Origin of the sequence: Micromonospora sp. U56 (genome assembly GCF_018070095.1) — a bacterium.
Lineage (GTDB): Bacteria > Actinomycetota > Actinomycetes > Mycobacteriales > Micromonosporaceae > Micromonospora > Micromonospora purpureochromogenes.
On sequence record NZ_JAGPYL010000043.1, the window covers coordinates 1 to 46,264 of the forward strand.

General features: G+C 68.2%; 50 protein-coding genes, 1 tRNA gene and 1 other RNA gene. 38 read left to right on the forward strand and 14 right to left on the reverse strand.

Annotated features, from left to right (window positions below):
• Window positions 1-265: 265 nt before the first annotated feature.
• Both KBX37_RS16230 and KBX37_RS16235 read right to left on the reverse strand, forming a co-directional pair.
• Window positions 266-997 carry a hypothetical protein gene (locus tag KBX37_RS16230; protein ID WP_210776790.1) on the reverse strand — a complete coding sequence of 244 codons (732 nt, stop codon included), beginning with the start codon at window positions 995-997 and terminating at the stop codon, window positions 266-268.
• Window positions 994-1,497 (reverse strand): SigE family RNA polymerase sigma factor, encoded by a 504-nt coding sequence (locus KBX37_RS16235; RefSeq protein WP_210776791.1) that lies wholly within the window; start codon window positions 1,495-1,497, stop codon window positions 994-996. Before KBX37_RS16235 ends, KBX37_RS16230 begins: the two co-directional genes overlap by 4 nt.
• A 161-nt stretch (window positions 1,498-1,658) precedes the next feature.
• On the opposite strand from KBX37_RS16235, the gene KBX37_RS16240 reads away from it, so the two are divergent.
• From KBX37_RS16240 to KBX37_RS16250, 3 genes are all read left to right on the forward strand, one after another.
• Window positions 1,659-2,456 carry a DUF3152 domain-containing protein gene (locus KBX37_RS16240; RefSeq protein WP_210776792.1) on the forward strand — a complete coding sequence of 266 codons (798 nt, stop codon included), beginning with the start codon at window positions 1,659-1,661 and terminating at the stop codon, window positions 2,454-2,456.
• A 265-nt stretch (window positions 2,457-2,721) separates the two neighbouring features.
• Window positions 2,722-4,266, forward strand: coding sequence for an FG-GAP and VCBS repeat-containing protein (locus KBX37_RS16245; RefSeq protein ID WP_307849088.1), 1,545 nt, complete (start codon window positions 2,722-2,724; stop codon window positions 4,264-4,266).
• A gap of 243 nt (window positions 4,267-4,509) precedes the next feature.
• Window positions 4,510-5,946 carry a hypothetical protein gene (locus KBX37_RS16250; protein ID WP_210776794.1) on the forward strand — a complete coding sequence of 479 codons (1,437 nt, stop codon included), beginning with the start codon at window positions 4,510-4,512 and terminating at the stop codon, window positions 5,944-5,946.
• A gap of 146 nt (window positions 5,947-6,092) precedes the next feature.
• On the opposite strand, the gene KBX37_RS16255 is transcribed toward KBX37_RS16250, so the two are convergent.
• The 5 genes from KBX37_RS16255 to KBX37_RS16275 form a co-directional block, all read right to left on the reverse strand.
• On the reverse strand, window positions 6,093-8,690 hold the full coding sequence (locus KBX37_RS16255) for a hypothetical protein (protein ID WP_210776795.1): 2,598 nt from the start codon (window positions 8,688-8,690) through the stop codon (window positions 6,093-6,095).
• A gap of 105 nt (window positions 8,691-8,795) precedes the next feature.
• A complete protein-coding gene (locus KBX37_RS16260; RefSeq protein WP_374103763.1) occupies window positions 8,796-9,290 on the reverse strand; it encodes a hypothetical protein in 495 nt (164 codons plus the stop codon).
• Window positions 9,291-9,322: 32 nt separating this feature from the next.
• A complete protein-coding gene (locus KBX37_RS16265) occupies window positions 9,323-9,937 on the reverse strand; it encodes a hypothetical protein (protein ID WP_210776797.1) in 615 nt (204 codons plus the stop codon).
• A gap of 161 nt (window positions 9,938-10,098) precedes the next feature.
• Window positions 10,099-10,290, reverse strand: a complete 192-nt coding sequence (locus KBX37_RS16270; RefSeq protein ID WP_210776798.1) for a DUF397 domain-containing protein — start codon at window positions 10,288-10,290, stop codon at window positions 10,099-10,101.
• Window positions 10,281-11,048: a helix-turn-helix transcriptional regulator gene (locus tag KBX37_RS16275; RefSeq protein WP_210776799.1), complete on the reverse strand. Its 768-nt coding sequence runs from the start codon at window positions 11,046-11,048 to the stop codon at window positions 10,281-10,283. Before KBX37_RS16275 ends, KBX37_RS16270 begins: the two co-directional genes overlap by 10 nt.
• A gap of 195 nt (window positions 11,049-11,243) precedes the next feature.
• Here KBX37_RS16275 and KBX37_RS16280 point away from each other — a divergent pair, with 195 nt between their 5' ends.
• The 12 genes from KBX37_RS16280 to KBX37_RS16335 all read left to right on the forward strand — a co-directional run bounded on the left by KBX37_RS16280 (window position 11,244) and on the right by KBX37_RS16335 (window position 19,376).
• Window positions 11,244-11,489, forward strand: a complete 246-nt coding sequence (locus KBX37_RS16280; RefSeq protein ID WP_210776800.1) for a hypothetical protein — start codon at window positions 11,244-11,246, stop codon at window positions 11,487-11,489.
• Window positions 11,486-11,734 carry a flavin reductase gene (locus tag KBX37_RS16285; RefSeq protein ID WP_210776801.1) on the forward strand — a complete coding sequence of 83 codons (249 nt, stop codon included), beginning with the start codon at window positions 11,486-11,488 and terminating at the stop codon, window positions 11,732-11,734. Before KBX37_RS16280 ends, KBX37_RS16285 begins: the two co-directional genes overlap by 4 nt.
• 307 nt (window positions 11,735-12,041) lie before the next feature.
• Window positions 12,042-12,638 carry a hypothetical protein gene (locus KBX37_RS16290; RefSeq protein ID WP_210776802.1) on the forward strand — a complete coding sequence of 199 codons (597 nt, stop codon included), beginning with the start codon at window positions 12,042-12,044 and terminating at the stop codon, window positions 12,636-12,638.
• Between the two features lie 885 nt (window positions 12,639-13,523).
• Window positions 13,524-13,781 (forward strand): hypothetical protein, encoded by a 258-nt coding sequence (locus tag KBX37_RS16295; protein ID WP_210776803.1) that lies wholly within the window; start codon window positions 13,524-13,526, stop codon window positions 13,779-13,781.
• A gap of 285 nt (window positions 13,782-14,066) precedes the next feature.
• Window positions 14,067-14,432, forward strand: a complete 366-nt coding sequence (locus KBX37_RS16300; RefSeq protein ID WP_307849089.1) for a hypothetical protein — start codon at window positions 14,067-14,069, stop codon at window positions 14,430-14,432.
• Window positions 14,429-14,791 (forward strand): WXG100 family type VII secretion target, encoded by a 363-nt coding sequence (locus tag KBX37_RS16305; RefSeq protein ID WP_210776804.1) that lies wholly within the window; start codon window positions 14,429-14,431, stop codon window positions 14,789-14,791. Before KBX37_RS16300 ends, KBX37_RS16305 begins: the two co-directional genes overlap by 4 nt.
• A complete protein-coding gene (locus KBX37_RS16310) occupies window positions 14,788-15,519 on the forward strand; it encodes a WXG100 family type VII secretion target (RefSeq protein ID WP_210776805.1) in 732 nt (243 codons plus the stop codon). Before KBX37_RS16305 ends, KBX37_RS16310 begins: the two co-directional genes overlap by 4 nt.
• Window positions 15,506-15,832, forward strand: a complete 327-nt coding sequence (locus tag KBX37_RS16315; protein ID WP_210776806.1) for a hypothetical protein — start codon at window positions 15,506-15,508, stop codon at window positions 15,830-15,832. Before KBX37_RS16310 ends, KBX37_RS16315 begins: the two co-directional genes overlap by 14 nt.
• A 270-nt stretch (window positions 15,833-16,102) precedes the next feature.
• Complete coding sequence (locus KBX37_RS16320; RefSeq protein WP_210776807.1) at window positions 16,103-16,564, forward strand: hypothetical protein; 462 nt, start codon at window positions 16,103-16,105, stop codon at window positions 16,562-16,564.
• 759 nt (window positions 16,565-17,323) lie between these two features.
• A complete protein-coding gene (locus KBX37_RS16325) occupies window positions 17,324-17,578 on the forward strand; it encodes a hypothetical protein (protein ID WP_210776808.1) in 255 nt (84 codons plus the stop codon).
• Window positions 17,579-17,712: 134 nt separating this feature from the next.
• Complete coding sequence (locus KBX37_RS16330; RefSeq protein ID WP_210776809.1) at window positions 17,713-18,321, forward strand: RNA polymerase sigma factor; 609 nt, start codon at window positions 17,713-17,715, stop codon at window positions 18,319-18,321.
• Entirely contained in the window at window positions 18,318-19,376 is a 1,059-nt protein-coding gene (locus tag KBX37_RS16335) for an ATP synthase F0 subunit B (protein WP_210776810.1), read from the forward strand. Before KBX37_RS16330 ends, KBX37_RS16335 begins: the two co-directional genes overlap by 4 nt.
• A gap of 164 nt (window positions 19,377-19,540) precedes the next feature.
• Here KBX37_RS16335 and KBX37_RS16340 read toward each other — a convergent pair whose 3' ends face one another.
• Entirely contained in the window at window positions 19,541-20,332 is a 792-nt protein-coding gene (locus KBX37_RS16340; protein ID WP_210776811.1) for a hypothetical protein, read from the reverse strand.
• A 753-nt stretch (window positions 20,333-21,085) separates the two neighbouring features.
• On the opposite strand from KBX37_RS16340, the gene KBX37_RS16345 reads away from it, so the two are divergent.
• Entirely contained in the window at window positions 21,086-21,673 is a 588-nt protein-coding gene (locus tag KBX37_RS16345) for a hypothetical protein (protein WP_210776812.1), read from the forward strand.
• Window positions 21,670-22,002, forward strand: a complete 333-nt coding sequence (locus KBX37_RS35990) for a toll/interleukin-1 receptor domain-containing protein (RefSeq protein WP_210776813.1) — start codon at window positions 21,670-21,672, stop codon at window positions 22,000-22,002. Before KBX37_RS16345 ends, KBX37_RS35990 begins: the two co-directional genes overlap by 4 nt.
• A gap of 135 nt (window positions 22,003-22,137) precedes the next feature.
• Here KBX37_RS35990 and KBX37_RS16355 read toward each other — a convergent pair whose 3' ends face one another.
• Window positions 22,138-22,608, reverse strand: coding sequence for a hypothetical protein (locus KBX37_RS16355; protein WP_210776814.1), 471 nt, complete (start codon window positions 22,606-22,608; stop codon window positions 22,138-22,140).
• A 1,171-nt stretch (window positions 22,609-23,779) separates the two neighbouring features.
• Here KBX37_RS16355 and KBX37_RS16360 point away from each other — a divergent pair.
• Window positions 23,780-27,097, forward strand: coding sequence for a COR domain-containing protein (locus tag KBX37_RS16360; protein ID WP_210776815.1), 3,318 nt, complete (start codon window positions 23,780-23,782; stop codon window positions 27,095-27,097).
• 722 nt (window positions 27,098-27,819) lie between these two features.
• On the opposite strand, the gene KBX37_RS16365 is transcribed toward KBX37_RS16360, so the two are convergent.
• Window positions 27,820-28,266 (reverse strand): hypothetical protein, encoded by a 447-nt coding sequence (locus tag KBX37_RS16365; RefSeq protein WP_210776816.1) that lies wholly within the window; start codon window positions 28,264-28,266, stop codon window positions 27,820-27,822.
• A 634-nt stretch (window positions 28,267-28,900) separates the two neighbouring features.
• Window positions 28,901-29,344: a hypothetical protein gene (locus KBX37_RS16370; protein WP_210776817.1), complete on the reverse strand. Its 444-nt coding sequence runs from the start codon at window positions 29,342-29,344 to the stop codon at window positions 28,901-28,903.
• A gap of 298 nt (window positions 29,345-29,642) precedes the next feature.
• Between KBX37_RS16370 and KBX37_RS16375 the strand changes: the two genes are divergently transcribed.
• On the forward strand, window positions 29,643-29,858 hold the full coding sequence (locus KBX37_RS16375) for a hypothetical protein (protein WP_210776818.1): 216 nt from the start codon (window positions 29,643-29,645) through the stop codon (window positions 29,856-29,858).
• 26 nt (window positions 29,859-29,884) lie between these two features.
• Here KBX37_RS16375 and KBX37_RS16380 read toward each other — a convergent pair whose 3' ends face one another.
• Together KBX37_RS16380 and KBX37_RS34510 are read right to left on the reverse strand one after the other, a co-directional pair.
• Window positions 29,885-30,316, reverse strand: coding sequence for a hypothetical protein (locus tag KBX37_RS16380; protein WP_210776819.1), 432 nt, complete (start codon window positions 30,314-30,316; stop codon window positions 29,885-29,887).
• Between the two features lie 466 nt (window positions 30,317-30,782).
• Entirely contained in the window at window positions 30,783-32,027 is a 1,245-nt protein-coding gene (locus tag KBX37_RS34510) for an XRE family transcriptional regulator (RefSeq protein WP_247658200.1), read from the reverse strand.
• Window positions 32,028-32,247: 220 nt separating this feature from the next.
• On the opposite strand from KBX37_RS34510, the gene KBX37_RS16395 reads away from it, so the two are divergent.
• The 15 genes from KBX37_RS16395 (at window position 32,248) to KBX37_RS16465 (ending at window position 41,489) form a co-directional block, all read left to right on the forward strand.
• Window positions 32,248-32,568, forward strand: a complete 321-nt coding sequence (locus KBX37_RS16395; protein WP_089021118.1) for a hypothetical protein — start codon at window positions 32,248-32,250, stop codon at window positions 32,566-32,568.
• 240 nt (window positions 32,569-32,808) lie between these two features.
• A complete protein-coding gene (locus KBX37_RS16400; protein ID WP_307849090.1) occupies window positions 32,809-33,732 on the forward strand; it encodes a hypothetical protein in 924 nt (307 codons plus the stop codon).
• 85 nt (window positions 33,733-33,817) lie between these two features.
• Window positions 33,818-34,693 carry an FtsK/SpoIIIE domain-containing protein gene (locus KBX37_RS16405; RefSeq protein WP_210776821.1) on the forward strand — a complete coding sequence of 292 codons (876 nt, stop codon included), beginning with the start codon at window positions 33,818-33,820 and terminating at the stop codon, window positions 34,691-34,693.
• Complete coding sequence (locus KBX37_RS16410) at window positions 34,690-35,133, forward strand: hypothetical protein (protein ID WP_210776822.1); 444 nt, start codon at window positions 34,690-34,692, stop codon at window positions 35,131-35,133. The genes KBX37_RS16405 and KBX37_RS16410 overlap by 4 nt, the downstream gene beginning before the upstream one ends.
• Entirely contained in the window at window positions 35,130-35,339 is a 210-nt protein-coding gene (locus tag KBX37_RS16415; protein ID WP_210776823.1) for a hypothetical protein, read from the forward strand. The genes KBX37_RS16410 and KBX37_RS16415 overlap by 4 nt, the downstream gene beginning before the upstream one ends.
• A gap of 89 nt (window positions 35,340-35,428) precedes the next feature.
• Complete coding sequence (locus KBX37_RS16420; protein WP_210776824.1) at window positions 35,429-35,869, forward strand: hypothetical protein; 441 nt, start codon at window positions 35,429-35,431, stop codon at window positions 35,867-35,869.
• Window positions 35,866-36,165, forward strand: coding sequence for a hypothetical protein (locus KBX37_RS16425; RefSeq protein WP_210776825.1), 300 nt, complete (start codon window positions 35,866-35,868; stop codon window positions 36,163-36,165). Before KBX37_RS16420 ends, KBX37_RS16425 begins: the two co-directional genes overlap by 4 nt.
• Window positions 36,162-36,509, forward strand: coding sequence for an RRQRL motif-containing zinc-binding protein (locus KBX37_RS16430; protein ID WP_210776826.1), 348 nt, complete (start codon window positions 36,162-36,164; stop codon window positions 36,507-36,509). Before KBX37_RS16425 ends, KBX37_RS16430 begins: the two co-directional genes overlap by 4 nt.
• The gene (locus KBX37_RS16435) at window positions 36,509-36,802 is read left to right on the forward strand and encodes a hypothetical protein (RefSeq protein WP_210776827.1); all 294 of its coding nucleotides are present in this window, start codon (window positions 36,509-36,511) and stop codon (window positions 36,800-36,802) included. The genes KBX37_RS16430 and KBX37_RS16435 overlap by 1 nt, the downstream gene beginning before the upstream one ends.
• On the forward strand, window positions 36,792-37,076 hold the full coding sequence (locus tag KBX37_RS16440; RefSeq protein ID WP_210776828.1) for a hypothetical protein: 285 nt from the start codon (window positions 36,792-36,794) through the stop codon (window positions 37,074-37,076). The genes KBX37_RS16435 and KBX37_RS16440 overlap by 11 nt, the downstream gene beginning before the upstream one ends.
• Window positions 37,063-37,788 carry a hypothetical protein gene (locus tag KBX37_RS16445; protein ID WP_210776829.1) on the forward strand — a complete coding sequence of 242 codons (726 nt, stop codon included), beginning with the start codon at window positions 37,063-37,065 and terminating at the stop codon, window positions 37,786-37,788. Before KBX37_RS16440 ends, KBX37_RS16445 begins: the two co-directional genes overlap by 14 nt.
• Window positions 37,785-38,051 (forward strand): hypothetical protein, encoded by a 267-nt coding sequence (locus KBX37_RS16450; RefSeq protein WP_210776830.1) that lies wholly within the window; start codon window positions 37,785-37,787, stop codon window positions 38,049-38,051. The genes KBX37_RS16445 and KBX37_RS16450 overlap by 4 nt, the downstream gene beginning before the upstream one ends.
• Window positions 38,051-39,832 (forward strand): replication initiator, encoded by a 1,782-nt coding sequence (locus KBX37_RS16455; protein WP_210776831.1) that lies wholly within the window; start codon window positions 38,051-38,053, stop codon window positions 39,830-39,832. The genes KBX37_RS16450 and KBX37_RS16455 overlap by 1 nt, the downstream gene beginning before the upstream one ends.
• A 167-nt stretch (window positions 39,833-39,999) precedes the next feature.
• The gene (locus tag KBX37_RS16460) at window positions 40,000-40,206 is read left to right on the forward strand and encodes a helix-turn-helix domain-containing protein (RefSeq protein WP_210776832.1); all 207 of its coding nucleotides are present in this window, start codon (window positions 40,000-40,002) and stop codon (window positions 40,204-40,206) included.
• A gap of 17 nt (window positions 40,207-40,223) precedes the next feature.
• The gene (locus KBX37_RS16465; protein ID WP_210776833.1) at window positions 40,224-41,489 is read left to right on the forward strand and encodes a site-specific integrase; all 1,266 of its coding nucleotides are present in this window, start codon (window positions 40,224-40,226) and stop codon (window positions 41,487-41,489) included.
• An 88-nt stretch (window positions 41,490-41,577) separates the two neighbouring features.
• Here KBX37_RS16465 and KBX37_RS16470 read toward each other — a convergent pair.
• Window positions 41,578-41,662, reverse strand: a tRNA-Ser gene (locus tag KBX37_RS16470).
• 82 nt (window positions 41,663-41,744) lie between these two features.
• Here KBX37_RS16470 and ffs point away from each other — a divergent pair.
• The 4 genes from ffs (at window position 41,745) to recR (ending at window position 45,945) form a co-directional block, all read left to right on the forward strand.
• Window positions 41,745-41,834, forward strand: an RNA gene (gene ffs / locus KBX37_RS16475) — signal recognition particle sRNA small type.
• A gap of 107 nt (window positions 41,835-41,941) precedes the next feature.
• Window positions 41,942-44,926 (forward strand): DNA polymerase III subunit gamma and tau, encoded by a 2,985-nt coding sequence (locus tag KBX37_RS16480; protein ID WP_210776834.1) that lies wholly within the window; start codon window positions 41,942-41,944, stop codon window positions 44,924-44,926.
• Between the two features lie 108 nt (window positions 44,927-45,034).
• Entirely contained in the window at window positions 45,035-45,343 is a 309-nt protein-coding gene (locus KBX37_RS16485) for a YbaB/EbfC family nucleoid-associated protein (protein ID WP_218896632.1), read from the forward strand.
• An 8-nt stretch (window positions 45,344-45,351) separates the two neighbouring features.
• Window positions 45,352-45,945: a recombination mediator RecR gene (gene recR, locus KBX37_RS16490; RefSeq protein ID WP_179802253.1), complete on the forward strand. Its 594-nt coding sequence runs from the start codon at window positions 45,352-45,354 to the stop codon at window positions 45,943-45,945.
• Window positions 45,946-46,264 lie beyond the last annotated feature (319 nt).

The window sequence follows — 46,264 nt, forward strand, 5'->3', positions numbered from 1 at the left end:
TAGAAAATCGAGTCCAGGATCAACCGATCGCCGTAGACCCGCGGCCGACCGCCTTTACGCAGTTCACGCACCGGCATCAGCGGGGCGAGGACCGCCCACATCGCGTCAGTCACACTCGACGGATAACATGAGCGGGCATCATCCCCGCCACGATCTCTGTTGCACACACATCGCGATCATGGCGGGGATGATCTATTTGTCGAGCACCGCCAATCGGCGCGTCTCGCTATAACCCTCAGTCCTCAACCGGTTACCCGACGGTCTCTCAGAGCCTCCGGCCCTGCGCGTCGTCGGCGACGATGCCGTCCAGGCGTACCCCGGGAGCCAGTTGCTGCGGGTCGAACCAGAAGATCACCACCGCCGGGTCCGCGCTCCACTTCGCCAGCCGGGCGTCGATCTGACGGCCGTCGACGGTGCCGACGATGCGCTTCGCAGGACCGACGAAGTATCCGAAGGTGGGCACCGGGTTGCGGTCCGGGCCGGGTCCCGACTGGTCGTAGCCGATCTGGTGGAATCCGGGGCGGCGATCGTTGCCCTCGACGTCGTTGACCAGGAAGTCCGAGGTCAGCCTGCCGTCGGCGGAGCGGCGGCCGGCGACCAGTCCGATCGTCACCCCGGGTACGTCGGGTAGGTCGACGGCGACGAAGTAGAAGACCCGCTCGTCGGCGCCGTACCGGATCCCGCTGTCCACCACGCGACCGACCGGGACCGGTGGCGGCTCTTCCGGGCTCGGTGTGGGGTCCGCCGAGGGGTGGACGGCAGGTGCGGTGACGGCTGGCGCATCCGGCCGCTGGGGCTCCGGCGGGCCGGCCTGCTGCACAGCGGCCGTGACGCCGGCGACCACCGCCAGCACAACCGCCGCCGCGCCGGGGCCGGCGAGCCGCCGGCGGCGACGCAGGCGGCGACCCTCGCGCATGATCGTGGTCAGGTCGAGGGCGTCCCGCCCGGTCCGTTCGGTCGCCCGCATGGCCTGTCGGAGCTGGTCCGTCTCGTTCATCGGCGCGCCCCGTGGGTCGCCGACGCCCCGGCGCCGGCCTTGCGCAGCTTCTCCAGGGCGCGGGAACTGGTGCTCTTGACCGTCCCGACCGAGACGTCGAGTTCGTGGGCCACCTGCAGCTCCGGCAGATCGAAGTAGTAACGCAGGACGACGATGGCGCGCTCGCGCGGGCTGAGCGTGCCGAGGATGCCGAGCAACCAGCGTCGGGTGGCGACCTCGTCCGCGACGTCGCCCCGAGGTTGCTCCGGGATCTCCTCGCTGGGGTACTCGCGGATCGGGCGCCGCCAGCTGTCGACGAGGTGGTTGACCATCACGGTCCGGGCGTAACCGTAGGCGTCGCTGTCGCGGACCCGGGACCAGGACGCGTAGGTGCGGACCAGCGCGGTCTGCGCCGCGTCCTCGGCCAGGTGGTGGTCGCCGGTGATCAGGAAGGCGGCGTGCACCAGTCGACCGGACGCCGCCCGGGCGAACTCGACGAACTCCGCGTCACCCCGGGCCATGCCCGCCCTGCCCGCATCGCCCGTCCTTCGCGCATCCCACGACGGACAGGACGGGTGGGACGGGTGAAAGGTTGAGTCCGTGCGAGATCAACTTTCTGGCCGGGCCACCCGTCCTCCTCGCTGCGCACGACCGGCCGGCGCTGCGCAGCGAGGGGAGACGCATGACGACGAAGACTACGGTTCGGACCCGCGCCGCCGGCGCGGCACTGTCGCTGGCAGCTTTGCTGCTCAGCGCGGCGACCGGTTGCACGCGACCGGCGCTTGGTCAGCCACCCGCCCCGGCCGCCGGGGCGGCCACGACCACCCCCGCACCGCCACCGGTGACCGCCCGGCCACGAGCTGCCGCCGTCAGCTATCCGGCTGACGGCGGCAACCGGTGGCACCGCGGCGCCGCGGAAACACCGGCGTCTGGCGGGACCGGGCGGCTGCTGCGCTACCGGGTGGCGGTGGAGCGCGACATCCAGGGCCTGCCGGTGACCGAGTTCGCGGCGGAGGTCAGCAGGACGTTGAACGACCCGCAGGGGTGGACCGCGGGCGGGACGCTGCGGCTGCGCCGGGTCGGCTGGGGCCAGCCGGCCGACTTCACCATCTACCTGGCCACCCCAGGCACGCGGGACGAGCTGTGCCAGGACCTGCACGACGGCTACACCTCCTGCCGCAACGGAAACCGGGTGGTGCTCAACGTGGCGCGCTGGGTGAAGGGGGTGCCGCACTATGGCGCGAGCCTCGCCACCTACCGGTGGTACATGATCAACCACGAGGTCGGGCACCGGCTCGGCATGGGTCACGAGCGGTGCCCGGGTCGGGGCCGACCGGCACCGGTGATGCAGCAGCAGTCGCTGGGCCTGCACGGCTGCACCGCGAACGCCCTGCCGTACCTCGACGGTGAGCGCTACACCGGTCCGCCGGGCGCCTACGACGACCCCCTGCCGCCCCGCGACCGAGGCCGGCTCGGCTGAACACGACCCGCGCCTTCGCGTCGCTGTCGCCGCGCATCGACCGATCGGCGGACGGTACCGGCCGGTCGGCGGCCGACCCGCCCGTTCGCCCAGTTATCGCCGATCGTCCATCCCTCTACGGTGTCGGGGCAGTTGACCACGATCGGGGGTTTTGGTGGGTCGAAGAACTACGAGTGCATCGCTGGTGGCCGTGCTGGCCGGACTGGCGGTGGGTGCCCCCGCGCAGGCGTCGGACGACGTACGAGTCATCACGCGGGAAGGCGTTGTGCTGCAGCACCACCGGGTGGCGAAGGCCACCACGCCGATGCGGGGGACCGGCGGCACCCGTTCCGACTTCGACGGCGACGGCGTCGACGACATCGCCGCTACCGGCGACCCCTTGAACACCAACCTGCCGTACGGGGCGACCGGCGTGGTCGTGGTGCGGTACTCGTCCGCGCCGCAGGTCGACTACCTCATCGGTGCCGCGACGCCGGAAAGCGGTAGCACTGCCTTCGGGTGGGCGCTCGCCGCCGGGGACTTCAACGGCGATCGGTACGACGACCTCGCGATCGGCGCCATGGGCGAGTTGGATCCGGGAAACAAGACCTATGCCGGCGGGGTCTGGGTCATCCCGGGTAGCAGTGCCGGCCTGGTGGTCGATGCGGCGAAGCACTTCAGCCAGAGTTCACCGGGTGTTCCGGACACGGCGGAGAACCAGGACCGGTTCGGCGCCACGCTGGCGGCCGGCGACATCAACGGGGACGGCCGCGAGGACCTCGCCATCGGCGCGTACGGGGAGGGGATCGGGGGCAAGCCGGGCGCCGGTGCGGTCACCGTCCTTTTCGGTGGGGCGACCGGCCTGACGGCCACCGGTGCCCAGTACCTCCAACAGGATCAGGCCGGGGTGCCGGGTGCGGCCGAGCGCGACGACTACTTCGGCTTCTCGCTGGCGATCGGGAAGGTCAACAACAACCGCTACAACGATTTGGTGATCGGCGCTCTTCGCGAGAACGAAGGCACGTTCTGGGGTGGCAGCGGCATGGTCACGCTGATGTGGGGTTCGCCGAGTGGCGTGTCGTCCACCGGCGCCACCTCGGCCACCGGAGCGGCGGTGCGTGCCGCGACCGGCCAGCCCGACACCATCGCCTGGAACCTGGGCGAGACGCTTGCCATCGGCGACGTGAACGGCGACGGGCTGGGCGAGGTCGTTGCCGGCGCGCCCGGCGCCCAGACGCCGGACATCTACGGCGGTCTGATCGCGGTCTTCACGGGGCGGACCGCCGGTCTGTCCGGCAGTGCGGTCCGGATCGTCACGCAGCGCACCGCCGGCGTGCCGGGCGAGCCCGAGGGCTACGACCGCTTCGGCGCGTCGCTCGCGACCGGCGACGTGACCGGCGACGGGAGGGCGGACGTGCTGGTCGGCTCGCCGGGCGAGGAGGTCGGCCCGACCGACGAGGGCGGGGTGGTCACCCTGCTCAAGGGCTCCGCCTCGGGCATCACCGGCAGCGGCGCCCAAGCGTTCGACCAGAACCACCCGAACATCCCGGGCACGGTCGAGCGCGGTGACAAGTTCGGCGCGTCGGTCGCGGTGTTGAACCTCAACGGCACCGGCCCGCTGGACGCCGTCGTGACGTCGACCGGGGAGGAGGTGGCCGGCGACACCGCCGGGTACGCGTCCGGTTCGATGGTTCCGTTCCACGGGTCCACCGGCGGGCTCGTACCGCAGTTCGTCTCGTGGAGCGGCGCGAGCCTGCGTACCGACCGGATCTGGCCCATGCACTACGGCACCCAGGTCGCCGGACCGCAGGGCGGCGGCGGAAGGAACTGACGCCCCTTCCCGCACGACAACGCCCGGCAGCTCCTCGCGCGCGGCCGGGCGTTTCGTCATTCCGGTCCCGTCGTCCCATCCACGACTGCCGTCACCACGAACAGGTCAACTGATCCGGCAGGCCGGTCTTCCTGCCTTCGGCTCGGTAGCGGTCCCGGCGGTGCCGGGGGCCTCGCCGAGCCGTGCCTGCCTCTAAGCTTGCTCCGCACGTAACCGTGGATCTTGGTCTCAAGGGGGTGGGACGTGCGGGTCAAGCAGCTGGCACGCCTCATGGTCGTGGCGCTCGGCGCGACGCTCGGCGTCGCATCGCCGCTGAGCTCCGGCGTGGCGCACGCCGACAGTACGGTCGGGCTCGGCATCACGACGTACTCGCAGATGGTCGTCGACTCGGCGCGCGGGCATCTTTTCTTCAGCCCCGGGCGGACGGGGTCGGGCGTGCGGGTGACGGACCTGGTGGGCGGTTCGCAGACGACGATCGCGAACCTGCCGGACGCCTCCGGCATGGCGCTGAGCCCGGACGGGGCGACGCTGCACGTGGCGCTCATCCAGGCGGGCGCCATCGCCGCGATCGACACCAGGACGCTGACCGAGACACGCCGCTACAGCATCGGCGCCGGCACCTGTCCCACCTGGCTGGCGCCCGCCGGCGGGAAGCTCTACTTCGGGTACGGCTGCACGTACGGCAAGGGCCTGCTGGGCTCGCTCGACCTGCGCGGAGCGGCGCCGGTCGTGGCCCTCGGCCTGCCGCTCAACGGCACGTTCGTCCGGCCCCCGTTGCTGCGGAGCAGCCCGGCCGACCCGGATCTGCTCTTCGTGGCGGACCAGTCCTCCGTCACCACCCCCTCCTCGGGCAGAGCGACCGTGTACGACGTCTCGTCCGGTACTCCTGCGCTGGTCGCGTCCATGCCGTCGGACACCTGCACCGGCCTGCACGACGCCGCGCTGACGCCCGACGCGAGCAGGGTGATCCTGGGCTGTTCATTTCTGAACGGCGACCAGACGGCGGCCGCCACCCAGCACGTGGGGTTCTCGACGACGGACCTGTCGGCGGCGGGCGGGTACCCGTCCGGCACCTGGCCGACCGCCGTGACGACGTCCCCGAACGGCTCCTTCGTGATCGTCGCCAACACGAACAGGTCGGCGGAGACGTCCTCGACGATCCGGGTCGAGCGGCTCGACGGAAGCCTGGTGCGCAGCTACAAGCTGCCGACGGACACCCACGTCGAGCGGCAGGGCCTCGCGGTCAGCGCCGACAACCGCACGCTCTACGCCGTCACCACCGACCACACCGGGACCAACCCAACCCTGCGGCTGCTGACCGACTTCACGAAGGCCGAATCCTCGCTGACCCTGTCGGCGCCGACCAGCACGTACCGGACGAAGGTCACGGTCACCGGCACGCTGGCGTTCACCGGTGCCGCCGTGTCGTCGCCCCGGACGCTCCAGGTGGCGAAGCGGGACCGCTTCGGCACCCACGTCCTGCCAAACGTCACCACCACCGCGAACGGGACCTTCTCCTTCACCGACACGCCGCGCTTCGGTGGGGCCAACACCTACACCGTCACCTTCCCCGGCGACGCCGGCCACCTGGCGTCCAGCCGGTCCGTCACCGTGCAGGTCTCCCTGTTCACCACCGCGACGACGCGGCAACCTGCGGCCGGGGTCGCGCCGCGACGGTGATCGCCCAGGCGGCGACCACCGGCAGATCCTGCCGCCACCGCTCGTGAAATGCGGAACGCCCGGTCGGTCCCTGAGGACCGGCCGGGCGTTCTTCGCGTGTACGGCCTGGTCGGTGGGCCGGCCCCGCAGGGCCGGCCCATCAATGCTCACGTGGTCGGGGCGCTGGCGTCCCGGTGAGTGAGCCGGTACGTGGCATCCTTCCCGTCCGTCTCGAACAGCACTGTCACGGGGGCGTCCAGCAGGCTGCAGGTGCGGGTGGCCTCGGCTTCGAGCCCGCCCTGGCGGCCGCACACCCAGGGGCCTCGGCTGTCGAAGACCGACACATCGGCGACTCCGGTGCCGGCGATGCGCTTCCAGGTGAAGCTCTCCATCGCGGCGTGCTGGTCGGCCGGGATGGAGAAGCAGGCCACGAAGCGGTCCGCCCCGGTGGTCACCGCGGTCTCCACGTCCCTGGGGAGTGCCGGGCAGGCAGGCGGCCCGTCGACCCGGGAGAAGGCCATCGCGTACGTGGCCGTGGGCTTGTTGATGACGCTGTCGATCAGGGCGAAGAAGGGTGCCTGCCCGAGCAGTTCACAGCTGTACCCCTTTGGCGAGTCGCACACTTCGGCCCCGGTGGCGTCGACCACCCTGGTCGCCGTCCGCCGGTCATAGAAGCTTTCGACGGGCTCCGACAGCGCGATATGGGAGCCGGCCGGGCTGGTCAGCTGGAGGCAGTTGACCTGCCCGGCGACCTGGAACGCGCCCCGGTGCGACGCGTCCCGCCAGCCGGTGTCCGACACCGTGGCACAGCCCGACGGCGCCCACGGCAGGAGCGCGGCGGCGTGCTCGACGTGGTTCTCGACCACGCCCTGCGGCTCGAACACCAGGGTGTACCGGCCGGCGGTGGGGAAGGTGCAGCGGTCGGGAAGGCAGATTGTCCGGCCCTCGCGGTCGTACATCCAACTCGACACGGCGTTGTTGGTCGCGTTGACGGTGCGGAGCCGGTAGTCGCCGGCCTCCGCGATCTCCACCGCGCGGCAGCGGATGCCGGTCAGCACCGGCGCGGCGTCGTAGCTGCCGGGTACGAGGGTGGGGCAGCCGGCGGCGTCGGTGAGCCGCCGGATCTGCACCTGGTACGTCGGATCGAGGCTGTCGGAGACCCACCGCGACGGAGACCAGATCATCCGGTAGGTGCCGTCGGCCGGGAGCACGCAGCCGCCGTCCCTGGGGGACCAGTTGGTGCAGATTCGGGTGCCGCTCTGGTCGACCAGCCACTCGATCGTCTCAACCGGCCCGGTGTACGCGACCACCCGGTCGCCGGCCCTGCCCTGGAACGGATGACAGGTTGCCTGCACCGGTGAGGTCAGCCGCACCTGCAGGGTCGGCTGGTCCCAGGAGGTGCCGGTGCTCGCCCCGCACCCGTCGACGCGGTGCAGCGGGGTCACCCCCACCTGGTAGTCCCGCGCCGTGGAGTAACTGCCGCTCCACGGCAGCAGCGTGTACCGCCCCGCGGCAGGCAGGTCGCAGTACTCCACCGAACCCTGGTCGCAGATGTACCGCCCCGCGTCGTCGTACAGTCTCCAGTCCAGTGAGGACGGGCTTATGCGGACCATGACCTGAGTGGCGGTCGTGGTGGTGAACGAGTGGCAGGCCCGCTCGTACGGCTCCAGCCGGCCCCGGCCGACGGCCGCGCCGGGGTCACCGAACGGGGCCAGCGGCAGCGTCGGGCAGCCGACCGCCTGGGAGATGCGCGGCAGCCTGAGGTTGTACGCCGTCGCCTTGCCGTCGATGTGCTGGATGAAGATCCGGTACGGCCCGGCCGAGCTCAGCGTGCAGTCGAAGTACGCGTAGTGGGACTCGCACAGCTGCTGGTGGCGCGCGTCCGTGATCTCCGCCCGCAGGCCGGTGCGATCGCGCTCGTGCGGCTCGGCGATGAACAGCTTGCTGCCGATGGGCTGGTCGAACGTGAAGCACCGAGCGGCCGACCCGGCCGAGAGGGTGCCGCTGACTCCTGCCGACGCCCACGAGAAGGCGTCCGCCGGCAGTTGTCCGCAGGTTGACGGTGTCCGCCTCGACTCGGCCGAAAGGGTGTAGCCCCCCTTCCCGCTGCCGCCCTTGATGCCGACCGTGAGCGTGTAGGCGCCGGCAGGGCCGAGCCGGCACTGGTCGAGGTATTCGTGGTAGGCGCTGAGCTCGCAGGCCGTCCAGCCGTCCTGGTGGTTCACCCGGATGGCGAGGCTGACCCCGGACAGCTCCACAACCTGGAGGTACAGCACATCCGAGTCGGCGGTCGTGGTGAATGTCCAGCTGTCCTGCGCCTGGCCGATGATCAGCCCGCAGTTGTTGACGGTGCCGAAGGCCAGCTTGCCGCCGCAGAACGAGCGGGGTTTCCGGGGCGCCGGGGTGATGGTGGCCGACCGGGTACGGGTCTGCTCGGTGGTCAGCCCGGCCGCCGTCGTCGACGACGCCGTGGGCGTGGGCGTGGGCGTGGGGGACGCGGCGCGGGCCGGGGCGGTCGGCGACGATGCCCGGGCGGTCGCGGTGGCGGCCGGCGACGACACCGGGGCTGCGGCTCCGGCGGGCGCGGTGGCGGTGGCGGTGGACGAACGGGCGGTGGCCGCGGTCGGCGTCGTCTCGCTGACGCCTGCGGCCGACGGTCCTACCAGGAACGCCGGGACGGTCAGCACGGCCGCGGCGACCAGCGCGATCCGGGGGAATCCCCTGCTCGGCCGATTCTCGGGGCGGGCGGACAGGATTGTTCTCACATCAACTCCCCCATGAGATGCCGCGCGGCGACCCCGCGGGCGAGGAGATGATTCCACGGAAGCCGATCTTCGACAATCCGCCTTACTTGCCGTCGGTGCCGCTGGTCAGCAGGGGCCGTAGCCCTCGTCGAAGAGCCGGCGGGCCCAGTCGGCGTACCCGGCGATGATCTCCCGGACCGAGGTACCGTCGTGCAGGAAGAGGTACGCCCGGTCGCCGTCGCGGGCGAGCAGCCCGTCAAACCGGTACGTCCGTTGTGGAGCGTCGAGCCGGACCGCCGATGGGTAGTTGGCCAGCACCTCGTCGACCGGCGTGCCGACGGTGATCCCCTCCGGAGTGCTCATCGGGTCGTCCAGCCAGAGCAGCACCAGCCGGTCATCCACGAAGATGGGGCTGGCCGCCCCGTGCCCGGCCAGCGTCGGCCCGCAGGCGTCGACCTCGGCGCGCAGCACACCCCGGCGGGTCAGCTCCTGCTCGGTGTCGCCGAACTCGATCTCGGCCAAGCCGCTCAGGTGGACCACCTCGGTGTCGCCGACCGGGCGAGCCGGCACGTCCGCCCCCTGTGGACGGACACCGCTCCCCGAGATCGAGGCAGCCGTCAGCAGCGTGGCAATGAATACGAATTGCCGCAATTTCATGGAATCCCCCAGTCCCCAACGGAACCGCGCCGCTCAGGTTGCTGCTCCTCGCCGGATTGCCGGTATTCCCACTCCTCCGCCAGCTCGTCCCAGTAGTCGGCGGACAGGCCCCGCCGTCCGTGGACCAGCCAGCCGTCGGTGTGCCGCTCCAGGTGCAGACCCAGCTCGGCGAAGGGGTCGATCCACGGACCGGGTTCGGCGCCCAACCGGGCCAGCGCCGAGTTGATCGGCCACTCGACACGCGGCCCGTCGAGGAGCCGGTCGACCCGCGGCCCCCAGCTCACCTCGCCACCCAGCCACACCACCGCCGACTGGTAGCGGAGGCCCCCGGCGAACTCCGCCTCCAGGTACGCCACCGGCCCCCGCCGTGACCAGCGGGCCAGCAGCTCCGCCAGCGTCGGCGAGAGGAGCAACTGGAACGGCTGCTCCGCGCTCGGCTCGTCGGTGGCGAAGTCGGGCAGCCTGCCGGTCAGCTCCTGCACGAGTTGCGGGGTCACCGGCAGCAGCGCGAAGTCCTGCCGGAGCGCGGCGAGGACGGCGTGGTCCAGCTCGGCGGTCTGCTCGCGGAGCAGCTCGACGTCCGCGACCACCGCGCTGAGCTGGTAACTCATCCGAGCCCTCCGGCATCCACGGCCTGTGGATGGAACATGTGTACGACGGATCCGGTGCCGCCGCGGATCACCGGACGGTACCTGCCGGATCGTCGGCCATCCGCCCCGTGTTGGCCGGAGCCTTGTCCCGTCAGCGCCGGGCGCTCCCGCTCAGGCTCGGGTCAGGCCCGCTCGGCGACCCGGGCGACGAACGCGCGCCAGGCCGCCGGCGCGAAGACGAGCGCCGGTCCGGTCGGGTCCTTCGAGTCGCGTACGCCGACGATGCCGGGCAGGTTGTCGGCGACCTCGACGCAGGCACCGCCGTTGCCGCTGCTGCGGCTGCTCTTGCGCCATCGCGCGTTGTTCAAGTCCATGTCTCCGCCACTTCCGTGATGAGATCGACTGATTGCCAGTGGGACAAGGCCTCGCCGCGCACGTTCTCCCACGCTGCCATCATCGCCGCGATGTCCTCCGGGTCGCTAACCACTTGTCCCTGAAGTTGGTTGTCGAGGTAGCCGGCGATTCGGTGGTCGTGGCTGTTGGCGATCACGAAAGGGCCGTTGAGGCCCGCGTAGGCACCGACGCTGGACGGCACGACGTGCACCCGGATGTGCGGCTCGGCGCACGCCATGACCAGGGCCCGCAGTTGCTCGTGCATCGTCGCCCGGCCTCCGACCGGCCGACGGAGGACCGCCTCATCGACGACGGCCGTGAACTGCGGTGGGTCATCCCGCTTGAGAATCCCTTGGCGAGCGAGGCGGGCCGCCAGGTGCCGCTCGACGTCACCTCGGGGGATCAGCCCCGCGTCGCTGAGCACCGCTCGGGCATATGCCTCGGTCTGGAGAAGGCCAGGCAGGACGCTCGGCTCGAACCACCGCAGCGACACCGCCTCACGCTCGATTTCCTGCCAGGGGCGGAACCAGATCGGATCCCGACGTCTTGATGTGTCCGGCCAGATGTCCGATACGTCCCGGCCGAGCGCTTCGGCCGCCGTGAAGCGGTGCCGAGGGTGCGGGATGCGCCCCTCGGTCAGCCAGCGCGCGACGGTCTTCGGGTCGACGCCGACGCGCTCGGCGAGGGATTCGGTGGTGTGCCCGGTGTCGCTCAGCGCCGCCCGTAGCGCGTCGTTCACGGCCCCTCCATCGGATGTCTCGAATATCCGCCGACCATATAGCTACGCGGTGTACCTGTCCGGTGACGCGCGGAAGGGTGGTCGCACAGGACGGCGCGGCCGGTGGAGGTGATCCAGCCCGGCGGCCGGCGTCAGTCAGGGGCCGCCTCGACGGGGAGGCGGGGCGGCCCCCTCCACGCGAAGGAGGCTCCGCCCATGCCGTCCACGACCCGCGTCGCCGTCGGCGCCACGATCCGCGTCCCGGCCGACGCGTACCGCTTCGGGACGGGCCCGCTGACCCTGTGGATCACCGAGGTGCTGAGCGTCGCCCGGTTCGAGGGGGTGCTCTGGGCCGAACTGCGCGGCCACGAGGTGAACCCGGACGGCACGCTCCGTATCCGGCAGCGCTTCGCGTTCGTCCGGGTCGACCGGGCAGTCGCCGTCGAGGTGCCGTCGCGGTGAGCCGCCGCCGGGGGCACGTCCCGACCCGACCCACCTGGCGCTGCCAGGCGTGCGGCATCGCCTGGCCCTGCTCGGCGGCGAAGCTGCGGCTGCTCGCCGAGTACCGACACGACCGAGCCGCGCTCACCGTCTACCTGGCGACCCTCCAGGCCGAGGCCGCCGAAGAACTGGCCGGTTCCGGCCCCACTGCATCGCCGGCGGGCCTGATTGACCGGTTCGTCTCCTGGGCCCGCGCCCGCGGGTGACCTTTCTCGCGTACGACGAAAGGCCGGTCCCGTGCGGGGGCCGGCCCTTCGTGTCGCTCTGTCGAGCGGAGGATACGAGATTCGAACTCGTGAGGGTGTTAACCCAACACGCTTTCCATGTCTGCCGCCCAAGGCCACGAGCGTTTCCGACTCGTGCAGCAAGCCGCGGAGCAGCATCGGCACCAGTCGTCCGACAGCAATTCGAGTACGGTGACCGGGCACTGTGGCTCTTCGGGAGGCGGCACCGGTGACGGCAGGGCAAGCCCGGGGCGATTTGGACGCATTCGCCGCGCGGGTGCAGCGAGTCGTGAGCGCAGTGGCGCTGGCGGGTGTGCTGGCTGGGGTGCTGGCGATTGCGGCGCCTGATGTGTTGGCTCGATTCGACGACGGGCCCACACCCACGGCGCAGACGGTCTTTGACGCCATCCACGCCAAGTATCAATTCCCCGGCCAGGAACGCCAAGATTTCCACTTCTGCGTTCCGAAGAAATATCGAGAGACGTGGGAGCCGGATCCTGCCGAGACCGACGCGCCGGACGCCTATAAATATGATCCGAATGAGTGCTTCGACGCCGTCCTTACCGAAAGCCTTGACGTGTACGAGATGGCCGGTGAGGACGAGGCAGAGGAGCTGGTGCGCTACAACGCCCCTGCGCCGGGCCAGGCTGAACCCTCAAACTGGCGCTGGCGGCAGTCTGGGCGGTTCGTTCTGGCGTGGCATGGCCGCATCGAGCCGGCCGATCCGCACCGGTTGGAGGGGATGGTCGAGATCGCCGACAAGATCGTCTTAGGCCGGCATCGCTTCTGGCCCATAACGGTTGTCGCCGTCGCGGCCACTGTTGCCTTGACGGCAATGGCCTGGGCAGCCCGGCACCATCGCGGCAGGGCCGCCACCGCCCGGTAACCCCTGCGCCGGTCGCGGCGGATACCAAGATCGCGCGCCAGCCGCCGCTCCATCGCCTGCCGGACCTACTCAGGCAGCACTCGGATCAACAGGACACCGAGCGCGAAACCGCCGCCCAGTCTGGCGCGATGAGGAATCGCCCCACCCGCAGGCCAGGCAATCCACCAGGCGACCGACTACGACGAGTGAAAACGGCTGCTCGCGGGAGCGCGGGACGGAGGGCTGCACGAGCCCGGCACACCGCTGCCACCGCGCTCCTGGTCCTCGGCGTCTCCGGCCCCGCCGTGACGGGCATCATGGCCTGGTCGAACTCGCGATGGCAGCCCGGTACCAGACGGGCAGGAACCGACAAGTGAGACGAGAGCGACCATAGAGACGACGAAGGGCCGGTCCCATGCGGGGGCCGGCCCTTCGTGTCGCTCTGTCGAGCGGAGGATACGAGATTCGAACTCGTGAGGGTGTTAACCCAACACGCTTTCCAAGTCTGCCCGGTGCGGTTCCTGTCCGGTCGACAGCGTTCGTGCCGCAGGCGCTGACGAGGGGGTGGACGTTGGTGATTGCCGCCGGCCGGACATGAACGAGACGGGAACTGAGACGACCCCCGGCCTGAGTCCTGCGTACAGCACCTAGGAGGCAACCATGTGCCCGAGCTGCCGAATGTCCGAGCCCCCCTTGAACTCCAGCCGAACCTTTCCGAGCCCGCTGACCCGTCGGCTGCTGGTGGCGATGGTCGCTGGCCTGGGCCGCGAGGCGACGTTGGCCTGTTGGCCTGGTGGCTGTGGTCGCGAGCACGCGTAGCGTGACAACCGTCCGCGTCGAAGTGTGCGTCACGCTCGCGACGCAGCAATAGCTACCGCTCGGAGGGCCCCTCGTATGCGCGCGTCGATGAGCCTGTTGCAGGGTCCTGAGCTGTTGTTGCTGGTGGTCTTCGGGTCTGCGGCGTTGACCTTCGTCGTCCCCAGGCCACGACTGTTGTGGGTATCCCTGCTCGCGGCGGTCTGCGGGTTGTGCGAAGGACGACTGCTTCACATCGAAGAGTCCCTGTTCGACACGGCGGTTGAGGCTTGGCTCGTGCTGTTGCTACCCGCGGTTGTGGTGGGCGCGGGATTCGCGCGGGTCGCGGCGCCCAAGAAACGCAGCTGATGGCAGTACGACGACCCCGGTCGGGGATGCGGACTCGCGCTGTCGCCCGCTGCCAACCGGTGGCGGCACGCGTCAACGAGCAGGTGCCGGCCGCCGTCGCTTGGCATTCGGGCCAGACCAACATCGGGGCTCGCGCTGCCTCACCGCTGCCTTGCTGCTGTCACCGCTGTTGTCCCAATAGCGATGGTGGCAGCCTCGGCGTAACGGCGGTCTACCTGCTGACAGCTAGTCGTCTGCGTGAGAGCGGGGTCGCGCTCGGTGGTCGCGCTGTGGCATGGTGCGGGCGTGAGTGAGACGGGGCAGACGGATCGGGTGACGGCGGTGCCGGAGAAGCTGGATCAGTGGCATGACTTCCGCAGGAGCGTCGCTCTGGTGTCGATGGTGCTGTTCTTCTTCTGCGTGGTCGGTCTGGGCTTCCTCGTCTACCAGCTGGCGATCGTCGGCGACGACGGGACCTTCAGCGCCTGGTCGTTCTTCCGCTTCCTGTCGGTGGCAATTCCCCTCGGCGTCGCCGCCGTGGCGGGCCTCGGTGTCTACCGCGCGTCCAGCAACGCCGAGTCGAAACGGCGCGGTCGAATCATGGCCCTTGCGTTGCTCGCCGCCGCGATCCTGCTCGTCGTGACGGGCTTCATCGGGGACCGCCTGTCGTGAGCTTTTCCGTCGAACCTGGTGCGCTGGAACGCGCTGCTTCCCGCTTGAACGACGCGAGCCTCGACGCTCAGGCCGCCCGCGCGTACATCCTCAAGCACACCGACATGCCCTGGCACGGCCAAGGACTGCTCAACGAAGCATGGCCCGCACATCAAAGGCTCGTCGACGAGATGAGCCAGCGGCTCACGCACCTGATGGAGCTGCTCGGCAAGTCACGCGACGCGCTTCAAGGCACCGCGGACTACTACCGGCGTAGCGACACCGGCAGCGCCGCCCGACTGGACGCCACCTACCCGACCGCCGACCGCAGCGGCTACGAACTGCCGGGCGGGCGCCCTCTCAGTGGGAACCTGCCATGAGAGAGCCGACGGACTTCCTCGTCGAGCCTGCGCAGCCAGACGCCTCACTGACCAAGGGTTTCGCCAATCCCATCGGCATCCTTGATGCCTTCTCCATCTCCCACTGGGTCAACCAGATCATCAAAGACGTCGCCGGCTACGACGTGATCGGCACCATCAGCAACGCCTTCGTGGGGGACTGGGAAAGCTTCTATAAGGCGGGCGACGCCTACGGCAACCTCGGGCAGAGCCTGCAAGCCCTCGGCCAGAACGTCAGCCTGATCTCCTCTCAGCTGGACCAACAGTGGGACGGGCAGGCCGCTGACGCCGCGTTCGTCTACTTCCGCCAGCTTGGAACGGCAGCGGTTCAGCAGAACGTCGTCCTGGCCCAGGTCGAGGAGAAGTACCACGAAGCCGCGCGAGCCATCTGGCTCCTGGCCGACATGATCGGCGGCCTCATCAAAATGATGATCGACAAGGCCATCATCATCGGCGTCAGCGCCGCCGCCGGCACCGCGCTCATCGAGACCGGCGTCGGTGCCGTCGCCGGCTACGGCATCGCCACCTGGCAAGCCATCGAACTGGTCAAGAAGGTCAACGACGCCGCGCTGAAGATCCAAGCCGGCGGCACCCTCATCCTCGGCTTCTTCAGCTTCATCAAGACCCTCGCCGAGCAGGGCGGCGACCTGTCCAAGGCCCCCCTGCCCGACCAGCCCTACACAAGCCCGGTGCTCCATGACGCAACCTGAATCGCAACCAGAGCGGCAGTTCCTCGACCTCACCGAAGGCGACCAAGGCCTCGCTGAGCTCCTCCACGCCAGCCTCACCCGACTCCGCGACGGCGTCGTCGGCGACGACCTCCAAGAGATGGCCCGCGACGTCCTCGCCGGCCACACCGACCTCCGCCAGGTCGCCGCCACCGACGCCTACGGCGGCATGCTCCTCGACCACTACCACCGCTTCCGAGAGTGGGAACAAAACGTCGACCCGGAGGAACGCCAACACATGGCCGACCAAGCGGCCGACCTCACCGCGGACCTGAACACGCCCAACCAGCAGTAGGCGGATCTGCCTTCGGACTGCCTCACAATCCAGCGTCTGGCGTAGAACCTGGCGATGTCATTCGAGTGGCCGGGCACTGAGCTCGGCAGCGAGAGTCACGCCGATCTCTTCGCCCCGAACACCGTTGCGTCGTATCGTCTGCTGCCATCGGTTGTCATCCCGTACCCCCAAGCGCGGCCACCACCCGGCCCGCTGTCGCCACGTGTCGCCCGCATGCGGCACGTTCGCTGCTTCCTCGCTGCTTCCGCTAGTGGTCGAACGAGCGGTCCCATGGACGTTGACACGAGCAGCAAGACTGACGGTGTGGATGCCTGGGTGGCTCTTATCGCGGCCGTTTCTGGTGCTGGGATTGCGATCTTGGGACAACACATGATTCGGCGAGGTGAAAGCAACGCTAGGCTGGCCGAGCTCATGCTCGAGCAGTGCGCTCAGCTCGTGTCAATGTCCGAGGATTTCCGGAACCGAGTGTGGGAGGAACGAGAGCTAGGGCTTCCCGGACGTGTGGACGGCTGGGACCTCGGTGGGTTTCGACTAGCCGCAGCACGGCTGCGCATCCTGTGCCGTGACCAGCATGTCCTCAAGGCTCTAGATGAGCTGAACTCCTCCAGCAAAGCTCTCGGAGCATATTGGAGACGAGGGAATGTCGACGCCGGCGAGTTCGCCGACCGCTACGAACAAGTGAAGCTGGCCACCGACGCGTTCAGCACCGCTAGTGAGAAACTCTTCCGCTAGCGCTTCCGCGGACCAGCAGGTGCGGCCCGAATCTGTTGCTGTCCCCGTAGCCGTCGCTAGACCTGCGCATTAGGAGTCAGTCCCCCGGCGCTGGTCCACCGCCTGGTCCTCGTGCCGGGCGGGGTGTCACCGTCCGCGACCGTCCGCTCGTGCTCGCGGGCTTGGCTGCTCGTCCGAGCTTGCTGCAGCACGCGTCGCGTTCCAAGGCGCTGGCTAACGTGACCGGCAGTCCCACGCTTTCGAGGTCTGCGATCGCTCGTCCCCAACGGTTCGGTCAGGGCCGTGACCTGGTATCCCGCCCCCTGATGAACGGTGTCGTGCCCCTGCGTACCGGGGCGAACGAGACCGCAACTGAGACCATCTGACACCGGCGGCATGATGGGCCGGCGCCGTCCTCTGGCCCCGAGCCTCGGATGCCTCAACCTTGCGACCCGCGGTCGGTTAGGTACTCGACGCACTGCCAACCCGGCCCCGGTCCACACCACGACCATGGCCCCGATCTCGACCGTGGCGATCCCGTCCGCGCCGCAACCGACTCAGGCCCTGCCGAAAGGTTCCGGGGCGGTGCCCACACGCCCGCCAGGGCCGAGGGCCTTGACGGACGGATATGTCGGAAGGGGGCGGCTAGGCGCTCAGGCCCTGCCGGCGTCTTCCGCGCAGCCAACTCGATCGCGACCTTCACGTTTGCCTTCCCCTGCGGACCACATCTCCCGGGAGGGCAGCGAGGGCTGCTCTCGGCACGTGAGGAGATCGTCTAAGTTGGACAGGGATGTGGCGAACACCGGTTCCACCTCCGATGCTGCTGGCGCAACCCGCCGGCGCTCGGCCCGCCGCAGTCCGGCCCGCCGGAGTCCGGCTCGCCGGCTGGGCACCAAAGGCCTGCTCGCGGTGACAAACGGTGTTCTGGCGGGAGTCGGCGGGGTCTACCTGACCACCGTCAGCCTCCCGGTCACGGGGATCGCGGCGGCTGCGGCGGTGATCATCGGCGGCTTGGCCGTGATCGTGCATCGATAGCTAAGACGGGCGGCATCCCGGTGGGGTGCCGCCCGTCCCAAAAAAAAGTTCGAAGACCCGTTTCACAGATCCGGGTTCCCGTGGACCTACCTCCCGGAGCGGGAGTCATCGACGAGGAGATGGGGAGGTCGCCGGTGGTCCGAGCGGACAAGGGCTTGGCGCAGGCGGTACCCGCGCCGCATGCCGACGCGACGCTGCCGGTGGCCAGCGACGTCGACGAGTTCATCGACAGCACCTACCCCTCCTTGCTGAAGACTGCCCTCATCGAGGTCCGCAACATCCATGAGGCAGAGGATGTCGTCAACCAGGTGATGATGGAGCTCCTCCGCAAGTGGGACACGATCGCGCAGACGGTGGAGAACCCGCTGGCATACGCCCGGACGGCGCTGATCAACCGGATTCGGAAGAACAGAACGCGCGAGGCCGAGCGACTGCCCCGCACACTCCGCGGTGGACATCTCACCCCCGCCGGCTTCGAGGACACGTCGATGACCGCCTGGGAGGAACGGGAGTGGGTGCTCCAGCACCTGAAGCAACTCCCGCACAACCAGCGGGCGGTGATGGCGTACGAGTACGACGGCCTGACTCCCAACGAGATCGCCGTCAAGCTCGGCAAGAAGCCCGCCAACGTGCGCAAGCTGCTGCAGCTCGCTCGCGACCGGCTCAAGGTCGAGCTGGAGCGGGAGCTCCGGCGAGAGAACGACGAGTTCGGCGCTCAGGGCACAAGGAAGGAGACCCGGTGACTACCCATGATGGCCACCTGGACCCGGCCGACCCGAAGCCGGAGTCCCTGGAGGAGTTGGCGAACGAAGTCAGCGAACTGGCCGACAAGATTGTCGCCGCGCGACTCGGAAACGGCGAGCTTGCCAGGCGCCGGGAGTGGCTCAAGCGGGCGGCGGCCGAAATGCCCATTCCCTCGGACGTCACCTGCGGCTCTGGCGTCGGTGATCAAGCAAGTCTTCCGATCGTGCCGCTGAGCCGGGAACCGCGGAACTTCAATTGGCCCACAGTGCAGTACACCATGACTGCACGGCGGGAAGCAGCATCCATTCGGGCCCAGGCACGCAAGGAAGCAGAAGAATACCAGGACGCCGCCCTAAGGCGCGCCGCTGATACCATCGCCCAAGCCCGCGCAGAAGCCCAAAAGATTCTAGAAAAGGCCCAGCAAGAGGCCGACAGAATTTTGGACGACGCGAAGGAAGAACAGCAGCGCCTGAATACTGCCGCTCGACACGCATCTAACACCCGTAGTGAGGTGTTAGAGCAGCTTTGCACCGTTGATAGGTTCAGTTCCATTGCCAGCCAAGCAGTCATCGACGCGTGCGTCGCGACGCGGACGGATGCATTGGCGAGAGGTGCCGCGCTGCTGTACCGATCGGAGAGCGTGGAAGCATTCCAGAAACTCTTGCGGTTCTGCAGATCCCAGTATCCAACCACCATAAGAGGAAATACGCCCTTGCGATTGGAAAGCGTCGTTTACGAGCAAGCCACGCGAGCGGTCGCACATTGCCATCACAGGGCCCAACTTGAGGTAGAGTGCAGCGAAACCATTAATGCGCGAGGAGTTAGCGGTCCCTTCCCGCTAGAGGTAATGGATCTAGTGCGCTACGCGCTGTTGGCCCCCCAGCCCGCAGGGGCCAAGAGCTCTGGTGGCAGGTCAATAGCGGAGGCCATCGAAGTAAAGAGCAGCCCCAGGTGTTTGAATACAGACACCTTTCCCACACATGCAGAAACGAGCCGGCGCGCAAGGCAAGTCAAGAGTTTAGACGGCCTGCCCTTCCTGCCGGCTCATACCTGATGACGCATTCAACGTAAGGGGGCCGTGGCCGGCCTGGCAATCGGGCCGGCCACGCCTTGTTACCTAGGCAAACGTCGTCACAAGTGGTCGTCGTTGGCCGCCGCCCGATCGGTCTTTGATGGCCTGGCGACAGCCTAGATCCGGCGCCGCTACTCCCCCGCGCGCTACGTCGGACCGCGGCGCGAGCGTTCGTCGTACAGGCGCCATCCGGCGTCAGTCATCTCCACAGCGAGCCGCACAGCAAACGACAGGGTCTCGACGTTCGCTGTGATCCGCATACCCACCAAGCCGGGTGGTGCCCCCGGGATCTCCTCCCGGCTGACCACGTTGAGCGTCGCCCAGAGATCTCCGTGGGCGATGGCGCTGCACATCCGCCACGTGAACTGGAACGGCACGCTGCCGGCCAGGCTGGTGTCGCCGGCCACCTGAACGATCTCCGCATAGCCCAGCCGCTGGACCGCCGCCTTCGCGTCGATGCCCCTCCGCCGCGCGATCTCACGCAGCTCTTCCACGCGTTCCTCTTCGGTCCTCCGCCCCGGCTCATCAGTCAACAGCCTCCTAGCGGCCTCGCCACCCCGGATGTCGAGTGCAGCGAGGCGCAGACGCCGAAGGATTCGCTCAGCCCGGTCATCCGGGGCAAGCAGCCACACCGCCGCGCACGCGTTCTCCAGAGCCGCGCGGGCAATGGAGTATGGGGCGTACATGTGCATCATCTGCGCGTCCTTCAGCAGGGTGCGCAGGCAGTTCAGGTGGTCGACGGCGTGCGACAGCGAGTGCCAGGCGGCATGGCTCATCCGGTGCGGATGGGTCTCCTTGTCGTCACGGCTCAGCGCGCTGCGCTCCTGGGGGCGTTCGTACGGCCCGTCGGGGTCCATGCGCTGGAGCCAAGGCTCGATCCGGTCGAGGTGACGAAACATCTCCCCGAACAGCCGCCGCTCCGCGTCTTCTGCCGTCATAAGGCACGACGGTAGGGCTATGGGATGGCACCGGGAAACCTGAATAGGCAGCCGCGACCGAAGCGGCTTCGGTGTGAACGCCGATGGGTCGCACCGTTGGTTCCTCTCGGACGCTGCCCTGTGGTGTCGACCATCCCCATTGTGCTGTCCCGTGTCGTCGGCCACCGGCCGTTGCTGTTGCTTTCGCTGCCTCCTGGCTGCCTCGCCTCGTCTGCCTCGCCCGGAGGCTCTACCTCTGGGGCCGCTTCTGCATCAACGATGTCACCCCCACCTGCCAACATTGATGTACCTGACGATTAGAAGGGACGACATGGCTTCAACCAAGCGGCAACGCCAACGCGAGCGGCGAGCCCTCGGGCAACCCACGCAAGCCATCGGGCCGATTGAGCTCACCGTGCCACCGAAGCGAGCGAGGCGGCCATGCGAGCGGTGCGGCGAAGGCTGCCGAACGGACAAGCCCGTCTACGGGTCGGTATGCGCCAACTGCGTCTACGAGCTTGACCGGTACGTCTTGATACGCACCGGTCTCACCGGAGGCACCGCAGTGGGCGTGTACGAGGCCGCCAGGCGACGTGGCGAACTTCCTCCACCCGGTCCACGTGGCCCGGGCGTCAACGTCCGCAAGCCGTAGGTGCCGTTAAGGCGTGGGTGGGGGCAAGCGCCTGTTCGGCAAGCTACTCGCGCGGCCACTTGAGGCACGCGCCGAACTCGTCCCCCGAACGCCCGCGTTTCGTCATCTGGCACCATCACCTCATGAGCACGCAGCGCCCAACCCTCATCGCTGCGGTAGCAGGTGCGCTAGCCGGTGCCGTTACGTCGCAAGCCCTCCGCAGCGCTGCTGCCTCTCCGTCCGGCCTTGGCATCGACGGAGGTGAGCCTGCCCCAGAGCACAAGGTGAGAGCGGACGACCTGGACAAGGAGTTGATCGACCAGCTCCACGCAGCAACCCTCAAAGCCTCTGACTCGTGCTTCGAAATCAAGAAGCTTTGCGCGACCGTCCTTGTTCCGACAGGCACGCTCGTCGCCCTATTCTCTGGCCGACGTCTCACCGCGGCAGTATTTGTTTCAGGTCTCCTCGTCATCTGCTTTTTCTGGCTAGCAGACGCGGTCGGGTATTACTACCAGCGGCGACTCAGGGCCGCGATGGACGTAATCTGGCGGCGCAGGGCGGAGAGGTGCGAGGAAGGCTGGACGCCACCGAAGACGTCAGCAGTCCCACCGTTTAAAGCAGCATTCAACGGGTCAATGACCTATTATGCACTGCTCGCAGCGCCAGTCCTGCTGGCATTATTTCTGTACGCCTTCGACGTAATCGACTCACCAGCCGCGGTGTCCCCATGAGCGCCTTTGTTAGCTACAGCAGGCGCGACAACTCGCTCGGGCGACTTGCCGAAATCGAGGCGCGACTCAGCCACATTGGCGAGGTCTATATCGATGACCTACATCACCCATTGAACGTCGATCGGCATAACGCCGTAATAGCCGCACTCGACGCCGCGGACGTATTCATTGCCGTAATGTCTCCACACTATCCGCAGACGCCTTGGACGAGATACGAAGTCAAAGAAGCAGCACGCAGAGGACTTCCGCTGCTACTACTCACCGAGACGGGTGCAGTTCGGAGGGCTTGCTATGAGGAGATCCTCCCAGTCGCAAATGCGACTCCTTGACCCCAGGCAACAACCACGGCTCGTTGACCTGCGCCGCCAAGCGCATCTAGCCGTGATCGGGGTCCACCGTAGACGTGCGCCGAAGCTCGCACCCATCGTCCCCAGTCAGTCGCCCAACGGCCACCGAACAGCCTGTCACGCACCTAAGCCCCGACGGATGGCTGCCTCCGCAGTCTCCAGAGCCCGCTTCCTTGCATCCGCTTTATCGTCTGGCTGCCACGCCTCATGGCACAGGTCCAAGTAGGTCCGTGCCGAGCCCGCCGCTTCGGGAACCAACAGTCTGACAGCCGTGTACACCTTCTCGGCGTCCATGAGAGCAACACGGGCTCTCTCCCGCGACTCGGTCAGCTTCGTCCTGAAGTCCTCAACGACCGCTGGGGTACTGCTCTGGGACTGTCGAGCATTGTCGAAGCTTATGGTGGCCGTAGCTACGCCCTGCTGCGTCCTACGAGCCTGGTCGGCCGCCTCGAAGAAGCGAACTGCCTGCTTGAGCTTCTCGTCTAGGAGCCGGGCGTTCCGGCCGGCCCGCAGGTCAGCAAGGTACTTGCCCACCACGCCGACCACCACGCCGAACAGGGCCGCCGCCGCCGTGATCCATGGGTTCACCACCCCATCGTAGGAGCCGTCAGCCGCTCACGCTCTGCCGCAGGCTCACGCTTCCCAGTTGACGAGCAGACGTTGAAGCGGAACTTAGAGCCGCTACGCCGCCACCAGCGGGAACGGCCCTCGACACCTGCTCACGGGGCGTCTCAGGCTGCCATCGTTGGTGGCTGGTTGACGACGTTTGACAGTGTCTTGTGCCCCCTGTGTGCCCCACACTGCCAGGAGCGGGCGAAGGGCAGCCAAGCTCGCCCGGCGCTGGTCAACTGGTCCGCCGAGGTACAGGGAAATCCGGCCGTGTCCACCGCCTTGGCTACTCGCTTGGCTACCCAAGTCCTACGTCCCGTTGGGCGCGACCCCCGCCGGGGGAGCCTGGTCGCCCTTGTCAGTCAGTGTCAACAGATCGCGTCGGATGCGCTCATGCAGGGCCGGCATGTCGCTCGTTCCGCCTGTCGTCGTCGCATGGCCAGCGGTTTGCTGACTCGCTGCTGACTCCGCCTGGCCTTGACGGCCCGCTGACAAGCCGTGTGCTACGTCAGCTCGGGTCTCGTTACGTTCGCCACCTCGGGTAACCCGGGTAAGCCATCCACCGCCTGCCGTCAGGGGCTGTCCACCCGAGTTGCGCTATGTCCAAAGGCGACCGACGCTTCAAGAGTTTGCAGAGTCGGTCTTGAGGAAGGTGTTCCGAATGAGCCCCCGGCGCAAGAACCCCTCGCTTTCACCGACCGAGGCCTGGGTTACCTTCATCTTAATTGCGGCTTTAATGGTGTTTTGCACCTGCGGCCTGTGGCGAGAGGGTGGCTGGGCGGTCAGGATTGGGGCGCTGATCGGTAGCGGCCTTAGCCTTCTGTATGTAGGGGCTTACTGCCTCGCCGCCGTTGACGGTGGTACCAGCCAAGATCACAGGCGCCCTCGGTCGTGAACCTCTGGGATGCCGGCGAGGCGGTCGCCGACAGCCGGTACGCAGGTCACGAGCCTGGGCCGGGCCCGCTCAGGCTCCCTCGCGGGACGACCGCTTCTTGCTGACCTAGAGGTAGCAGAGGCAGCGTGCCGGAGTCAGCCTAAATCACCGCATAGACAACAATATGGACCGTGTTCGTGCACAAAACTCCACACAGGACTTGTCCGACTCCACGAGGTGCGGGATGCTCGCAGAGTTCACAGCTAGGAGTAGAGGGTGGAAAGTGTGTGGGACCGAGAGCCCCCGGACCAGCTCGCGTTCGAGGGTGGCGAATATGAGATTGTAGAGTCCACAGAAGAAGACGAAGCCATTCTAAGAGCGGCCGACGATAGCGCCGACTCTATTGAACGCTTTGGGCTCGATGAGGCGATGCAAGATGAGACAAGCCTCGCTTCGGACGACGTTCACGGTTCGCGCTATTCGAAAGCAGACCGGTCCCACTCCCTTATTCTGAGAGCACACAGTCTCGCCAATGGCAGGAGCTTTCTGGACGTGGGGGGCCTGGATCTAGGGGAATTAGGTGAAATTAGCCTACCTATCCTCCGTCAATATCGCCACATTGACCTATCCAGCAACGGCCTCTCCAAACTCCCAAAAGGCCTCTCGTCCTTGCGAAATCTTCGCATCCTCGACCTAGGCAACAACGACCTAACGGCAATACCCGCGGAATTATGCACCCTAGCCCGATTAGAAGTTCTTAATCTATCCGACAACAGTATTGACAATTTTCCAGACGGCCTCGACGGCCTCCGTGGTTTGCGGCATCTAGACCTCAGCGGGTGCCAGTTACGGGAGCTGCCTCGAGCGGTTGGGAGCTTCTCAAATCTGACCGTCCTTCGGGCCTCCGCCAATAACCTAACCGAGCTACCACAAGAGATTCAGCGATGTGTCAGTCTCGACACCGTTTCACTGGACGTCAATCACTTTGATGAATTCCCTCCCCAGCTCCTGAATCTCACAAACCTACGTCATGTCGACCTCTCAAGAAATCTCATTACGGATCTCAGCGATCAAATAACCAGGCTAGGCATGTTGCTGACATTAAACATCGGCGGCAATATGCTCGCTGGACTGCCGGAAAGCATAGGATCTCTACCGGAACTCAGGGAACTTGACGTCTCGCGAAACAGGTTGGACAGCCTTCCCGCTACAATCGGTCGGCTGTCACAGCTGCGCCATTTGGATGTGAGCTATAATCGCCTGGCAGGCTTACCGGCGGAGCTTTCAAAGCTGTCACGCGACATCGGCATAGATCTGGCCTGGAACCCGCTCTCAGACACACTAGCGTCCGTTGCAGATCAGGGAGTGCCGGCACTATTCACGTTCCTTGAGAGCCTTGAGCACAGTCGGCCGCAGTATGAAGCAAAGCTGATTCTCGTGGGAGAAGGCGGGGTAGGGAAGTCGACACTCATCGCCGCGCTACGCGGAGACGAGTTTGTGCAAGATCGGGCAACTACGCACGGCATTGAGTTGGCACATCTTGACCTTCCCCACCCCAATTCCCCCATCAGCATTATGCTGAACTCGTGGGATTTCGGTGGCCAAGATGTCTACCGAATTACTCATCAGTTCTTTTTTTCGCGTCGGGCGCTATACCTGCTGGTCTGGAAGCCGCGAGAGGGCCAGGAGCAGAACAGCATTGAAGAATGGTGCCGCCGAATTCGTCTGCGGACGGGCTCTGATGCACGGATTATCGTAGTCGCAACTCACGCCGATGAGCGCCGGCCCGAGTTGGATTTCGGCTACCTCCGTACTAAGTATCCAGAGGTGCTGGTAGGGAGCTTCTCCGTAGACAGCGAGTCTGGCCGCGGTGTCGCCGAGTTGCGTAATGCTATCGCCAACCAAGCTGCTTCGCTCCCTCAAATGGGCGAACTGATGAGTGATAGGTGGATAGCCGCGCGGGACCGCATCACGAGTATCGCGAAACCCCACATCTCAAGGCTCACCTTTGAGCGCATTTGTGCGGCCGAAGGACTGGACGAAGAGAGCACGCAAACCCTCGCAAACCTGCTGCACGATCTCGGCTACATCATCTATTACAGTGATGACGAAAGCCTGCGAGAACTGATCGTGCTCCAGCCAGAATGGCTAACCAAGGCGATCGGTTACGTTCTAGAGGACGAGGAGACTCGAGATCGCGGTGGCGTGCTGATGCACGCCAGACTGCAGCAGATATGGTCACAACCTGCGATCGCTGGCGAGGAAGGCTACCCTGCAGAGCTCCACCCCTATTTTCTGCGCCTGATGGAAAAGTTCGATATTACGTACCGTCTCCCAGACGAACCTGCTAGCCTCGTTGCTCAATTGGTGCCGTTTGAAAGGCCCACACCTCTTGAATGGGAGCCCTTCCCTAGAGATGCGAACACAAAGCGGCTGCGCCTCATTTGTCGTACTGCCGACGAGGCGCCCGGTCTCATCGCCTGGCTCACTGTAAGAAATCACCAGTTTTCGGTCGGGCGACATTGGCGACGCGGGGTGCTACTCGTCCACGAGGCCTACGCAAGCCAGGCCGTGCTTGAACTGTCTCCGAACAATGTTGATCTTACCTTGACCGTAATGGGCCCCGCCCCAGAGTATTTCTTCCACTATCTACGGGACGGAATCGAAGAGTTAATTATGCGGCGCTGGAGGGCGCTCCAGTACCATTTCCTGATTCCATGCGGTAGGGCCCTGGGCGGCGGGAAGACTTGCACGGGCTATTTCGCATACCAGGCACTAGTCAAGTTCCGCCAGCGGGGCGAAGATAAGATCATTTGCCTGTCCTGCGTTGAGTGGTCCGAGGTGTCAACCTTACTGACAGGGTTCGGCCGGAAGGCTCAGCAGCTCGACGACGTTCTCGCTGAGCTAGCCGCCTCCCAAAAGACAGCAAACGCTACGCTTCAGCGTTTGGAGGCGACGGCGGCGAATACCGCCGGCATGGTGCGCGTAGCCCTTAGGATGCTCAGCGCCGAAGTTAGCGACTCACCTCGGCTCTTCACCTTCGTTCCTGAGGACAGGTCTCGAATCATCCGGACCGTGTCGCCACGTCAATACTTTCTGTTGACCCTGTGGTGCGAAGCGCCTGGGGCCGAGCACCGCGTCTCAGACGCTACCTACCGATTCCGGCCTCCAAAAGATTGGATACAGAACGTCGGGCCGTATGCTGTACTCGTGGTAAAAATGTTGCAATTCGTGGTGCCGATCGCAGCAGCGACCTACGGCGCTACAATTTCTCCTTCTGAACTTGCCACTGCGAAAGCGGATCTCGACCTGACCAAGACGTTGGCCGAGAAGCTGCCGGCTCCGGCCATTGGGGGAAACGAACTGGACGCTGGCGAGGTTCGTGGGCTTACTCGTGCGGAGGGGGCCGGGCTCCGCGCCTTGCGGCAGCTACTCGTTAAGCTCGATCCCGCCGGTCGCTATGGAGATCTTCGACGGGTCCGGTCATCCTCGGGAGATTTATTGTGGGTTTGCCCAGAACATCATCGCAGCTACGATCCTGGTCTCCCGGAACTTGGCTATGCCCCTGCTGTGTCGGCTGAGGAGCTTGGCTAATTGCCATTCTCCCCAGATGCCAAGCTGATTCATCGGCTTGTCGGGCGAAGATCAGGAACAATAGTCGGCCATCCCGTATGCCGTCGACCCGCCCTCTTGTGGGAGCGGGCCGCCGCCCGGCCCGCCAGGTCAAGCGGACGTTGACGCAGGTTCGGACGCTGGCGGGTCGGGCGGTGGTCTGCTCGGCTTGCCCGGGTCGATGGCAGGCGGGATGGCCTAACCGCAACCACCCCCGGACCGTCACCCGCCGGCGCAGCGCTGGCCATCCTGGAGCCGGAGCGCCCCCGCCGGAGGCGCACTAACCGCAACCCCGCGACCCCCGCCAGCTCGCCGACGCGGCCGGCGTGCGCTCCCCTACGCCGCGCGGGCTCGTGGCCGCGCGGCCCGGCCGGCTGCCGGCCCAACTTCTCATCGGCCAACGCCTGTCGTTCTGCGGCGGCCCACCGGGCTTCCCCGCTGTCCGCGCCAGCCGCCGGGCGTTCTGCGTGGCCGGAGCGGAGCGACAGCGGAGTGCAGGCCGCGCGCCCAGGCGGCGGCGCGTGCGGCCCGTTCAGGGCCGCCTTGAAGACGTACAGAAACTTTGAACCAACCGCCGGCAGCCGGGCTGTCCGGTCTCGGGACCTGCGTGACAGATCGATATCAGGACCTGCGTGACACTCCGCCGAGGTTGGCCACAGCGAGCGGTGGAGCTCCGTGACCGCCGGGAGGACATCGGAGCCGGCTCACTGACTCGGCTCACGCTCCGGACAGTCGGCGTGCAGCCAGGTTGCGGCCAAGTCCTGGCTCGTCACGATCAGCCTTCCGGAGAGACAGACGATTTCGTGTCGGCACCCGTGTTCGTGCGGCAGCACTTCGTCCAGCATCACGTCCTGGAGTTGGGCCACGTCCAGCCCTTGGTCGGCCGGCTCAATCGTCAGTCTCTGCACGCCGCTGTAGCGGATCGTCAGGTCTTCCTCGTGCTTCCAACAGTTGTGCCGCAGGTACAACTCAAGCCAGCGGCTTCCGTCCGCCTCACCGGACGTCAGTCGCGCGGGCTTCAGGTCCTTGACGCACCGCTGACCCAAAAAGTCGTAGTGGCCGGGGTCCGTAGCGAACCTGCGTGCTCCCTCGGGCAACGAGTCAGCAAGCGACGGCAACTGCCGGAGGTATGCCTCGGGATCCAGAGCCATGCCATCGCTGGTCCGCTCAACGCTGACATACCTCACTGCCGCGCCCCCTCTGATCCCGCCACCCGCAGCTCATACAGGCGAGGGGCATCATCGCACCTACGGCGGAGCGAAGGGGAGATCCTCTAGCCGGACGTGTCACCCACGCCCCGAGACTGATCTGTCACGGACGTCCTGAGACCCGACACGCCTGCAGCCGGGCCTGTCCGACTCCGGATGATGCGTTACACAGTGGCTTCACTTGATAGTGACACTCCGCCGAGTGCTGCTCAACCTAGGTCTTGTCGACGTGGCTGGCCCGCCATCGACGCCACAGCACTGAGGCAGACCAGGTCGCCACACTGGCCGCCAGGCACCCCACGACGATCTCTTGGGGGCGGCCCAATCCGCTCAACACCTGCGACAACACCGTGCAGACCATCGCAACCAGGCCCACCCCATGCAGCCATGTGGGAACCTTCTCCAACCAGTCCCACCTCTCCATCAAGGCCGAGCCCGGCGGCCCCTGCCGTCATCCGCCATGTCCTCTAGCCTGTCCAGACGTGACGATGGTCTAGCCGGACGTGTTACGGATCAAGCGACACTGATCCGTCACGCATCAAGTGGAGCCCGACACGCCGGCAGCCGGGCCCGGTGATCAGGCGGCCCGCGGCCTACGCAGTGCTTCCGCGAGCGCCTCGGCGTTCTTCTTGTCGACCCGGGGGAAGGTCAGAGCTACGCCGTCGCCCGGAGTACTGAACCCGAGGCGCAGCAGGCTCACGATGCCCATCTTGGCCTCGGCAAGCGAGACCTGTTCACGGGGCACCTCACCGAGCACATCCTTTCCGGGGCCCCCAAGAAGCGTCTGCGGCAGGAAGATCAGTCGACGGTTGGTGAGCACGACGAACTGCTTACTAGTCGACGCGAGCACGGCTCCCAACAACGCTCCACCCTCAAACCTCATCGCCTGGCTGACGACCGCCCCGACTCGGCCGGACGAGAACTTCCCGACGATGGCCCGCGCCGCCATGACCGGCTGCTCACCGGCCTGCAGGATCGGCGTTACATGCTCGAACGCACGGGTTTGAAGCTTCTGTCGCACTGCGTCTCCGTTTCCTTGGCCTTGAATCGTGCTGAGGCTAATGACTCGGAGCCTGATCTAGATCGGACGATCGGTCGGAAATCAGACGGGAGAAATGGGCCTTGGCCTTTGCGGGTATGACTCCGGGTCACCTTGTGAGCCGGACACGCGGCAGCCGGACGATCGAACGTGTGTTCGATTAGGGTGCTGGGCGTGGAGATACGTGGTCGCTGGTGGAACGGATCAGACCACGCCCCACGGCTGCAACCGGCGGCGGGTCGGCGCGTCCCGGTCGGGCACCCGGTAGTCGTGGGGCCGCATGGCCCGGCGGGACATCTGGCTGGTCTCCGACGGTTGGCTCTGGCGGGTCCGTGGCCGCCTCAGTGGGGACGGCGGGCAGGAGGTCTCGTACGACTTTCCGGACGAACCATCTGCACGAGCGATGGTCGAACGGATGATGAAGACCTCGGCCGGCACTTGGCGGGATCTCACCGAGGCGGTCCGGCAGGAGACCAACCGCCGGCAGACTCGCTAGCTAGGTCGGTCGCTGGCCGGCAACTCTCAACGGCAGGCATCTGCCCGGACATGCACGCCGCACCACGGCGGTAGGTCGGCTGTCCACACCCGCCAGCCGCCGGCGTCTCGCCGCGTCTCGAAGCGCCACGGGTGACCGGTGCCGCTGATGTTGACCTGTTCGTTCCACCAGACCGCATGGACTTGGGCGGTCACCGTCGCGCGGTTGTCGGCCTGGTCCTCGACGTCGATCGGTCCGACCACTTCAAGCTTTGACGGAACATTGCCGCGTTCCATCTCGCCGCGGTACTGACGCCACTGCCGCAGCAGCTCGTCATGACGCCTGCCGGCCAGCACCCGCGACAGCCCGATCTGCTCTCCGCTGCTCATCTGGAGCACGTACACGTTCACGGCCGCTTCCGGTGTTGCCTCACCTCGCTCGGCCTCGGCTTGCCGCAGAACAGCCCACGACACCGGCACAGCCACGCTCCCCGTACACAGCACGGCTACGAGCGAGAGCAACATCCATGGCCAATGGCGCGGCGATCGAACCAGCGGCTCGCCTGCCGTCGCCCGGCGACCCGGCAGGATTGGTGCCTCCCTTGGTCCCATAGAAGGCAACATATGCCTCTCGTGGGTTTCCCAGCCAGTGCCGGTCGTCGGCCTCGGCCGCCATACGGCCGTTGGTGCCAGAATGAAGCCGTGGAAGCTGGCCCTGACCCGACTGCGGAGTGGTGGACAACCTCCGACGTAGCTGCGTACCTCGGAGTCAAGGTCGCGACGGTGACTAACTACCGGAAGCGGGGTCAGATGCCAGAGCCGGATGCCACGGTGGGCCGCACGCACATGTGGCGCCCGAGCCGGGTCATGACCTGGCATGAGAATCGCCCACGCCCAGGCGTCGGCGGTCGTCCAAGCCGGGCAAGCGGGGACGGAGACGACGCGGTCAGCTCACGCTGAGGGTTCGCACCTCATCGAGGTACGAGGTGGCCTCCGGTTCCTTCGGGTATCGCTCGCGCAGAAGCGTCGCCAGCTCCTTCGAGACCAGCAGCAGTGAGGGCAGCGACTTGCGATCTCCCTCTAGCGCCTGCCGCCCGTAGGAGACTGCCCTCTCTACGTCGCCTGCCCTAGCCGCCACCACGCCCAGCGTTATCCGGGCTTCCGCTTGGCGCATCGGCTTCCGGTCCGTCCCGTCCGGGTCCGTCGAGGAACGGATCACCTCGCGGGCGTACATCTCTGCGAGGCGGTCTTCGCCTGCGATGCGGTAGCAGTCCATGGCGTAGAAGTCGAACTTCGCCGGGTCCACCACGAAGTGGTGGTCGGTGTCCTCGGGATACGGCAAGGATTCAAGCAACATGCGGCCCTTGTCCAGCGCCGTCTCTACCTGTCGCCTGTCGCCGAGCCGTGCCCATGCCTTGGCGCGCTGCGCGGCCAGCTGCACGGCCGCCCCGTCATGGGCGGCCACTGCCTCGCCTGCCTCAGCGGCCGCGATGACGCCCCGGTAGTCGCCTTGCGTCAGCGCGTACCAGGCTCGCATCTCGTAGGCCCAGCCTGAGATGGCGGCATTGCCGGCTTCCTCGCCGAGTGTCAACGCCGCCTTGCGGGTGCCTTCGGCAACGTGACGGAGGCCCATGTCGTACTCCACGCAGCCAACGAGCAACGCGACCCAGCCTGCCAGTGTTAACACCTCCTTGTGCTGCGCGAGGGTTAGCCGGCGGTCCCTCAGTGCGGTGATCCGGCGCAGCCACGCACGGCCCTCCACCCGCAACTGCTCCGATGCCATATAGGGGTACTCGCAACACAGCCGATCAGCGGTTATCCGCAGCGCTTCAAGAGTGGCGTTCGATACGTCGGAGCTACGGAGGCGGGCAAGAATTTCCACCGTCTCCATGCCGGTTCCCGCGATTAGTTCCGCGTCAGCCTCATGAGGTGCCGCCGGCGGGAAGAACGCGGCCGTGACAGTGCCGAACGTCTTAGCGATGAGGGCCTTGTAGAAGGCGTCAGGCTCGGAGCTTCCCGCCTCCCACCGCTTCCAGTTCCGAAGCATGGTGCTGTCGGCCGGAAGCTGCTCGGCGGAGTGTGCTCGCATGGCACGCACGGCTTCCCCCTGCGACCACCCCCGTGCGGTGCGCTCAGCCCTCAGCCTGGTCGCCCAGACGGGTCGGTCGAGGTCAGCAGCTACGTCAGCCATGCGGCCAGTATCGCCCCAATCCAGGGGACATGGCGAGGGGACTTAGACCTGTCACCGCAGTGACACCTGTCGTTCTTTGGCAGTGAAGGCGATCGTTTTGGGTGTCAGCGAAACGTCGGAAGAACTCCGGCTAGAGTCTGGCGCAGTACCAACTGAGTTGGTACTTTCAAGGCGAGGCAGTCATCCACCAGGGGATGCGCCTAGACACAGGAGGTAGCTCGTGAAGCTGTACGTGGACACCCAGAGCAAGCAGGTTCAGGTGACGAAGGACCCGGAGCCGAAGAACGACCAGAACGGCAACCAGCGGTCGGAGAAGAACACTGGCCGGCTCATGTGGTCGACCCAGGTCTTCGTTCTCGACGAGACCGGCGGCGAGATCATCACCATCACCACGGCGGGTGAGAAGCCGGGCGTGACGGTGGGACAGCTCGTCGCTGTCGAGCAGTTGGAGGCCATTCCGTGGGCGACCAACGGGCGTAACGGCGTCGCGTTCCGCGCCATCTCGCTGAAGCCGAAGGCTGGTAACTCGGCGGCGAAGTAGGTCCTCGTTCACCGTGCTGTGTCTGCCACTGGTGTCCGTGGCAACCCGTAGCGGCTGAGGTCCGCTCGCTCAACTGAAGAAGGCAGTCCGGGGACGGCTCTGGCGTCCAACGTTCCCGGCCTGGTGACCACGACCGGTGGTCACACCCCCGCAAGAGCTGGCGCGGGGTCGGTACTGGCGTCCAAACCTGCCGACCCCGTGCCCTCCACTCATCCACCCTCGTGCAAGGGAGGACTCGTCGTGTCCAAGTTTAGCCCCCGCCGCCCCTTCGGGCGGAACACCGGAACGGTGACGGTCATCGAGGCCAAGGTCCACCGATCTTCGGCCCGCAACGCCCGGTTGGCGTTCATCCTCACGGCGGTCATCGTCGGCCTTCTTGCGGCCGTGGTGGCCGCCTCCTCCATCCACCCCATCCTCGCCCTGTTCCTGGGCGCGGCCATCGGCGTCCCGTCCGGCGGGCTCGCCTGGGTCCTCGTGCGGATCTGGCCGGTACTGCGGCTGCTGTGGTGGTGGTCCATCGAGATCGGGCTCACCACCGCTGTCATCACCTTCTGGGTGCAGCTGGCCAACCACACCAGCACTCCGGTGACCCTCGTGGTCGTCGCCCTGGTCGTCGGCGTCCCCGCCGCCATCCCGACCACCCGCCGCCAGCTTGTCGCCTGGACGTGGTGCCTGGTCGTGCGGCACCGGCTGCGCGTGTGCTTCGCGCAGTTCATCATCGCCAACCAGTCCGGTTCGCTGCCGCTGATCCTGTGGGCCCGTCCGACCCCGGTCGGTGAGCGGGTCTGGGTCTACCTGCGCCCCGGCCTCTCGATGGCCGATCTGGAAGGTCGTCTCGATCGCATCGCGGTCGCCTGCCACGCCGCCACCGCTCTGGTGGAGCGGGCCTCCGACGGCAACTCCGCGTACCTGCGGTTCGACATCAAGCGCCGGGAAGTCCTCACCGCGACGGTGGGTTCCCCGCTGGTCGACGTCATCAACCCCGACACGCCCACGGCCGACCGGCCTTCGCCGGTGATCCCGACGGCTCTGGACCTGCCCGACGTCGACGCACCCGTCATCGCCCTGCCGGTGCAGAAGAAGCCGGCCAGCACCGCCAACGGCACCAAGCCCGCGGCTACGTCCTCGTCGGCTGACGCCGACGACGTCTCCGACTGGATCTGACCCCAACCCAACCTCGGTCGCGGAGAGCCCTGCGGGCTTGTTCGTGTGGCTCTCCGCGCCCACCTGCCGCCCAAGGAGGGCACCCATGACCACCACGACACCCACCCCCACGTCAGGGGTTCCGGTGGGGCCTGGCCTGTCGATGTTCGACCCCATCTTCGTCGGCATCGACGAGTTCGGTCAGCCCGTCTACATCACCCTCGCCTACCGCAACCTCCTCGCCGGCGGCGAACCCGGCGGCGGCAAATCCGGCCTGCTCAACGCCATTGCCGCCCACGCCGCCCTGGCCGTCGACTCCCGCCTCGTCCTCCTCGACGGCAAGCTCGTCGAACTCGGCCAGTGGGAAGACGTGGCTGACGCGTTCATCGGCCCCGACATCACCGAAGCCCTGACCGTCCTGCGACGGCTCCAGGTCGTGATGAACAACCGCTACGCCTGGCTACGCGCCCACGGGCGCCGCAAACTCACCGCCCTCGACGGACTCTCCGTCATCACCGTCCTGGTCGACGAGATCGCCTTCTACTCCGCGACCGTCGGCAGCAAGCAGGAGCAGGAAGAGTTCGTCGCCCTCCTGCGCGACCTGGTCGCCCGGGGCCGTGCCGCCGGCATCCCCGTGGTGGCCGCCACGCAGCGGCCGTCGTTCGACATCATCCCCACCTCGCTGCGGGACCTGTTCGGCTACCGCGCCGCGTTCCGCTGCACCACACCCAACAGCTCGAACATCGTCCTCGGCCACGGCTGGGCGGAGCAGGGCTACTCCGCCACCGACATCCAGCCCACCAACCAGGGCGCGGCCTACCTCATCGCCGAAGGCGGCATCCCCCGCCGCATCAAGGTCGCCTACCTGTCGGATGCCCAGATCGCCGGCATCGCCGACTACGCCGCCTGGATCCGCCGCCCCCGGCGGTTACCGGACCTCGTGCCCGACCTCACCCGCCTCGATCTGGGAGCAGCGGCATGACAAACCACCCTTCGACACCGCACCACGAGTGCCACGAGTACGCCGACCTTGAAAACGCGGAGTACAGCGACCGCACCGACCGGGTGGAAGAAATCCAGTGGTGGCGGTGCACCTTCTGCGGGGACCTCTGGAAGCAGATCTTCTGCTCCAACTACACCGAACTCGCCGACTCCATCGTCTACGACAACCACTACCCCCGCGAGTGGCCGGGACTGGACGTCGTCGACATCTTCGCCGATGTCCTCAAGGCGCGAGACACGGCAGATGACAACCACACCTGCCGGGACCACCTGCTCATCGAATGGCAGGCCTACCTGCCCGACATCGGGGACCAGTACTACCTGCTCTGCGTCGTCTGCGGAAGCCGCGGTCTGGTCGTCTGGCCCGATACCGACCCACTGCCGCCCGCACCGCCTTACCCATTGCGGCGGCCGGCATGACCACCCGGCAACGCGCATACGCCCGCGCCAACAACCAACGGGCCGCGCAGTTCGTCGAGCTGTGGATCGTCGCCCAACCGGCCGAGATCGCGGCCATGGTCCAGGTCGCCTCCGCCAGCGGCCGACTCGTCTTCCTGTCCCCGCCGACCCCGATGGGCGGCGACGACACCCGCCACCGCCGCTACCTGCGGCTTCGCAGCACCTAAAACGGCCGACAGGACCAGTGATTCGCCTGGCAGCAGAGCTGGTCCTGCCGACCACCGACCAAGCCCCTTCTCGAAAGGACGTGGCTTCCATGAAGGCTACCCAGAATCCGTCCGCCGTCGAGGTCACCCCGGCGGTCATCCTGCGCGGTGCCGCCCTCTACATCAGCCGGCACGGCTGGACCCAGGGCACCTACTACGCCGACGACACCACCGACGGCATGTCCGTGCAGCCCAACCCCACCCCGCCGGCCTGCGCCATGGGCGCCATCGCCATCGCCGCGTTCGGCCGACGCCTCCCGGAGGACTCGTTCCTCCTGCCCGAGTGGGTCGACTACAAGAACGCCGAAGACGCCCTGCTCGCCCACCTCGACCTGCTCTACCCGCCCACCGGCGACGGCGACTTCCCCCACCCCGAAATCGGGGAGTGGAACGACCAACCCGACCGCACCGCCGAGCAGGTCATCGCCACCCTCACCGCCGCCGCCACCGAGTGGGACAACGCCCACGACCGGCAGGCGGTGCCGGCATGAACACCGTCAAGAAGCCCTTGACGCCGTTCGGGCAGCAACTCAAGCACCGGCACGTCGTCGAAAACGACGAGTTCGCCGCCTTCGCCCGCCGCATCATCCGCGCCCACGGCCGCCGCGTCGCCACTGGCGACGTTGAAGCCCTGCGCGACCTCACCGCCCTGTCCTCGGTCATCGACCAGGCCATCACCGAAGCCGTCATCGGGCTGCGGGAGTTCGGCTACTCCTGGGCCGAGATTGGCTCTCGCCTCGGCATCACCCGTCAGGCCGCCCAGCAGCGCTGGGGGGACCGGCCATGACGAGCACGTTCTACGACCCGGCCGGCACCCGCTACGGGATGCCCACCTTCCCCTACCGGATGGCACCCGAGGGCCTGGCCACCCGCCGGCAACTGCGCGCCGCCGGCCTGCGACCCGCGGGACACGAACCCGTCGCGCAACTGCTGTGGAGGCGCGGCAAGCGCGTCGCCTACCTCTACCGGATTTCCCTCGCCGCACCCAAACGCGTCGCCACCCCCGCCCAGCGCGACGCCATCGCCAAGGCCCTTCGCGCCCGCCGCACCTGCCGCGTCTGTGGGCTGGTGCAGCCCTACTACATCCCCCGCCGCTACGGCTGCTGCCTCGACTGCCACGGAGGCGACTGATGACCACCGCCATCACGAACCTCGCCGCTCAGGAGCGGATGACCCCCGACGGCTACGTCGTGACCGCCATCGCCAGTGACTTCGCCGCCCGGGGCGAGCTGTCCTTCGAACGGTTCCTGTCCGGCTACTACGCCGAATCGCTGCGCATCATCCACGAAGCCCACCTCACCGACTGCACCGCCGCCGACGGCGAGCACTGCGCCACCTGCAACGGCATCCGCGTCGGACTCGCCGGCCTCATCGCCGAAGAACGCCTCGTCACCGCCGGGGAGGTCACCAGCGATGGCCGATGACACCTGCCGATTCTGCATCGAGGCCAACATGCCCGCCGGCGTCCACGACGTGCTCGGCCCGGTCTACCGGCCCTGCCCCGAATGCCTGCCCATCTGCGGCGGCTGCGACGGCGACGGACTCTTCCCGTCCGACTTCACCTGCCTGACCTGCTTCCGCAACCGGATGGCCGCCGTCGGCCTGATCCCCGTGCTCTGCGCCCACTGCCTGGGCGTCATCGACCTCTACCCCACCCCACACCGCCGACCGGAGGTGACCAGCCATGACCAGCACTAAACCCACCAGCGGCACCCGCCTCGAAGGCGTCGTCCTGGTCCTCATCCTGCTCACCGTCGCCGGCTTCGCCGGAGCCGCCTCCTTCACCCACGTCAAAGACTGGACCCTCGCCAACTCCCCCACCGGGACCGGCCAGTGGTTCGGCTGGGCCAACGCCGTCATCTCCGAACTCGTCCCCATCGCGTCCCTGCTGACCATTCGCCGTCGCCGCCGGGCCGGCGCTCCTATCGGCTACCCGCTTTTCCTGCTCATCGCCTCCGCTGGCCTGTCCCTGGCCGCGCAACTCGCCGTCGCCAAACCCGGCCCATCCGGGTGGCTGCTCTCCGCCGTCCCGGCCTTGGCGTTCATGGCCCTGGTGAAACTCGTCCTCGCCCCGGCACCCACGCCGGAACCCGGCATGTCCACCGCCGAGCCGGCCGAGCCGATCCGCGTTCAGGTGGCCGAGCAGGTCACCACCGCGCCGGCACCACCGGCCGCTATCACCCCGGCCCCCGAGCCGACCCCGGCCGTCGAGCCGGAACCTGTCACCACGCCGGCCCCGGAGCCGGTCGACGTCCCTGCCCACCTGCTGCCCACCGCCCGCTTCGCGGCCGTGCAGCACGAACAGACCACTGGCCAGCCCATCACCGCCGGCGAACTGGCCGACCGGCTCAGCATCGCCCCGGCCGTCGCCGGGCAACTCCTCACCACCATCGCCGGTGGTGCCCGATGACCATCTACCTCGTCGACATCAAGCAGGTCATCCACACCTGCCCCGCCTTCGCCGACCCGCACCCGTTCGACATCCGCCGCACGCTCGTCGACGTCATCCCCGGCGGTCCCTGCCGGGCACCGGTCACCATCCGCTCCGGCGGTACGACCACCCTCATTCCCTGCCATCGGCACGAGCCGGCCAAGCGCCAGTGCGGCGCCTGCCGGGTCATCGTCACCGAACGCACCATCACCACCCGACACCTCACCGAGGTTGCGGCCTGATGGCCTCGACGCTGGACCTCACACCCCGAGCCACGGCCCGGGGTGTGGGCTCGAACGCCGACACCATCGCCCCCGTCTACACCTACACCGCCGCCGGCTCCGCCTTCGAACGCGCCACCCGCCCGGACTACTTCGGGTGGCTGGAACACGTTCGCGCCGCCGCCGGCTGCACTCGCCCCATCCGGCTGGCCGGACAGCTCCTCACCGTCGACCCCTCGACCGGGCGGGTGCTGGACCAGCGGCACACCGACGCCATGCCTGATGCCGCGATCTACACCGCCTGCGGCAACCGACGCGCCACCGTCTGCCCCTCGTGCGCCCGCACCTACCAACGCGACGCCTACCAGGTGCTGCGCGCTGGCCTTATCGGTGGCAAAGGCGTTCCCGGCACCGTCGCCCAACACCCGGCGGTGTTCCCCACCTTTACCGCCCCCTCGTTCGGCACCGTGCACGCCCGGGTCGTTCGCAAGCACACCTGCGGCAACCGCCGCCGCTGCGACTGCCGGTCGGAGCCCTGCCACGCCCGCCGCACCGCCGGCCTCTGCCAGCACGGCCGCCCCGCCGCCTGCTGGGCCCGCCACGAAACCGGAGACGCCGTCCTCGGTCAGCCGTTGTGCCTGGACTGCTACGACCACGACCACCAGGTGGTCTGGAACCTGTTCTCCGGCGAGTTGTGGCACCGCACCAAGCAAGCCGCGGAACGGTGGCTCGCCAAGCTGGCCCGCCGCCGGGGCATTCCCCGAGTCGAGGTCGTCACCGCCTCCGGCAACATCCGCAGGGTTCCGCCGGTCCGGCTGTCGCACGGCAAGGTGGCCGAGTTCCAGGCTCGGGGCGCGGTCCACTTCCACGCCCTGGTCCGCCTGGACGGCGTCGACCCGACCGACCCGACCGCTGTTGTCCCGCCGCCTGCTTGCTTCACCGTCGCTGACCTGGAAGACGCCCTCCGGGCCGCCGTCGAGCAGGTCGGTTTCGCCACCCCCAGCCATCCCGACCGGACTGAGGGCTGGCCAATGGCTTGGGGCGAGCAGCTCGACATCCGACCCATCAGCCTCACCGGCGACGGGGAGGTCACCGACAGCATGGTCGCCGGCTACCTTGCCAAGTACGCCACCAAAAGCACCGAGGTAACCGGGCACCGCTCCGTCAGGCTCGACGCCGATTCGATCGGCGACTACGCCGACCCCGACGGCGACCACACCGCCCGCCTCATCGACGCAAGCTGGCGCATCGGCCGACCCACCGGCACACCCGTCCCGCTCTCACAGCGGCCCCGTGACCATCGGCCCCGGCCCGGCTTCGTCGAGCGCTGGGAGTGCCCCGACTGCGGCACCCACACCCGATACCCGGCCTGCCCCGTCTGCGTCGCTCACCGTCAAGCCGTCCTTGACGCTCAACCGGCCAGCAGACCACAGGCCACCAACCCTTACGCCCGGCTGCGCCGCTGGGCGCACATGCTCGGCTTCGGCGGCCACTTCCTCACCAAAGCCCGCCGCTACTCCATCACCTTCCAACTCCTCCGCGACAACCGCGTCGCCTTCCGCCGGCACGAGCACCAGGACCACGCCCACCCCGCCGCCGGCCGGCAGATCGTCGACGACCTCGACGACACCACCCTCATCGTCGGCACCCTCACCTTCGCCGGCGTCGGCTGGCACACCACCGGAGACGCCCTCCTCGCCAACACCGCCGCCGCCCGCGCCCGCGAACGACGAACCACCGGCCGCGAAGAACTCGCCCACGAACACGGCACCACCAACACGACCCTGCCCACCGCCGCCTAACCCACCGTCACCGAAAGGATGCCAATGGAAAAACCAGAACTGCCCACCGTCGAAAGGCCGCACAGCGGCTTCACACAAGCCGTCCCCGCCCTGACCAGCACAGAGACGGCTACCCCGCCAGCACCCCTGTCAGCCCACACCCTGATGACCCGGGGAGGCACTCACCGATGACCACCTCGAAGCCACTCGTACTCACCATCGAGGAAGCCGCCCAGCAACTCGGCATCGGCCGAACCACCATGTACGCGCTGATCAAGAAGGGTGACATCCGCACCGTCACGATCGGCCGACTCCGCCGCGTACCCACCTTCTGCCTCGATGAGTACGTGCGGAACCTCTTGACCGATCCGACGCCCCTCGACCACGCCGCCTAACGAAGGGAGCCTGACGGATGGGGCGCAGACCCAACGGGGCATCGAGCATCTACCTCGGCGCCGACGGTTGGTGGCATGGCCGTGTGACCGTCGGCGTGAAGGACGACGGAAAGCCAGACCGGCGCCATGTCCAAGCGAAGACCGAGGCCGCGGTGATCCGCAAGGTTCGCGCACTGGAGCGCGAGCGCGACAACGGCACGGTCCGGAAGCCGGGGCAACGCTGGACGGTCGAGAAGTGGCTCACGCACTGGGTCGAGAACATCGCCGGCCCGGTGGTCCGCACGAACACTCTTGACGGCTATCGGGTGGCCGTCCGTCGGCACCTGATTCCCGGTGTGGGCGCCCACCGCCTCGACCGCTTGGAGCCGGAGCACCTGGAGAAGCTGTACGTCCGGATGATGGCCAACGGCAGCGCGGCCGGCACCGCCCACCAGGCGCACCGGACCATCCGCACTGCCCTCGGCGAAGCGGTCCGCCGGGGGCACCTCGTGCGGAATCCCGCCGCGCTGGCTAAGCCGCCCCGACTGCCCGATGCCGAGGTGCGGCCGTACTCCGTACCGGAGGTGCAGGCGATTCTCCGCGCGGCGGCATCGCGGAGGAACAGCGCGCGTTGGGCCGTGGCTCTGGCCCTCGGCCTGCGGCAGGGTGAAGCGCTCGGCCTGAAATGGACGGACGTGGATTTGGATAACGGGACGTTGACCGTGCGTCGCGCGCTTCTCCGCCCGAAATGGCGGCACGGCTGTGAGGGAAGATGCGGGCAGAAGATGCCCGGCCAGTGCCCGGAGCGAGTGAACCAACGCCCGGTTGCGGCGGAGACGAAATCACGCGCGGGTCGACGTTCCATCGGCCTGCCGGCCGCCTTGATTGATCTGCTGCGGCAGCACCGGAAGGAACAGGACGCCGAGCGCGAAATCGCCGCGCAGCTCTGGCGCGATGAGGGCTGGGTGTTCGCCTCACCGACCGGCGAGGCGATCCACCAGGCGACCGACTACGACGAGTGGAAACGGCTGCTCAAGCTTGCCGGAGTGCGGGACGGCCGGCTGCACGACGCCCGGCACACCGCCGCGACCGTGCTCCTGGTCCTCGGCGTCTCCGGGCGCGCCGTGATGGGCATCATGGGCTGGTCCAACTCGGCGATGGCCGTCCGGTACCAGCACATGACCGACCAGGTACGCCGGGACATCGCGCAGCAGCTCGGCGGACTGCTCTGGGGCGACCCGCCGCGCCGGCCGGGGGAGAGCGGCGACGGGCCGGCGGCAGGCTGGCTGGAACAGGACAAGTGAGACGACAACTGAGACGAGAGCGACGCAGAGACGACGAAGGGCCGGTCCCCGATGGGGCCGGCCCTCGCGTTTGTGCTGCTCAGAAGAGCGGAGGATACGAGATTCGAACTCGTGAGGGTGTTAACCCAACACGCTTTCCAAGCGTGCGCCCTAGGCCTCTAGGCGAATCCTCCGCGAGCCAGGATACAGGTACTCGGCGGGCCGACCACCCCACCACCCCCTGATGATCCACCCGGGTTCGGGTAGGCTGGGTGTCACCTCCCGTGCGGCGGTATCTCGTGAACCTCCCCAGGGCCGGAAGGCAGCAAGGATAAGCGAGCTCTGCCGGGTGCACGGGAGGCCTTTTTGTCTCCGGGCGCCGGTACCGTACCTGCGGGTCGGGTCACGGGGTGGTGGGTGGTCACCCGCGCCTGACCGGCGCAGAATGGCTCGGTCGAGAGGAGGCGGTACGGGTGGCACTGGCCCTTTACCGCAAGTACCGGCCGCGCACCTTCGCCGAGATCATCGGGCAGGAGCACGTCACCGAGCCGCTGTCGCAGGCGCTGCGCAGCGGGCGGCTCAACCACGCCTACCTCTTCTCCGGCCCCCGGGGCTGCGGCAAGACCTCCAGCGCCCGCATCCTGGCCCGCTCGCTCAACTGTGAGCAGGGCCCCACCCCGGAGCCCTGCGGCACCTGCGCGTCCTGCCGCTCCCTGGCCACCGACGGCGCCGGCTCGATCGACGTGATCGAGATCGACGCGGCCAGCCACGGTGGCGTCGACGACGCTCGCGAGCTGCGCGAGAAGGCGTTCTTCGCACCGGCCAGCAGCCGCTTCAAGATCTACGTCATCGACGAGGCGCACATGGTCTCGTCGGCCGGCTTCAATGCGCTGCTCAAGCTGGTCGAGGAGCCGCCGGAGTACGTCAAGTTCATCTTCGCCACCACCGAGCCGGAGAAGGTCCTCGGCACGATCAAGTCGCGGACCCACCACTACCCGTTCCGGCTGATCCCGCCGAAGACGCTCCGGCCGTACCTCGAACAGCTCTGCGAGGCGGAGGGCGCCACCGTCGAGCCGGCGGTCTTCCCGCTGGTGGTGCGCGCCGGCGGCGGCAGCGCCCGGGACAGCCTCTCCGTGCTCGACCAGCTCATCGCCGGCGCCGGGCCGGAGGGCGTCACCTACGCCCGGGCCGCCGCGCTGCTCGGCGTCACCGACTCCGCGCTGATCGACGAGATGTGCGACGCGCTGGCCGCCGGGGACGGCGCCGCCGCGTACGCCACCGTCGACCGGGTGGCGGAGGCCGGGCACGACCCGCGCCGGTTCGCCTCCGACCTGCTGGAACGCCTGCGCGACCTGATCGTGCTTCAGCAGGTGCCGGACGCCGCGGCCAAGGGTCTGATCGACGGCCCGGGCGACCACGTCGAGCGGATGGCCGCCCAGGCCCAGCGGCTCGGCCCGGGCACCCTGTCCCGCTGCGCCGACATCGTGCACAACGGCCTGGTCGACATGCGCGGCACCACCGCGCCCCGGCTGCTGCTGGAGCTGATCTGTGCCCGGATGATGCTGCCCGGCGCCGACGACACCACCGGCGGCCTGCTCCAGCGTCTGGAGCGGATGGAGCGCCGGCTCACCCTGGGTGGCGCCGAGCTGCCATCGGCCGCCGCCGGCCCCGCGCCGGTCGCCCCCGCTTCCCAGGTACGCCCCGAGCCCGCCCCCGCCGCCCCGAGTGCGCCCGCCCCCGTCGTGGAATCGCGGGACGTCTCCGTGCCGGCGGCCGCCCCGGCGGCGGAGCCGGTGACCCCGCCGGCCGCGCCCCGTCGGGTGCCGCCGGAGGCGGTGATGCCCGACCCGGCCACCCCCGCGCCGCCCCGCCCGGGCAGCAGCCCCCCGGGTGCGCTGGACGCCGTCGCGGTACGCCGTGCCTGGCCGGACATCGTCGCCAAGGTCAACCGGATCAAGAAGCCCGCGGCGGCGCTGATGCGCGACGCCGTGGTCCGTGACGTGGACGGCGACACCGTGGTGCTGACCGTCAAGTCGCCGGTCCTCGCCCAGATGATGGGCAACCACATCTCCGTGCTGTCGGACGCGCTCTACGAGGAGTTCGGTGGTCGCTGGCAGATCCGCTGCGAGGTGGCCGGCGAGCGTGGCGCGGCCACGCTCAGTGGCCCGAGCCGGGCGGGGGCTCCCACCCGACCGGCTTCCCCGCCGACCCCCGCGCCCGCCGGCCCGGCCGCTGCCGACCTGACCGGCCCGTCCAACGGCGTAGGCCCGTCCGGCTCAGCCGGCGGTGTAGGCCAGGCCGGCGCGGCCAACGGCGGAGGCCGGTCCGACGCGGCCAACGGTGGAGACCTGGGCGGTCCGGTGGGTCCGAACGGCGTGGGTTCGCGCGTTGCGTCCGGTGCTCCCGGCGGCGCGGGTTCGGGTGGCCCGGCGGGTGCGTCCGGCGGTGGCGCCGCCGGGGGTCCGGCTGGCCAGTCTGCCGGCCGTGGCTCGGTCGGCGGCCCGGGGGCCGGGGGAGCTGGGACCGCCATGGGCGCAGCCGGTTCGACCCACGGTCCCTCCGGTCCTACCGGCGGTGCCGGTGGCTCGGCGGGCAGTGACGGCGGGCGGTCCGGCGGTGCAGGGCGGCCCGATGGTGCGGGACAGCCCGGTGGCGCCGGCGGCCCGGCGGGCAGCGACAGCGGGCGGCCCGGCAGCACAGGGCGGCTCGGCGCAGGGCAGCCCGGTGGTGTGAGGCAGGCCGGCGGCCCAACCGGTCCGGCGCCCCACGGCGGGACCAGCCTGGGGACCCACGGCGGGACCGGCCCGGCGCCCCACGGCGGGACCGGCCCGGCGCCCCACGGCGGGACCGGCCCGGCGGCGAGCGGCCCGAGCGGCCCGGCCGACGGTGCCGGAGACGACGAGGACTGGCCCGAGCCGGCCCGACCCGGCGGTGCGAGCGGCGGCGACGAGGGCTGGCCCGAGCCGGCCCGTCCGGGTGGTGCCGCGACCGCCACCGCAGGCGGTGACGACTGGCCGGAGCCAGCCCGCCCGGGTGGGGCAACGGCCACCGCGGCCGCCGTACCGAGACCGGCCGGCCCGCAGTCGGCACCGTCGCCGGCCCCGGCGGCGGCGACCGGCGGCGCGCCGGTGAGCAGCGCGATCGCGGCGGCGCGGGCCGCTGCGGCGGCGGCCGGCACGGGCAAGGCGGCACGCCCTGCGCAGGCGACGCGGAAGACCGCGGACGCCGACTGGGCCGGCGAGCCGCCGTACGACCCGGACTTCGACGGGCCGTTGCGCGGCGGTGGCCGCCCCCAGCCGGCGGCGACCCCGGCGTACGAGGGGTTCGACCCCGGTGACGAGCCGCTGGACGAGGTGATCGACGAGCGGACCGCCCGGCAGTCCAGCGAGGAGCAGGCGGTGCAGCTGCTCCGGGAGGCGTTCGGCGCCGAGAAGATCGACGAGGTCGACGCGCGCTGAGCGCGCGCCGGCCAACGAGGACGTGTGCCGCCGCCCGACTAGGCTGGGCGCGGCCGAGCAGACGAGTGCGAGAAGGAGCCCTCCGTGCGCCCAGGTGGACAGCCGAACATGCAGCAGATGCTGAAGCAGGCGCAGAAGATGCAGCAGCAGATTGCCAAGGCGCAGGCCGAGCTGGCCGAGGCCGAGCTGACCGGCACCGCCGGCGGCGGCCTGGTCACCGCGACCGTCTCCGGTGCCGGTGAGATCAAGAGCATCAAGATCGACCCGAAGGCCGTCGACCCGGAGGATGTGGAGACTCTGGAGGACCTGGTCGTCGCGGCCCTGCACAACGCCGCCGAGGCGGCCAAGGAACTGACCGAGAAGAAGATGGGTCCGGTCGCCGGCGGCATGGGCGGCCTCGGCCTGCCCGGGTTCTGAGCCGGCTGATGTACGAAGGTGCCATCCAGGATCTGATCGACGAGCTGGGGCGGCTGCCGGGCGTGGGCCCGAAGAGTGCCCAGCGGATCGCGTTCCACGTCCTGTCGGCGGACCCCGCCGACGTCAACCGGTTGGCCGGCGCGTTGCGCAAGGTCAAGGAGCTGGTCCGGTTCTGCACCACCTGCTACAACGTGGCCGAGTCCGACCAGTGCCGGATCTGCCGCGACCCGCGCCGCACCGACGAGGTGCTCTGCGTGGTCGAGGAGCCCAAGGACGTGGTGGCGATCGAGCGGACCGGTGAGTTCCGGGGCCGCTACCACGTGCTCGGCGGGGCGATCAACCCGCTGGAGGGCATCGGGCCGGACAACCTGCGTATCCGCGAGCTGATGACCCGGCTCAGCGGCGGGACGGTGCGGGAGCTGATCCTGGCCACCGACCCGAACACCGAGGGCGAGGCGACGGCGACGTACCTGGCGCTGATGGTCAAGCCGATGGGCATCTCGGTCACCCGGCTGGCCAGCGGCCTGCCGGTCGGCGGCGACCTGGAGTACGCCGACGAGATCACCCTCGGCCGCGCCTTCGAGGGCCGCCGCGCCGTCTGAGCCGTCGTACGCACGGCCGAGCCGTATCCGATGGGTCCACGCGAACAGGCGTGGACCCATCGGCGTTCCCCGGGTCGCCGGCGCATCACCAGAGCGCCCGGCCCCCGCGTGGCATCCCCTGGTCCGGGGCGATCTTGGACAGTTGTCGTTCCGAGGGAACGGTAAGTGTCCAAGATCCGGTTGGACGGGGTGGGTTCCCGGGCGGATATGCCGCTGGCCGGCACCCCGCTCGGGGGTGCCGGCCAGCGTGTTGGTTCAGGGTGGGTCAGTTGTTCCAGTGCTTGGCGACGAGGTCGGCGGCCTGCTTCTCCCACTGGGC

What these genes read in the sequence shown, in the direction of transcription:
- KBX37_RS16230 (WP_210776790.1), bottom strand. Translation starts at nt 997, where the DNA reads ATGAACGAGACGGACCAGCTCCGACAGGCCATGCGGGCGACCGAACGG.
- KBX37_RS16235 (WP_210776791.1), bottom strand. Translation starts at nt 1,497, where the DNA reads ATGGCCCGGGGTGACGCGGAGTTCGTCGAGTTCGCCCGGGCGGCGTCC.
- KBX37_RS16240 (WP_210776792.1), top strand. Translation starts at nt 1,659, where the DNA reads ATGACGACGAAGACTACGGTTCGGACCCGCGCCGCCGGCGCGGCACTG.
- KBX37_RS16265 (WP_210776797.1), bottom strand. Translation starts at nt 9,937, where the DNA reads ATGAGTTACCAGCTCAGCGCGGTGGTCGCGGACGTCGAGCTGCTCCGC.
- KBX37_RS16270 (WP_210776798.1), bottom strand. Translation starts at nt 10,290, where the DNA reads ATGGACTTGAACAACGCGCGATGGCGCAAGAGCAGCCGCAGCAGCGGC.
- KBX37_RS16280 (WP_210776800.1), top strand. Translation starts at nt 11,244, where the DNA reads ATGCCGTCCACGACCCGCGTCGCCGTCGGCGCCACGATCCGCGTCCCG.
- KBX37_RS16295 (WP_210776803.1), top strand. Translation starts at nt 13,524, where the DNA reads ATGAGCCTGTTGCAGGGTCCTGAGCTGTTGTTGCTGGTGGTCTTCGGG.
- KBX37_RS16310 (WP_210776805.1), top strand. Translation starts at nt 14,788, where the DNA reads ATGAGAGAGCCGACGGACTTCCTCGTCGAGCCTGCGCAGCCAGACGCC.
- KBX37_RS16315 (WP_210776806.1), top strand. Translation starts at nt 15,506, where the DNA reads ATGACGCAACCTGAATCGCAACCAGAGCGGCAGTTCCTCGACCTCACC.
- KBX37_RS16320 (WP_210776807.1), top strand. Translation starts at nt 16,103, where the DNA reads ATGGACGTTGACACGAGCAGCAAGACTGACGGTGTGGATGCCTGGGTG.
- KBX37_RS16340 (WP_210776811.1), bottom strand. Translation starts at nt 20,332, where the DNA reads ATGACGGCAGAAGACGCGGAGCGGCGGCTGTTCGGGGAGATGTTTCGT.
- KBX37_RS16345 (WP_210776812.1), top strand. Translation starts at nt 21,086, where the DNA reads ATGAGCACGCAGCGCCCAACCCTCATCGCTGCGGTAGCAGGTGCGCTA.
- KBX37_RS35990 (WP_210776813.1), top strand. Translation starts at nt 21,670, where the DNA reads ATGAGCGCCTTTGTTAGCTACAGCAGGCGCGACAACTCGCTCGGGCGA.
- KBX37_RS16365 (WP_210776816.1), bottom strand. Translation starts at nt 28,266, where the DNA reads ATGGCTCTGGATCCCGAGGCATACCTCCGGCAGTTGCCGTCGCTTGCT.
- KBX37_RS16375 (WP_210776818.1), top strand. Translation starts at nt 29,643, where the DNA reads ATGGCCCGGCGGGACATCTGGCTGGTCTCCGACGGTTGGCTCTGGCGG.
- KBX37_RS34510 (WP_247658200.1), bottom strand. Translation starts at nt 32,027, where the DNA reads ATGGCTGACGTAGCTGCTGACCTCGACCGACCCGTCTGGGCGACCAGG.
- KBX37_RS16405 (WP_210776821.1), top strand. Translation starts at nt 33,818, where the DNA reads ATGACCACCACGACACCCACCCCCACGTCAGGGGTTCCGGTGGGGCCT.
- KBX37_RS16410 (WP_210776822.1), top strand. Translation starts at nt 34,690, where the DNA reads ATGACAAACCACCCTTCGACACCGCACCACGAGTGCCACGAGTACGCC.
- KBX37_RS16415 (WP_210776823.1), top strand. Translation starts at nt 35,130, where the DNA reads ATGACCACCCGGCAACGCGCATACGCCCGCGCCAACAACCAACGGGCC.
- KBX37_RS16420 (WP_210776824.1), top strand. Translation starts at nt 35,429, where the DNA reads ATGAAGGCTACCCAGAATCCGTCCGCCGTCGAGGTCACCCCGGCGGTC.
- KBX37_RS16425 (WP_210776825.1), top strand. Translation starts at nt 35,866, where the DNA reads ATGAACACCGTCAAGAAGCCCTTGACGCCGTTCGGGCAGCAACTCAAG.
- KBX37_RS16430 (WP_210776826.1), top strand. Translation starts at nt 36,162, where the DNA reads ATGACGAGCACGTTCTACGACCCGGCCGGCACCCGCTACGGGATGCCC.
- KBX37_RS16435 (WP_210776827.1), top strand. Translation starts at nt 36,509, where the DNA reads ATGACCACCGCCATCACGAACCTCGCCGCTCAGGAGCGGATGACCCCC.
- KBX37_RS16440 (WP_210776828.1), top strand. Translation starts at nt 36,792, where the DNA reads ATGGCCGATGACACCTGCCGATTCTGCATCGAGGCCAACATGCCCGCC.
- KBX37_RS16445 (WP_210776829.1), top strand. Translation starts at nt 37,063, where the DNA reads ATGACCAGCACTAAACCCACCAGCGGCACCCGCCTCGAAGGCGTCGTC.
- KBX37_RS16450 (WP_210776830.1), top strand. Translation starts at nt 37,785, where the DNA reads ATGACCATCTACCTCGTCGACATCAAGCAGGTCATCCACACCTGCCCC.
- KBX37_RS16455 (WP_210776831.1), top strand. Translation starts at nt 38,051, where the DNA reads ATGGCCTCGACGCTGGACCTCACACCCCGAGCCACGGCCCGGGGTGTG.
- KBX37_RS16460 (WP_210776832.1), top strand. Translation starts at nt 40,000, where the DNA reads ATGACCACCTCGAAGCCACTCGTACTCACCATCGAGGAAGCCGCCCAG.
- KBX37_RS16465 (WP_210776833.1), top strand. Translation starts at nt 40,224, where the DNA reads ATGGGGCGCAGACCCAACGGGGCATCGAGCATCTACCTCGGCGCCGAC.
- KBX37_RS16485 (WP_218896632.1), top strand. Translation starts at nt 45,035, where the DNA reads ATGCAGCAGATGCTGAAGCAGGCGCAGAAGATGCAGCAGCAGATTGCC.
- recR (WP_179802253.1), top strand. Translation starts at nt 45,352, where the DNA reads ATGTACGAAGGTGCCATCCAGGATCTGATCGACGAGCTGGGGCGGCTG.